Raw genomic sequence first — 57,671 nt, forward strand, 5'->3', positions numbered from 1 at the left:
GAGCTTGAGACGATTCCGTTCAAGACTGCTCGTGAGGATGATGGGCTGTTGTGGGGAGATTATGCAATGGGCCGCATCGAGCCTGCCAACCGGGTAGACCGCTTCCTTTCTGGCGTTGCCTACTTGGATGGGCAGAATCCATATGCTGTATTCGCACGCGGGTACTATACGAGATCGACCCTCGTATCTTACGGGTGGGATGGTAAACATCTTAAAGAGAATTGGTATGTAGACAGCGGTTTTACGCCAATGACTAATCCGTTCAACGATGGTCCTCATGGCAGAGACGGCACAGATCCGGAGTTTGGCACGTTGACGACACAAGGGGCGCATTCCCTTAGTGCAGCAGATGTAGACGGAGACGGTAAGCAGGAGATTGTCTATGGCTCCGCAACGATCGACCATGATGGAAGTCTGCTGTACAGCTCGATGGATGTTATGCCGCCGCAAAGCGCAGCGCCTGGAACCATCGCGAGACTTGGGCATGGTGATGCGCTCCATGTAACAGATATTGATCCAAATCGTCCTGGCCTCGAAATTTTCATGGTACATGAGGGTGGCGCCTACGCACCTTATGGCTACTCGCTTCGCGATGCGAAGACCGGCAAAGTGATTTATGGCGACTACACAGGCAAAGATACAGGACGCGGCATGATTGGCGATGTAGATCCATCTAAGCCAGGTCTGGAAACATGGGCAGTAGGGCTCTGGTCGGCAGACGGTCAAAAACTGGGGAACACAGCGCCAGGTACGAATATGAGCATCAAGTGGGCGGGAGATATGTCTACGCAACTGGTAAACGGTGCTATTGATGTTACGCCTACCATTGAAGATTGGACAAGAGGCACACTTTTGAAAGCAACCGGAACGCTTACGAACAACTATACAAAAGGTAATCCATCGCTTGTGGCCGATATTTTTGGAGACTGGCGCGAGGAGCTGCTTGTCCGTACGGCAGACAGCAGTGCGATCCGAATTTACCTGAGCACCGAGTTAACCGACAGAAAGATGTACACTTTGATGCATGATCCGCAATACAGAGCTGAAGTAGCACGCCAAAACACGGCCTACAACCAGCCATCGTACACGAGCTTCTATTTTGCTTCGGACACGAATTTCGCGAACGTACCAATTCCAAAAGCTTCACTCCCAGGTCTGTTCAAAAGCCTGCAGGACAAGCTGAATGGTTATATGGATGACGGTAGCGTAAAAGGAGCTATTGCAAGTCAGTTGTCTAATTCGCTTAAGCAAGCGGAGCAGCAGTACGATAAAGGCTCGATGGACAAGGCAGCTGATTTTATTGACAAGTTCCTGTCCCAGCTTGAGAAACGTTCAAGCAAAGACAAGGTATCAGACGATGCTGTCAAAAACCTAACTTCGACTGCAAAGCTTCTGCTTCAACAGTGGTCGTAACAACCATCCGAATCCAATAAAAGAGAAACAGCCCTGGATCGAAATATCCGGGGCTGTTGCTGTTAATCCGCGTTAACTTCACCACTTAATCATAACCCCCTTCAGCTGCAGGCAACGCTTTATAGGCGTCTTTGCCTTCAACAAGGTGCTGCAGGTATGTTCTTAATTCCAATAACTGTTTTGCTTCGTCGGATACCGTGCAATGTTCATCCGTCCACGAGAATGATTTCGTTTCACCATTAACAGTTACTTTCCATCTGTCCGTATTACTAGGTGTGTTGTAGCAGCCTTCTTGTCCTGTAAAATCTTTTGTCTCCATGATATTGAGCTCTTTCATCTTGGCGTAAATACTCTGCAACTCATCTTTACTAAAAGTAACGTCTGCAGCAGCCGTGCCTTTCGTAATGAGATCTTTTGTGACCTTATGGGTATAGGTGTTAATTTCATTCTTTTTTACTTCGCCATAACCGAAGCTGACGGAGAAATTGAAATCCTCGGGCATTTCTGCAGGCATGAGATGCTTTTGATTAGTAACTTCTTCCGTACAACCTGATAGAAACAAAATGGAAAAAACAATCGTTAACAGCATCTTTATCATCTTAATCCCCCCTTTATAAGGAAAACGAGTACCAGCTGGGATATGTTGCGTTCGTTTATCTCAATAGATCTTGGTAATTTGGCGGGAAATCAGCTTTGTTTGGTCCTTTTAAATGTTCAAATTGAATCAGCTTCACTCCAACAACTGGGGAGATCTGATAAGTAAACCGATCCTCTCCAACGGGAATATGAGGACCAACGGTAGGGACGGCTTGTAACGTAATCCGAAGATCAAATCCTCGAAATCCATTTACTCTCTCGGTCTTTATGACATCAACAAAATAGGGATATAATTCGGGTGAGCCTCCCTTCAAAATGTCAGCATACTCTTCTGCCAGCTTTTCGTTCAGATGAGGCAGCAAGAAAAGGATGAGCATATCTTGTATCTGCAATTCTCTTGAATCCTTTTCTGGCATGGCTTCCAGCTGCTTATATGCTTCTATTTCGGAATTTGCGGGATTGTACCCTGACGCACCATAAACGAATTTACAATCCATATTCAAGCACAACGTAAGAATGAGAAGTGACAGGACACACCGTTTGGACAATAACAAGGCTGAACCTCCTTTTTCGCCTATTATGCCCTTTCTTTCACATTCTCTTATGCCGTTACTCGAAGTTCTTATCAACGATTAAAAAACGGTTTAATAAGCGCTGCAACCTTTAACGGTTCATAGCGATTTTCTGGTGATAAATGCTCCAATTGAGGTATCTCTATAACTTCTGACTTTGCGATCGTGTTGTTTAGGGTATGGATCATATCCTTGACGGCTTGTGGGCTTTTTCCTCCGTATGCAAGCAGAACCTCAGCTTGTAAATGTTGATAATGGTGATAAGTTTCTGCTAGTCGTTTCACTTCCTTATGCTCCAACAAATTTTGCTGCAGCAGCGCTTCAAGCCCTCTCCAATGCTCTCCACGAATAAAAAGTCTGAGCATTAATTTTGCGTACCATAAAGGCAGCTTGGATAGGGGAGAATGGCCAGCCCCTTGGACAAAATGAGCGAATGCACTCCGATTATCTTTCTTCTGAATCGCCTTTTCATAATCTAATAACCAGTTCCATTCTTCAGGCTGAGATTGGAGAACAACACCAGGTTCATACAAGGCGATGCTCGAGAAAAGATTAAATAATCGAGCGGTCTCCAAGGCAACGAGTCCTCCGTAGCTGTGTCCAAATACCATTTGTGCTTGAGTGGCTTGCTGCACGGCAGCAACATCTTCGCATTCTTTTTTCATGGAATACTCCAGGCCTTGAGGGCCGCTCATCCCACGTCCACGCCGATCCATCATGTGAACCCGGTAAGTTCCAGCTAATTCAGTAGCCAACGTTGTGAAGTGGCTGGAATCACTGAGGGCACCGTGAATAATAAGCAGGTCAGGTCCTTTTCCTATGCTTTGATACCCGATCGTTGTTCCGTCCTGTGAGATAACAGATGATCTTTCAAAAGCAACATCTGTAGGAATATTCATATGAACCTCTCCGTTCTATTTTTGATTGAAATTTAATTCAATAATAAAAGGAAGACAAGTTAACCGTCAACTAAAAAATTGCAATCTCAAGAAGATCAGCTACAATTGAATATAAATTCAATTAAAGGAGTACGTTGATGCCAAAGCAAAAGGAACAGTTCAACGAGATGAGATTGCATACGATTCAAAAAATAAAATTGGCCGGATTGAAATTATTTGCTAAGAAAGGTCTGGCAGCCACGAATATAAAGGAAATTGCGAAAGAAGCAGGCATCAGCTTGGGATTGATCTACCATTACTATAATTCCAAAGAGGAGCTGTACTTGTCTTTAGCCAATGAGGCGATGGAAAAGTCACAAAATGCTTTTGATGAAATAACAAGACAATCAGGCAGCATTAAGGACAAGCTCTCTTTTTTTATTGACTCCTACTTAAACGGAGTGAAGAAGGAAGACGGGATTTATTATTTTATTATTATTTCTCAGCCTTACCTAACGGGGAATGAGGAGGAAGATCAGAAGCTGAACGAAAAGAAGATGCTGGCGATCAAAAATTTAGAAGTACTTATTCGAGAGGGACAGAAAACAGGTGAATGCGTCCATGGAGATCCGTTTCAGCTCTCTGTCACTTTTATATCCGCAACCCAAGGCATTGCTTCCTTCAAACTGATGTTTGGAGAATCCTTTGTACTCCCGGAAAAAGATCTTCTGCTGCGGATATTAATAAAATGATCATTCCGTTCTGCCTGTTACTCCCAATACCTGTATAACTGCCAACTGGCTGCTTACCTTTGTTTTTTTCATAATGAAATACATGATGACAAGAACAAGGAGGCGCTATTGATGCGTGCAATGATCATTCCTCAATTTGGTGATGCTGAAGTATTGACCCTTACGAATGTTGAGGTTCCTTTGCCGGGACCATTCGAAGTAACGATAGATGTGGCGTATGCTGGTGTTAATTATGCTGAAGTATTATTCCGTAAAGGGGTTGTAGAGGATCTGCCCCTTCCCTTCGTACCGGGAATTGAAGTGTCTGGCACTATTCGTGAAGTAGGAGAGCAAGTTAAAGGGTTACATGTTGGTCAGCAGGTTGCGGCACTTTCCATTGTAGGTGGAGGTGGTTATGCGGAGGTTGTAAAAGTGCCGTCTGATCTTGTGTTCCCGCTCGCTGAAGCGGGGAATCAGGCGATAAATATGATTAGTGCGGCTGCATTCCCGTCGAATGTAACGACAGCGTATATGATTATTTCGAATGTATCACGCATGATCCAAGGGGAAACCGTGTTGGTCCATGCTGCGGCAGGAGGCGTAGGCAGTGCGATTGGTCAAGTAGCCAAGTCGCTGGGCGCCGGGCTTGTCATTGGAACTGTTGGAAGTGAGGAAAAAATTGCTTATGCCAAGAGTCTTGGTTATGATGCGGTGTTTCTGCGGGGAGAGTTTGAAGATCAGGTGAAGAAGCTTACGGACGGGCAAGGGGTTGACATTGTTGTTGATCCGGTTGGCGGCAGTATGCGTGAATCCTCTCTGCAGCTGCTTAAGCCTCTTGGACGGCTGATTGCAATGGGGAACGCAAGTGACGCCGAAGATGTGAAGCAATCGCTCAATGAATTATGGTTTTCAAGTAAAGCCGTATTAGGCTTTAATCTTCAGCTATTGAGTATGGTTGCTCCCCAGCTCGTGGCGGATTCCGCGCGTAAAGCTCTAGCTTTGGTTGCTAGAGGGGAAGTAAAGGTAGATGTTACGGATCTTTTACCGCTGCACAATGCCTGGGAAGCCCATAAACAGATTGAAGAAAGAAGATCAACAGGGAAAATCGTTTTAAAAGTAGGCTCCTGATAGAGACAAGGTAAATACTTATCGCCAGAGGAGCAATTGTAATTTTTCATTCGTATCGGTACCTTCCGTTGGGATGTACACACAGCAATGCGCGGTGCCGCTCCCATTAATTTGCGAGAAGGAGTTTATGTTGAAGGAGAGTAAGCCAGCTTCCGGATGATAAAGCCGAATCGTCTTGATCGTCTTATCCATAATATCGTGCGTCGACCATAACTCGCGAAATTCCGGACTTGCACTACTTAATCGGTCGATCAGCTTACGAAACGCCAGATCGGTGAGATTCTTTTCGTAGCGTCCACGAAGAACGCCAGCTGTATACTGAGCGTATTCTTCCCAATCCGGCATTGATTTGCGCATTTCTTCGTTTGTGAACGTAAGCCAGGCCATACTTCTATCCTCTTCAGGTATGGAGGAGAAATCACAAATGATACGGCGAGCTGCTTCATTCCAGTTCAATACTTCCGTACGGTCTGTCGCAATAAAAGCAGGATAAGGAAGCTGATGAATGATTTTCTCGATGTCAGGCGAAAGCTGCTGCATCGATGGAGCGGGAGTTGGAAGCTCCAGACTAGCAAGGTGCAGCATATGAAGATGCTCATTCTTGCTGAGCCGAAGAGCATTGGCGACACTGTCTAGCACTTGCCTGGATGGTGTTGACGCCCGTCCTTGCTCCAGCCAGGTATACCAGGTTGTACTGACATGGGCAAGTTGAGCAACCTCTTCACGACGGAGGCCAGGTGTTCTTCTTTTGCCATAACCCGGAGGAAGACCTGCTTCGGAAGGATTCAATTTCTCTCTGCGTGATTTAAGAAATTGTCCGAGCAGCATAGCTTTTTGCTTATCCATTGCGTTGTACCCTCCTCAAATAGTCATAACAATCATTATACTCGAGGAGAAAAATGTAACAATATATAAACGACGCAGCCCAATTTGGTTATAGGGCTGCGTCTTTATTTTTAAATATGTGGTTTGCCCTATTTTACATATATTTGTGTGTTTCTGTGCAAAAATGGAGGAATTGCCACACATCTAGGTTGATTTTTGATTATTTAGGAGGATACCCCGTTAATCTTTTCTAATTCGCCATAATCGGCGGTTTCAGGTAAATATACGTGATTATCTACCGTTTGCCGGGTCATGGCAGTACCTGCTAATATTCATCACATACAAAGGTGTAACGGCTTTATCGTGTTCTATTTCGCGCCGGAGCTCGTTGCATTCTGTAGAAAACTTTTAATAATAAAGAACGGGGAGATGGATTTTACTTGGACGTCTTTAGGCAATTGAAACGGTTTTATTGGGTTGAGCGGAAGTTTCTGCTATCATCAATTTTTTGTCTGATGTGTGCGACAGCGCTTGGTCTGGTCTATCCGAACCTGCTTCGTTATTTGATCGATGATGTCATTACACCAAGGGACTTTGACAAAGTGCCGATGCTGGCCCTCTCCGTTGTTGGGGTAGTCACATTCAAAGGCTTAATGCAGTTTTTACACGGATTTTTTGGCGGAAGACTTGGCAACCGGGTGACATTCCGGCTTCGTAACGCCTGTTACGACAAACTTCAAACGCTTTCATTCCAATATTACGACAAAGCGAAGACAGGCGATTTGATGTCCAGACTGACGGCAGATCTTGAAGCAATCCGTCAATTTATCGGCTTTGGCTTTGCTCAAATCTTAAACGTAGTGCTCATGATCGTGTTTGGCGGAGCCATGATGATGTCGATCGATTGGAAGCTGACGCTAATTACGCTCGTCACCATCCCGTTTCTTGCATTCACAGCGATCCGATTTGAGAAAAGAATCCATCCAGCCTTCCGCGAAATGCGTAAAGCGATGAGTAATCTGACGACTGCTGTACAAGAGAATATTACAGGTGTACGGACCGTCAAATCATTCGCACGTGAGCCGCATGAGGTTGATAAGTTCTCGAAGCGCAATGAACAGTACCAAATGAATCAGATTGGCGCATCTTCGATCTGGGCGAAGTTTTTCCCTTCGATGGAGCTGCTCGCCAACCTAAGCGTTGTTATTTTGCTCATTGCAGGCGGTACATTAGTAATCCAGAATACCTTATCACTTGGTGAATTGGTCGCGTTCTTCAGCTTAATCTGGTACATTATCGGCCCAATGTGGGGCATCGGCTTCCATATTAATAACTACACCCAGTCCAAAGCTTCTGGCGAACGGGTGATGGAGCTGCTTAATACACATATTCATGTCAAAAGCATTGAAAACGCGGTTGAAGTGGATAGTGAAATCGTTAAAGGGCATGTCCGTTTCAACCATGTAACGTTTAATTATCCGGACAAAGCTCCTGCCTTGACCGATATTACAATTGATGCGCCGGCAGGAAAGGTTATTGGCCTCTTAGGGGCAACCGGTTCCGGCAAATCGACGATTATTCAGCTGCTGATGCGAGCGTATAACGTAAAAGAAGGTACGATTACGCTCGATGGTATTGATATTCGGAATTTGGATGTGGAAAGTCTGCGCAGCCAGATCGCACCGGTATTCCAGGAAACCTTCCTGTTCTCGGCATCGATCCGGACCAATATCTCTTATGGCGTAAGAAATGTAACTGACGAACAAATTATTAAGGCAGCGAAGATGGCCAAAGCACATGATTTTATCATGGAGCTCCCGCTTGGGTATGAGACGATTGTCGGCGAGAGAGGGATGGGCTTATCGGGAGGTCAGAAACAGCGGATTGCTATTGCTCGCGCGCTTATCCGTAATCCCCGCATTCTTATTTTGGACGATGCAACGAGCGCGGTGGATATGGAGACCGAACATGAGATTCAAGCCGGCTTTAAGGAGCTGATGGCAGGGCGCACGACCTTTATTATTGCGCACCGCATCTCATCGCTTCGCCATGCTGACGAGATTATTGTCCTGGACAAAGGACATATCGTTCAACGCGGCACACATGATGAATTAATTGCACAGCAAGGAGCTTATCGCGAAACATATAACATTCAGTATGCCGATCGGCCGCTTGCGAGTTTGAATCCTTCAGAGTCGGAGCGGAAAAGGAGCGTAGTTCAATGAGCAGTTCCAATAAAGAATTGAAAGATAGAATTAAAAATGCAAGCGATAATTCTGAACGGTTTATTTATCAAGATGATGAGGCTATCGAGAAACCGTTCAACTGGGCTCAAATGCGGCGCTTGTTCTATTATATGAAGCCTTATAAACGCCAGTTAATTCCTGTAATTATTGCGATGATTATTGGTACCATTACTCGACTGACAATCCCAGCATTAACCATTATGGCGATTGACAAAGCGATTGATCCACCAAGCGGCGATCCTAGCTACACCAAGCTTTATACGATTGCAGCAATAATGGTTGCTTTGTTTATTATTCAATGGGCATCTAACTCGTATCGGATTAAGTACACGAACATAATCGGGCAGAAAGTCATTTATGATCTCCGCCATCATCTATTCCAGCATATTCAGAAGCTCTCGTTCCGGTTCTATGACAAGCGGCCTGCCGGCTCGGTTCTTGTTCGGGTAACGAATGATGTTAATGCGTTGCAGGATTTGTTCACGAACGGTGTTGTCAACTCGCTTATGGACTGCGTGCAGCTTGTTGGTATCGTTGTAATCCTGCTGGCCTGGAACTTCAAGCTTGGTCTTGCGGTTATGATTACCGTTCCGATTATGTTCCTCGTATCGTCCACGCTGCGCAAACGTATTCGGTTTGCGTGGCAGGACGTTCGGAAGAAGCAGTCGCGGATTAACTCTCACCTTAATGAGAGCATTCAAGGGATGAAGATTACGCAGGCCTATGTACAGGAAAAAGAAAACATGCGCTTCTTCGATAACATGAACGCTGTAAACGTTAAAGCGTGGAACAAAGCTTCTGCGCTTAACCAAGCGTTTGGTCCAGTTATCGAGATTACTTCCGCCATCGGAACGTTTATTCTGTTCTGGTACGGCTCTTACTTAATTGAGCATAAAGAGATAACAGTAGGTCTCCTTGTAGGCTTTGCTAACTATGTGGGCAACTTCTGGGATCCGATTAACCGACTTGGTCAAGTGTATAACCAGCTGCTTGTGGCTATGGCTTCCTCGGAGCGTATATTCGAATTTATCGATGAAGAGCCAACCGTTGCAGAGCTTGGTAATGCCATGCCGCTTGCCAGCATCCGCGGCGATGTGAAGTTCGATAATATTATTTTCGAATATGAGAAAGGCCGTCCCGCGCTTCATGGTGTCACTATTGACGTCAAAGCTGGTCAATCGATTGCGCTTGTTGGTCATACCGGCTCGGGCAAAAGTACAATCATTAACCTTTTGTGCAGGTTCTATGATCCGGTTCAAGGAAGTATTCGCATAGACGGTCAGGATATTCGTAATGTGACGATCGACAGTCTTCGTTCGCAGGTTGGTCTAGTTATGCAAGACACGTTTATCTTCGCTGGAACGATCCGCGACAATATCCGTTATGGCAGATTGGATGCAACTGACAATGAAATTGTTGAGGCAGCAAAAGCGGTTCACGCACATGATTTCATCATGTCGCTGCCTGACGGCTATAACACAGAGGTGGAGGAACGCGGTAACGTGCTCTCCATGGGTCAGCGTCAATTGCTTTCGTTCGCCCGCGCCTTGCTGGCAGATCCACGAGTTCTTATTCTTGATGAGGCAACAGCAAGTATTGATACGGAGACAGAGCTTAGAATCCAAGAAGCTTTGAAAGCACTATTAAAAGGCCGTACGTCCTTCATGATTGCTCACCGTTTGTCTACGATCCGCAATGCTGACGAGATTATCGTTCTGGATCATGGCCGGATTGTCGAGCAGGGTAACCACGAAGCGTTAATCAGGAAGAATGGCATTTATAACGGTCTTATCGAGGCGCAATATCGATTCTTGTCGGCGTAGTATTGATTTTTAAGTAAAGAACCTCCACAATGGAAGAAAAATAACCCAGACCTCGAGGGATGCCGCTGGCAACTCCTCGAAGTCTGGATTCTTCCGGGAGGTTCTTTTTTATTATGTATGGATCACCACTGTCAACGAATGCACGCAAACTTCTTCTGCTCGGCTCGGGCGAGCTTGGCAAGGAGGTTGCACTTGAAGCACAGCGCCTAGGCGTAGAGACAATTGCAGTAGACCGCTATGCGAATGCGCCGGCTATGCAGGTTGCCCATCGTTGCCATGTTACCGATATGCTCGACGGAGCTGCAATCAGAAGAATCATCGAGGATGAGAAGCCTGATTTTATCGTTCCGGAGATTGAAGCAATTGCTACGGAGACACTGCTGGAGCTTGAGGAGGAAGGCTTTAACGTCATTCCGACTGCTCGTGCTGCACGTCTTACCATGGACCGTGAAGGTATTCGCCGACTAGCTGCTGAAACGCTTGGTCTGCCTACTGCTCCTTACCAATTCGCTGATTCGCTTGATGAATTGAAGTTAGCGGTAAAGGAGATTGGCCTTCCTTGTGTCATTAAGCCAATTATGAGTTCTTCTGGTAAAGGGCAAAGTGTATGCAAGACGGAAGCTGACATTGAGAACTGCTGGAACTATGCGATGGAGGGCGGACGTGCGAAGAAAGCACGGATTATCGTTGAAGGTTTTGTTACCTTTGAATCGGAGATTACGCTGCTAACTATCCGTTCCGTTTCGGGGACAAGCTTCTGTTCACCCATCGGTCATGTTCAGAAGGATGGCGACTATATCGAATCCTGGCAGCCGCATGCGATGACAGAGGAGCAAATTAAGCAAGCGGAAGAGATTGCTTTGCGTATTACAGATGAGCTTGGCGGTTTTGGCTTATACGGCGTAGAACTGTTTATTACGAAAGAAGGAGTCTTGTTCAGCGAGGTTTCTCCTCGTCCGCATGATACTGGAATGGTAACCATGGCGACACAAGATCTGTCTGAATTTGCGCTGCATGTCCGCGCGATTCTTGGCTTCCCGATCCCAACTATTCGTCTGTTGACACCAGGGGCGACACACACGCTGAAAGCGGATCGTGAGTCGTCTTCATTCCGCATCGGCGGAATCGAATCGGCACTTGCGCTGCCTAATACACAAGTTCGAGTATTTGGCAAACCGGAGACAAAGGTTGGACGCCGGATGGCTGTTGCATTAAGCACAGCGAACGATACGGATGAGGCTCGTGACCTGGCCCGTCAAGCAGCAGAATCCCTTCATATTCAATACGATAATTAAGACGATAGTGCGGCGGCTTTCCTTGATCTTAAGCAAGGAGAAGCTGCCGCTTTTTTACTCCAGCATGAATGGAACATGACAATTACGTGCATGAATAATTTAGCGTGGGACGCGAATTTATGTTATTCTGTTAATCCAACAAGCGCTTTAACCGATATTGATAGAGGCACGCACTTCATAACAGACGTTCTCTTTAGCGTCTTTACTAATCGGGACAAGTTGAATTAAAATAGCTTGAAGATAAGGTAACGTGAAGCTTCGCAAAATTTTAGGAGGCATACCCATGGCAGAGCATATAGATACTTTCGCAAAAACAGCGGCCCCGGAACGGAACTATGAGGCCGATGATATACAAGTGCTCGAAGGCTTAACCGCTGTAAGAAAGCGGCCAGGCATGTACATTGGCAGCACGAGCAGCTCAGGCCTTCACCATCTGGTTTGGGAAATCGTTGATAATGCCGTGGACGAGCATTTGGCGAAATTTTGTTCGGCAATTGATGTGACACTGCATAAGAACGGCGCAGTCACCATACAGGATAACGGGCGCGGTATTCCAACAGGAATGCATAAGACAGGAATTCCGACTCCGCAGGTTGTGTTCACAATCCTGCATGCGGGCGGCAAATTCGGCGGCGGCGGATATAAAAAATCCGGCGGCTTGCACGGGGTTGGTGCTTCGGTAACGAATGCATTATCCGAATGGCTTGAAGTAGAGATTTTCCGTGACGGGAAAATACATAAGATGCGTTTCGAGTATTGGGTCGATGACAAAGGCAAAGAGCATGTCGGCGAACCGGTAAGTGGACTTGTTATTGCTGGCAATACGCATCGTACGGGAACAAAAGTAACGTTTAAGCCTGACGCTCGTGTCTTCCAAGGTGGAATATCGCTGAACTATGATACACTTGCAGAACGGCTGCAGGAAATTGCTTTCCTGAACTCCGGCCTTAAAGTGTCGATCAAGGATGATCGCAGCGGCAAAGAGGATGTATTCCATTACGAAGGCGGCGCACGCCAATTCGTACAATTTTTGAATGAGGATAAGACAGTACTTCACGAGGTTGTCCATTTCGCAGGGGAAAAGGACGAGATTGAAGTGGAAGTAGCACTTCAGTATAACGATGGATATACGGAAACGATCGCATCCTTCGTGAACTCGATCCCGACACGCGGCGGTGGTACGCATGAGACCGGTTTCAAGACTGCTTATACCCGCGTAATGAACGATTATGCCCGTAAAACAGCGATGCTGAAAGAGAAGGATAAAAATCTCGAGGGCAATGATCTGCGTGAAGGTATGATGTCCGTCATTAATATCAAGATGTCTGAGGTGGAGTTCGTCGGTCAGACGAAGGATCAGCTCGGCAGTGCTTCGGCGCGCAGCGCAGTGGATGCAGTTGTGTCCGATAAAATGCAGGTATTCCTTGAGGAGAATCCGCAAGTTGCACAAATGCTCCTTAAGAAGGCTGTACAAGCATCAAGGGCTAGAGAAGCGGCACGTAAGGCACGTGAAGAGATCCGCAGTGGCAAGAAGAAGAGCGAAAGCTCCAATCTGAACGGCAAGCTGACACCAGCACAGTCGAAGGATGTCACGAAGAACGAGCTGTTTATCGTCGAAGGTGACTCTGCTGGCGGTTCTGCGAAGCAAGGCCGTGATTCGAAGCATCAGGCGATTCTGCCTTTGAAAGGCAAGCCGATGAATCCGGAGAAAGCAAAGCTGCTTGATATTCTGAAGAATGATGAGTATAAAGCGATTATCTCCGCGATTGGAGCGGGTGTTGGTCCGGAATTTGATGCGGATGAATGCAATTACAATAAAATTATTATTATGACCGATGCCGATACCGACGGCGCGCACATTCAAGTGCTGCTGCTGACCTTCTTCTATCGGTATATGAAGCCGCTGATCGACTCGGGACGAGTCTTTATCGCTCAGCCTCCGCTTTACAAAATTACACGCAAATCAGGTAAGCTGGAGACGGTTCGTTATGCTTGGACAGATGAGCAGCTGCAGAACTATCTGAAGGAATTCGGCAAGAACTTTGAGTTACAGCGCTATAAAGGACTAGGCGAGATGAATCCCGATCAGCTGTGGGAGACTACCATGGATCCTGAGACTCGGACACTGCTCCAGGTACAGATCGATGATGCAGCTAAGGCTGAGCGCCGCGTATCCGCGTTGATGGGCGATAAGGTCGACCCACGTAAACGCTGGATTATTGAAAATGTAGATTTCACAGAATATGTTGAATAGGAGGTAACGGCATGGGCATGCTGGAACAGTTTTTACCGGCGTATTTGGAAGAGGTCGTAGGTGACCGCTTCGGCCGTTATTCGAAATACATCATTCAGGACCGCGCCATTCCGGACGTAAGGGATGGACTTAAGCCGGTGCAGCGCCGTATCCTGTACGCAATGTATGATTCGAACAATACACCTGATAAGCCGTACCGCAAATCAGCGAAGACCGTCGGTGACGTAATGGGTAATTACCATCCTCATGGTGACTCTTCGATCTACGAAGGTATGGTGCGTATGGCACAGCCTTGGAAAATGGGCCATGTCCTCGTAGATGGACACGGCAACTGGGGCTCGATGGATGACGATCCTGCAGCGGCGATGCGTTATACAGAGGCGCGTTTGTCGCCTATCGCTATGGAGATTTTGCGGGATATTGATAAACGGACCGTTCAATTTAAAGATAACTTTGATAACACGACGAAAGAGCCGGTTGTACTGCCATCTCGTTATCCGAACCTGCTTGTGAATGGCACAAGCGGGATTTCAGCAGGCTTCGCAACGGAAATTCCACCGCATAATCTGCGGGAGACGATTGATGCCTGCATTGCAGTGATGGCTCGTCCGGATATGCCGGTAGAAGATCTGATGGGCATTGTGAAAGGCCCCGATTTCCCAACAGGCGGCGTTATTATGGGCGAGGAAGGAATCCGCGAGGCTTATACAACAGGTAAAGGCCGGATCCATATCCGCTCAAAGGTTGAGATTGAGGATGTACGAGGCGGACGTCAACAGATTACGATTACGGAAATTCCGTATCAAGTCGTCAAATCCCGGCTTGTCAGCGCAATGGAAAACATCCGTCTTGAGAAAAAGGTCGAGGGGATCTCTGAAGTTCGAGACGAGAGCGGCCGTAATGGCCTGCGTATTGTCGTGGAGCTGAAGAAGGAAGCCGATGCGAACGGAATTCTGGCTTATTTGCTGAAGAAAACGGATCTTCAAGTGACTTATAACTTCAATATGGTTGCGATTGTGAACAAAGCACCTCAACAGCTGGGCATTAAACAGATTCTAAGCGCTTATATTGCCCATCAGAAGGAAGTAGTCACTCATCGTACCCAATATGATCTAGAGAAAGCTGAAGAGCGTGCACACGTGGTAGAAGGGCTTGTGAAAGCTCTGAATATCCTCGACGAGGTCATTGCAACGATTAAAGCCTCGAAGAACCGTGCTGATGCGCAAAATAACTTGGTTGCTAAATACGGCTTCTCTGAGCGTCAAGCCGATGCGATCCTGACACTCCAGCTATATCGTTTGACGAATCTCGAGATTACATCGCTTGAAAAAGAACTGAAGGAAATGCAGAAGAAGATTGCTTACCTGCGTTCCATTCTGGAGAGCGAGAAGAAATTGCTTGGTGTTATTAAAGACGAACTTATTGAAATCCGCGACAAATTTGGCATTGACCGCCGTTCGTCGATCCGCGGCGAAGTGGAAGAGCTGAAAGTGAACCTAGAGGTTATGGTGCAGTCGGAAGACGTAATCGTTACCCTAAGTGAAGAAGGATATATGAAGCGGACAAGCATCTTGTCGTTCACTCGTTCTGGCGGAGACTTGCAAACAGCTGGAGTGAAGGATGGCGATGCGATCAGCAGCGTATATGAAGTGAACACGATTGACAACTTGCTGCTGTTCACACGCAAGGGACAATATTATATGCTTCCTGTTCATCAGATTCCAGAGTTCAAGTGGAAGGATACCGGTACGGCTGTTGTCAATATTGTACCGATTCCGAAGGATGATTCCATTGTAGCTATTATTCCGGTTAAAGATTTCAATGTGCCAGGTGCATCACTTGTCTTTGTAACCAAACGTGCACAAGTGAAACGGACTGAGCTGAAGGAATATATGACGACGCGTTCTACCGCGATCGCTGCCTCGAAGGTAGCCGACGGTGACGAAGTTATCCGTGTCATGCTTAGTGACGGTTCAAAACAGCTGCTTCTGGTAAGTAAACTTGGTATGAGCATCCGGTTCCATGAGCATGAAGTGAATCCGATGGGACGGGTTGCAACAGGCGTTCGCGGTATGCAGCTAAGAGAAGATGATGAGCTTATTGCAGCCGATTGGGTTGCTGATGATGAGGGTGAAGTACTGGTCGTGACAGATTTGGGTTATGCCAAACGTACGCTGCTGCTGGATTATCCGCTTCAAGGCAGAGGCGGCAAAGGCGTTCAGACGTTTGAGTTCAAAGAAGGCAAGCGTGTGAAGCCAAATGGTTCAGCACTTGTATCGGCTCTCTACTGTAAGGAAGAGATGAACATTATAGCGCTTACATCCTCTGGCGGCCAGCTTGAGGCATCATCGGAGAAAGCGCCAATCGAGGATCGGAAGTCTATCGGGCGAATTCTGCTTCCGGTCGAGAAGAATGATGTCATTACCACGATCTTCGTTAAACCTGATTTATCCACTCAATCGTAAGGCCGGTTAGGTGGATCAAAGCGTTCAATTAATCGAATAATCGCGTCAAACATGACCCACATTGGTACCAGCTCATCCGGGCGGTCGAGCCACTGTGGGTCTTTTATTATGCCGTAGGCTTTGATTTTACGAATGATTTCAGCTTTTTGGTCATCCATCGGGATCACTCCTTCGCACACCATTTCGACGTATAGGTAAAGCGCCTATGCCATTGTATGTCTACTCCTGTCATAATGTTCGACTTTATAGCGATTAATGACTCAAATTATTAATTGGGTTAACCTTTTATTCGACATTTACGAATGCTATAATTGGTATAAATGAGAGATTTGGACAGAAAGCGGGTGTAATTATGGTTTCTGAAGAATTTACTCGTCTGTGGACAAAGATGACAAGAGATTGGAAGGATAGTATAGAAGAGGGGCTTGCGCCTCTAACGGAAGGGCAGTTGAACGTGCTGGATATTTTACTGCAGCATGCACCGATGAAGCCTTCTGAACTTCTGCAGTACTTGGCTACAACGCCGGCTGCGATTACAACGCTGCTTGATCGAATGGAGCGCAATGAATTAATTGAACGTTCAAGAGATAATCAGGATCGAAGAATTGTATGGGTAACTGTAACGGAGAAAGGAAAGAGTGAGGCCCAGCGTGGAACGGAAATTCGTTCCAAATTAATTGGTGAATCGCTGGACCGTATATCTTCCCATAACCAGCAGCTGCTTGTATATCTGCTTGGCAAGGTTGCTAATGCGTAGTACATATTTAAATATTAACTTATAAATAATGCCTTATTGCACGTTCAGCATGGATCTCAGACGATTACGAAGCACCTTGATCTGCTGCTTCATGGAGTCATAATCCTGCTTCGTTAGTAAGCTGTCGCTGGCAGCTGCAATTGTCTGTTCAACCGGCAAGATGCGGAATCGATAGTAGCTATCCGGCTGGTAGCGATGCACATAGGTTGGAGTTGACTCAATATCCGATAGCTCAATAGAGCCGTCGGATTTATTTTTTCGAATGGTTACTTTAAAGATCACACCGTAATCTTTCGTATCGCCCCGCTGTGCAGATATGAAGTTCCCCATAGAATAAATGATTAGTCCTTGTCTGGCATGACCAGATGCATCTGTAGTGTCGAGCACTTCATAAGGCTGAATGACATGCGGGTGAGAGCCGGCAATAATATCTGCTCCCTCAGCTACAAGCTTGCGGGCAAGCTGTTTCTGCTCCTCATTAGGCGTTGTCTGGTATTCGATGCCGAAATGCAGGGCGACCGTGATAAAGTCGGCTCCAAGCTCTTTCAAGTGATGGATATCATTGATCATTTTTTGCTCGTCAATCATTGAGACGGCATAAGGCTTGCCTTTCGGCAGCGGAATGCCGTTTGTGCCATATGTATAAGCGAGCAGACCCATCTTAATTCCATTGTGTTCTACAATAACAGGGGTATCCGCTTCTTCTTGTGATTCAGCAGTCCCTTTTAAGACAAACGGATACTCTTTCAAATGCTGCAAGGTAAGCATAAGCCCTTTATCGCCTTTGTCTAGCGAGTGATTGTTAGCATTGGTCAAGATGTTAAAGCCGGCATACTGGAGTGCGTCCAGCAGCTCTACAGGTGCGTTAAAGCTCGGATATCCTGTATAGCCATAGTTTGAACCTGCAACAGGAGTCTCCAGATTAGCCATTACCCAATCACCTTGCTCAAGGATTGGCTTTACTTCTTCAAAGAAATAATTGAAGTTGTACTTCTTCGTCTTCTTATCATAAGCACCTGGAAGCTCTGGCTTATGCATCATGATATCGCCAACACCCATCCATACAGCTTCATCGTATTGCGGCGTTGGCATCGGAGTTGGTGTCGGCTCTGGCGTCGCAGTTGGTACGATGGTTGGTTCTGGCGTTTGGACTGGCTGGCTCGTAGGCGGCGGATTCGAGGCGGTATCTGTAACGTGAGTATCCTGCCTCAACGTAGTTGCTAGAATAAATAGAATTCCAGCAGCTGATAGTAATAAAAGAATAAAATGAATAGTCAAGCGCTTCTTGCTTCGCATTCTGCGCATGAAGGTCTAATCACTCCTTTATAGGAACATTTTGGATGCTTCCTCAAGCTGTTCACTTGTCCACCAGGACCAAGCCGGTGAACCATACGGGATGGAGCGGAAGCATTGGCGTTCCTTCGTGACCGGATGTGGAGCCTCAACGGAAGTTGACCACAGTGCAATATCGGATACATTAGCCGTGTTAGGTGCTCCATATTTACGGTCTGCAACGAGAGGACAGCCGATATACGCCATTTGGGCACGAATCTGATGTGATCTGCCCGTATGCAGCTTCACAGCGATGAGAGAGTAGCCTCCGGCTTCAGCACACACCTTATATTCCAGAATGGCTTCTTTTGCTTCTGGTGTTGGATCCTTATAGACGGTTACCTGATTACGCTTGGCATCTTTCCAGATATAGTGTCGGAGCCGATCCTCTTGCTTAGCAGGTTTGCCGTGAACAACACAAATATAAGTTTTCCCGAATGTACGACTACGTACCGCTTCGGATAAGCGGGATGCTGCCTTAGAGGTTTTGGCGAACAGCATAGCGCCTCCAACCGGGCGGTCAAGTCGATGAACAAGGCCGAGGAATACATTCCCCGGCTTGTTATGACGGATTTTCAAATCCTGTTTAATGAGAGTCAGCATGTCAGGATCCCCGGACTCATCCTCTTGCGAAGGGATACCAGGGAGCTTGACTACGGCAATGATATGATTATCTTCGTACAGCACCGGAATAACCGGGCTCATGCTACCGGTCATTATTCCGACTCCCAACGTCCCAGGATACCGCAAGGCAAGTTCAGGCCGGATTGCGTGATAGGAAGACCAATCTCGCCACAGTTAATGACGCCGCCAAATTTGTTCTTCATTGTTGTATGGAGCAAATTGTGCAGAACAGACGGTGATAGACCAGTTGTGTACGAGTTAATCAGCATGAACAATGGGTTATCCGATAAAATCGTCGTACAGAACTCGAGGAAGGGATACAAATTCTCTTCGAGTTTCCAAGTTTCGCCGTTTGGTCCACGTCCGTATGAAGGCGGATCCATAATGATCGCATCATATTGGCGGCCGCGGCGCTGCTCACGTTGTACGAATTTAAACACGTCGTCGGTAATATATCGGATTGGAGCACTTTCAAGGCCGGACAATTGTGCGTTTTCTTTTGCCCACTGAACCATACCTTTAGAGGCATCCACATGCACGACATCAGCTCCAGCAGCTGCAGCGGCAACCGTAGCACCACCGGAGTAGGCGAACAGGTTCAATACGCGAATTGGACGTCCAGCCGAACGGATCTTGTCCATCATCCAGCTCCAGTTCACCGCTTGCTCAGGGAACAGCCCAGTATGCTTGAAGCTTGTTGGTTTGATGTGGAACTTCAGCTCGCCGTATGTGATCGTCCAGCGTTCAGGCAAGCTGGATTTGAATTGCCATTGTCCACCGCCGGAGGAGCTGCGATGATAATGTCCGTCAGCTTCCTTCCAAGCACCGGATTCATTGGCGATAGGCCAAATAATCTGTGGATCTGGACGGCGGAGAATATATTGCCCCCAGCGTTCAAGCTTGTCTCCAGCCCCTGTGTCGATGACCTCATAGTCGGTCCATTTATCTGCTAAGTACATGTTATAGTGATCCTTCCTTGGTGTATAATTTTCGTTGTATTATAATGAAGTCTTCGACTATTATAACGAAGCGCACAGAATGAAGCAATTAGGTTAAAAGCTTACGCAGTAAGAATCGCCACAAAAAGCGCGTGTCAATTCTTTTTAGGAGGGTACCTATTATTCGAAAACAAGGGTGGTTAATCGGTTTAACTGTAAGTATGCTGCTATTTATAGGGGCAGCGATGATGGCTGCACGCTCGAAGGCCTCATCGTTTGATGTGTCAGTAGCAGATTGGTTTGCGAGTATACATAGTGGAGCGTTGACGGATGTATTTCAAGCCATTACGTCACTTGGCTCAACAATAGGCATCATTGTTATTACTCTTGTTTTAGCCATATGGCTTGCATGGAGACAAGGGTGGAAAGGAGCAGTGCTGCTAATTTCGGGGGTAGCTGCGGCCTATGTGGTGAACACACTTATCAAATCCGGATTTGATCGTGCAAGGCCGGTAGCGGCTTGGGGGATTGAGGCGGATGGGTCCAGCTTTCCGAGCGGAAATGCGATGCTGGCGATCGTTATGTACAGCTTGGCGGCCATATGGATTATTCAAGACAGAGGGCTTAATCGTATAGCTAAGCGCATGATTACGGTTGTCGCTGCGGCGCTTATTATTTTAATGGGAGCTTCACGTCTGTACTTCAGCGTTCACTATGCAAGCGATATTATAGGTGGTTACGCGGCAGGATTTGCCGTTGTGTGCCTGGTGATGGTTGTTACAGGACGAAAGAGGCTTAACAGCCGCTAGTCCTGCAGACAGCGGCTATTTAAGACTCTCGAATAGCATCTAACATTTTGTCGATTGATACTTTGCGTTTGTCCTCGTCCATGGTGTTGAGCAGCCGAATGATTTCAAACGTATCCGCTGCAAATGGAGACTCCGCACCTCGCGCATCGCCATCGATAATATAATCGGTGGTGACTTCAAAAAAAGCCGCGAGTTTAATCAAAGTCTCATAAACGGGCTGCCGGTTGTTGATCTCGTAGTGGCTGTAAGCGGATCGCGTGATGCCGATGGATTGTGCAACTATCTCTTGAGACAAGCTTCTTTGCTGGCGCAGCTCCTTTAGGCGATCTCCCATCGTCAAGGTCATTCGCTCCTCACATTGGATATAAAGATTGGCAATATGTTACACTCACTACTAGTAATTTATGATACAAATCGTATCATTGTCAAGCTTTAAATGGGAAAGTTACTAATAAAAATAGAATATTTTAGAAAGAGAGATGGGCTGGGAATGGTTTTGATCTTTGAATGTGAATGCGGCAATAAAACAGGTTTGTTTGCAACCGGAGACCGTGATGAAACGGGCAGAGAGTTTATTGAGCTAGAGGATGATGACCGCTTGACGTATGTCGTTGGTGAGGATGGCGTTTTATTCAAATGTAAGTTCTGTGGGTACACTTATCGCATGGATAAGCTGTAGGTGACAATCCTATTTGCCTGATCGCAAGTACCACGTGTCATGTTGGGCAAGCCTTCGTCAGCGCGTAATAAAACAGGCCACGGTTCAAAATGAACTGGGCCTGTTTTTTGTCTGTATCCAGCGATAAATCGCAAAAACCTTGCTGCAGTGGGTAAAAGCAGATGCGGTAAGGGGAAGTACCTAAATATGACGGAAAAACCGTACTACAGAGGGTAAGAGCTGGTATGGTGCGGAGAAAGCGCCAAGCCCACTAGCTGAAACGAATGTCATGTTCTTGCCCTGGGGCGGTGAATTGAATCAGCTTTTCGCCTTCTATAATTAGTTCAGCCTGCTCCTCATTTGTTAGCAAACGGAAGGGCTCGATGAGGAGAGAAGCTTTATTTCGTTCTCGCTCGATTTTCCATATACCAGCGATGAAACCGTTCAGCAGGATCGTTGCACGCAGGATGCCATTAGCGGTGAAAATTCGTTTGGCATACGTAATATCCATCACCCGTGATCGATCGACAATTCCAAGAAGCATTTGATCGAACTCGCTAAGGAAGCGGGCTGGAGGCATTACCTCGGCATTAGGGCGGGGTGCATCAGGAAGATCAAATAACTCATTGCCTTGTTCGTCCCGGAATGTAAGGAGCTGTGGACGCAGCTTTTCGAAATGTTCTTTGAGACGCGTGAGTCCACACCAAGCCTGCATATCCTTTACCGTCGCTGGCCCATAAGCAGCGAGGTAACGCAGTATTAGATCGTCCGTATCGACATGTTCACTAAGGGATTGTCCCAGCCAGACTTCTGAGGAGGTATGGGTTGCTTGTCCGCTTTCTCCCCACAAACCACGCGGCGGTATTTGAATGAGTGGAACGTAGTTGCGTACAACAGCAGCGAGGGCTTCACTATTAATACCAGGCCACAGGTCAGCTAGAAATTTACCTAGCTCACTGAATGTGCGTGCTTTATCCTCGACAAGTTTTCTGCCCTGAAGTGCAACGCTGTCCAAATCAATTCCAGCAAGAGCCTTGCCAAAGGATCCTTTTAATCCTCGTTCGAGTACAGGCTGTACCCAAGGTCTAATCAATAGACAGTCTTTAGCAGATACAAGATGTAAAGTGGAGCGCATAAGTGCGATCCGCACAGCTTCACGATTTTGAATTAAAGTAGACAATTCTGACTGCTCAAATCCATTCAGTCTTGTCCAAAGAGAGTAATATGGCGCGTTTGGAGCTTGAGCCTGCAGGCCGATAAACCATTCCAATGTATCAAGTACAGACATATCCGAACGCGATAACAGCATTTGCCTTGCGAGCAAAGCTCGATTAATAGCCAATGCACTTAATTTAGGCGTCTCCTGAGTCATCCTCTATCCACCTCAAAATAGGATCATATTTCCATTTAGATTATCTTTCTTTGTATTAAGTTACAAGACGGATAAGGTGAAAAAGTTCCAAAATAGAAACATTTTCCATAAATTCAGCGTTTAAACAATATGAAAAACGCATAGTTTAGGAGGGAATGAGATGAGTTCGGTACTGGAGCTGAAACGTACAAGTCAATACGCAAATAAGCTGAGGACCTACAAAGTTTACTTGAACGGTGTTATACATGAGAAAATTGCTGACGGCCAAACCATGCGCTATGAACTGGAACCAGGCAATTATGAGCTGTACTTGTCCATTGACTGGTGCGGGAGCAATCGATATTCTTTCTGTATTCAAGAGAATGAGACGATCCAATTGAAGTGCGGAGGCGTGAATAGCCTATTAACTTTATACTATATCATTTTTGACAGGAACAATTACTTATACATTAAGTGAAAAAAGCCGAATCTAGAAGCCTTGAGGCCCCCTGGATTCGGCTTTTTTTATCGGGAAGATACTGCGGTGGTTGATGTCTTCACGGTCTTGCTTCGTTTGCTTGCGATCATACTTACGCAGGAGACAATTAAGAAGAGGACCATGGCAGCGGCAGCGTATCTGTACATCTCTGCATAGCTAGTAGCGGAGGCAATAATGCCTAGCAGCATCGAGCCGGCAGCAACGCCGAGGTCAATCGTGTTGTAATACAAGCTGTTGGCAAAGCTTGTTTGATGTGGTGCAGCCTCACGCAGCATCCATGCTTGTGTCGTTGGCTGAATGGCGCCAAAGCCAAATCCGTACAGCAAGGCCGAGATAATAATGAGTGGCATCGAATGTGCATAAGACAGAATAATCAAGCTGGCAATGACGATAAATGCGGAAGGTATAAGGACGAGCATTGGTCCGCGGCGATCGAATAATTTGCCGGATATCGGACGAATAACAAGAACGGTAAACACAATAAATAAGAAGAACAAGCCGATCTGCTCAATATTTCGTTGTGCGCCATATAAGGCAATAAAGCCAAGAATACCGCCGTAAGTTATCGACATCAGCATGTTCAATACGGCAGGTACCATCATGCGTGCAGTCGAAGATGAGCGCTGCCCTTGATCGTCGGCAGTAGTCTGAACCGGAGCTGGTTGAATCCTGGCAGGCTGCTGCGGAATACTACGTGTAAGCAGAAGAAGCGGAATTATAATAACAAGTGCGATTGTACCGATCACAGACAAAGTAGTAAATCCGGATTGTTTGATGACGGAGAGGCCAATCATCGGACCAAGCGACATCGCTAAGCTGGTGGAAATACCGAAATAGCCGATCCCTTCTCCCGTTCTTTTCTTTGGAATGATCTGTGTAACTAAAGTAGGGATAATTGTACTAGTCATCCCGAAGCCAACCCCGAAGACAGCTCGCAGAATTAATAATACAGTCATGGATTCAGCGAACGGATAGAGGATAGTGGCTATTGTTGCGAGAACAAGTCCGGAAAACAAGATCACGTTTCGATGAACGACACGAAGCAGCGGCGTCATTGCAAAGCGTGTAACGATCGCTGCTAAGGCGAACAAGCTGGTGACAAGACTTAAGGTGAAGTTATCTGGATGGAATTGTTCTTTTGCATAAGTAGGGAACGGAGACAGCAGCATTTGCAGGCTTAGAAATAACAGCAAATAACTGGCGGTCAACGTAATAAAAGACTTGGTCCAAAGTTTCTCTGGATGTATGTTCATGGTGTATCATTGCTCCTTTTCATGCTCCAATAAGCTGGTTGTATGGTCGTTAAGTTTTCTTAGCAGTTGATTCATAAGCTCATATTCCTCGATGGACATCACTTGCGCGATCTCAGCAATGGTGCTGTATTCAATAGGTTCAATTGCATCCGCAGTTTCTTTGCCTTGCTCGGTAATAAATACCTGGAAAGAACGGCGGTCATGCTCACTAGCGCGCTTCGTTACAAAGCCTTTCGCTTCCAGCGTATCTAATATACGAGTAGTCGTAGGCTTATCCTTGCCTGCCCGATCTGCAATTTCCTTCTGAATTAATCCATCTTCTTCTCGTACGCGGAAGAGAACAGCCCATTGTTCAGGAGTCAATCCAAATTCCTTGATGCGGCCTGCAAAGAAATTCGTAAGCTTCCGATAGGTGGCACCAAGCAAGAAGCCAAGCGAATGATCCAATCCCTTTTGATGCATTTTACTCACGCTCCAAATTAGTTGTTACAACAACTATATCTCTGACAACTAATTTTGTCAAACCGCAAATACAGGATTGGAATTTCGGAAATGGGGGAAAATAAGCGGACTACACATAGAGGAGTTAAGCCAAAAATGAGAAAAAAATCAGCATGGATCCATACGTTATGGATCGCGGCCGTTTTGTCTTTGCTGGTCGCCCAGCATCCGGCTGACGCGCTGGCCGGGCCATTTCATTTTGGATTCAAGAAAAGCGTAGGCGGGCAGCTGCCTTCGATTAATGAAGAGGGCTTCAAAGATGTGGTAATGAAGCATGGAGCGATTTTTCTAGGTGACACGACCAAGAAGGAACTGTATCTCACCTTTGATAATGGGTATGAGAATGGCTATACGGCTAAAGTGCTTGATGTGCTTAAGGAGAAGCAGGTGCCTGCCATATTTTTTGTAACGGGGCATTATGTGAAGGATCAGCCTGAGCTGGTGAAAAGGATGACAGCCGAAGGGCATCTTGTAGGCAATCATTCCTGGACTCACCCAGATATGACACAAATCTCTGCCGAACAAATTCGTACCGAGCTGGAGAAGGTGAAGGAGCAGGTCAATACGCTGACCGGGCAGCAGGCCATGACTTATTTGCGACCGCCAAGAGGAATCTTCAGTGACAATGTGCTAGCGGTAAGTAAGGAATCCGGCTATACGAACGTATTCTGGTCCGTAGCTTATAAGGATTGGGATGTGAACATGCAAAAAGGAGCGGGCTTCGCCTATAATCAAGTCGTCGCCCAGCTTCATCCCGGAGCGGTCATTTTACTTCATACCGTGTCCAAAGATAATGCCGCTGCGCTCGGATCGATTATCGACGAAGCCCGCAAGCAAGGTTATGAGTTTAAGAGCTTAGATCAAATGTCTGTTAAGACTTATGGCAATTAACGTGCAGCAAGGTGCTCGGACGGTTCAAGAATAACGGACCAGCCAAATGGATCTTCTACAGTACCTCTTTGAATACCGGTCAGCGTGTCGTACAGCTTTTGCGACAGCTCGCCGGTATTTCCTTCGTTAATGACATAACGTGTACCTTCCCACGTCAATTCCCCAATTGGAGAAATAACCGCGGCCGTACCTGTTCCAAATGCTTCGACAAGGCGGCCTTCTTGATGAGCTGCTACAACCTCATCGATCGACAGCTGTCTTTCAACAACAGGCACATTCATATGCTTAAGCAGACGGATGATCGAATCACGTGTGATCCCATCGAGAATACTGCCATTCAGTTCAGGTGTAACCACTGTACCATCAATGTTGAAGAAGACGTTCATGCTGCCTACTTCTTCGATATATTTGCGGTGAACACCATCAAGCCAAAGCACTTGAGAAGCGCCATGAGCATAAGCTTCTTCCTGCGCTTTCAAGCTTGCCGCGTAGTTACCAGCAGTCTTCGCGTTGCCGACACCGCCGCGTACTGCGCGAACGTATTGGGATTCCACATGGATTTTAACAGGATGAATGCCTTCCGCGTAGTAAGAGCCAACCGGTGACATGATGATCATAAACATGTATTGTGTTGAAGCATTAACGCCTAGCTGTGCTTCCGTTGCAATAACGAAAGGACGTACATACAGAGAAGTTTCCGCATCAGATGGGATCCAATCGCTGTCAGTCAGAATAAGCTGCTTCAGCGCTTCAAGCGCCAGCTCTTCGTCTACTGCAGGAATGCTAAGACGTTCATTGGAACGATTAAGACGTGCCATATTTTGCTCCGGACGGAACAGACGGATTTTTCCATCACCGGTTAAGTAAGCTTTAAGGCCTTCAAAAATCGTTTGACCGTAATGGAACACTTTGGCTGCTGGATCAAGCGAAATCGGCTGATAAGGCACGACGCGCGGGTTATACCAGCCTGTAGCTGCATCATAATCCATAATGAACATGTGGTCGGTATAATACTTGCCAAATCCAAGCTCAGACGCTTTTGGTTTCGGTTTTTTGTTCGTAGAAAGTTCTATTGTGATGGTTGATTTCATCGTCTTTGATCTCTCCTTGTTGCTAGTTATAGTTGAATCGTACCATGCCAATCGATATATTTAAAGTATCTGTTTTATTGTGAACACATACCGAAAAGGTATATTGGGGGCTGGCTATGGATATAAGACAGTTAAGGTACTTTCTGGCGATCGCCAAAGAAGGACAAATCACTCGTGCGGCGAAAGCGCTCAACATGGAGCAGCCTCCGCTGAGCCGTCAGCTTAAGCTGATGGAGGATGAACTAGGTGTTACCTTGTTTGATCGAAGCGGGAAAGGGCTTGTTCTGACCCATGCCGGCGAGCTGCTGCAGAATAAAGCAGAGAGGCTGCTGCAGGAATTTAACGAGACCATTCATGAAGTAAAAGAGCTGGATGCTGGACTTCACGGTACACTTGCGATCGGCTCTGTCGTGTCCTGTATTTCCTTGCTTCCGAGGCCTATTGAGCAATTCCGCAGGCTGTATCCTAACGTCACATTCAAAATATGGGAAGGGGACCATTTTATCCTCGGCAGTCTGCTTGAGAAGCGGGATATTGAACTGATTGTTGCGAGGATCCCTTTCGAATCGACCTTACATACGCAGCCTTACTCGGTCTTGCCGCTGCCTTCCGATCCCTACGTGGCCGTACTTCCGTCCGGCTGGGTAAGTGACCCGGATAAGAACACATTATTAATGAGTGAGCTTGCGGATCTGCCGTTCCTGACTCTTAAAACCGACAAGACCATCGCCATGCATCATCGCGTCATGATTGAGGCAAGAGCGCATGGCTTTGAACCAAAGGTAATCTGCGAATGCTCTAGTGTAGCAATCATCGTAGCGTTGGTAGCAGCCGGCATTGGAGCAACCGTATTTCCGAAGTCGGTCATGGCTTCTTTTCCTCTTCCATCTATAAAGATGCTCACGATATCAGATGCAGATTTTCAATCAGATGTCGGTATTATTTGGCTCAAGGATCGGTATTTATCCAGAAGTGCACAGAACTTCATCCAGCTGTTCGAAGAATGAGTACGCATTATGGCTTTAAAGTACTAATACATTCCGATGTGGTAAAAAAAAGGATGCAGCATCGTATGCTGCATCCTATTCTTTAGTTGTTCACTTTGATCTCAAGCAGTTCATATTTAATGATACCAATCGGCGCATCAACTTTGATGATATCTCCAACTTTTTTGCCCATTAACGCTTGGCCCAGCGGGCTCTCATATGAAACTTTGTTATTAAATACGTCAGCTTCTGCAGGACCAACAAGGCGGTATTCGATTTTCTCAGATACCTCAATATCGTTCAGAACAACGCTCGAACCAACTCCAACCTTCGTCGTATCAACCGAGTTAGATACACGTGCGGTCTTCAGCATTTTCTCCAGCTGCGTAATTCTTGTCTCCATAAAAGCTTGGTCATCCTTGGCCGAGTGGTACTCGCTGTTCTCTTTCAGATCGCCATAGCTGATGGCTACTTTAAGACGATGTGCAAGCTCGGAACGTTTGACGGTCTTCAGCTCTTCGAGCTCTTCCTCAAGTTTCTTAAGACCCTCGGGTGTTAGAATGATTTCGTTTTTTGCCAAACTCCACAACTCCTGCCATTTATTTGTATCATCTGAATCGCTTTCTACATCTTACACTATCCATGGTGGAAAAGAAACTTGGGTATAGCTCCCAATTGCGCGGAAAATCTAACAATTTTCTAACTAAAAAGCAATTGAAAACTCAAATTTATAGTGTAGGATTTGTCGTGCTGGCATCACGGAATCTTTTATTTATTGTGACCTCGCTCGCCGCTCACGAAGAGCTGAGGTCTTTTTGTTATGCTGACATTACTGAGAGGGTGCATATAAACAGATGAAGAAGAGGTTCAAATTCCCCCAAATATTCCAGACACGCAAGATCGCGCATCGGATGTTGATTACCACGCTGATCATCGCTATTACGATTGTTGCTTCCATGTCTGTTGCGTTATTCCTTTCTAACTCCTCCTTATTTAAAAGTCAGATCAAGAAGGACCTTGCCTTGCAGGCGGATGTGATTACAGCAAGGATGGATGAGGAACTGCAGTCGAAAGTATCCAAAATAAATGCATTAGCAGGTATCGGACAATATTATGGCCAAGATGCGCAGAAGCATGACGAATTAATCCAACATTTTATAAAAGAAAATCCAGATCTTATGTCCCCAGGTTATTCCCTCGATATGACGGGCAAAAATTTCACCGTATCAGGAACTGGTGATCGAATCGATGTATCTGAACGTCCTTATTTCAAATCGGTATCGGAAGGCAAATTAACGGTTAGTAATCCACTCGTGAACAAAGTTGATCCTTCCAAAGTTTCTATCGTTATCGCCGCACCACTTATGCAAAACGGCAAAGCTTATGGATTTTACATATTCGGGTATGAGATCAATGCTGCAGCTGCAATCGTTCGTGATACGAAGGTTGGTGAAACCGGTTATGCCATCTTGATGGACAACAACGGCCTCGTTGTCAGTCATCCGAACGCAGATTTGGTCATGAACAAAACCGTATATGACATGAAAATGCCTGAAACCGTGAAAGCATTCGAATCGGCGAAACAAGGACATAATACGAACTATTCCTTTACCTTTGATGGCGTGAAAAAAATTGGATATGCCGAGGCAACCAAAAATGGTTACGTTATTCAGCTGTCGATACCGGAAAAAGAAGCGATGCAGCCGGTAACGGATATGCTGTGGAAAACAATCGGAGTTGCACTAGTGATGACGCTGCTGGCACTTATCGCCACTTATATCTCCGCAACCCAAATGGCGAAACCAATCGTGTACATAACGAATGTCATTAAAGTACTCGCAGGCGGCGATTTAAGGCCGAGGCTTGAAGTAAAAACGAAAAATGAACTGGGCACTCTAGCGGATCATATGAATCAAATGCTGGATTCCTTCTCGGACACCATTGGCAAAGTAAGCTTTGCTGCGGAACAGCTTGCTGCATCCTCGGAAGAGCTGACGGCAGCGTCTGTTGATTCTGTCGATATTTCCAGCCGGATCGGTGATGCCATTCATAATGTCGCAACAGCTGGAGAGAATCAGATGGTGGCCGCTGAACAGACCTCAACCGCGATGGAAGAGATGGCTACTGGTGTGCAGAGAATTGCAGAATCGTCCTCTGTTGTTGCAGAAGCATCCCAAACCTCGTTGGATGAAGTTCAGCTTGGGCAGGTTGCTGTTACGCATGCAGTAGAACAAATGAAGCTGATCCATGCTTCCGTTGGCAAGTCGGCCGAAGAAGTACGTGAGCTGGAATTGAAATCGAATCAAATCGGCAGCATCGTGTCCGTCATTCAAGAGATTACAAATCAGACACAGCTTTTGTCGCTAAACGCTTCAATTGAAGCGGCAAGAGCAGGGGAGCATGGCAGAGGATTTGCTGTTGTGGCGAATGAAGTGAAGAAGCTGGCAGAGCAATCGGCTCATTCAGCATCTGAGATTACGAAGCTGATTCAAGAAGTTCAAGGAACAACGGTAAGAGCGGCACATGCGATGAATCAAGGGGTTGAAGATGTCGGAATCGGCTCCGAGCTGATTAATGAAGCTGGTGAAGTATTTGGCAGAATCACAGCGACCTTCCAGGAAATCTCCAGCCAAATCCAAGAGGTATCAGCTGCATCGGAACAAATGTCCGCAGGCACAGAAGAGGTGACAGCGTCTATGACAGAGATTGCTGCCATGACCCAATCGACACATAGCCACTCCCAAAGTATATCGCTGGGCTCGCAAAAACAGCTGGCATCAATGAAAGATATTTCTGCATCTGCGGAAGATCTTAGCCATATGGCACAGCATTTGCAAGAAGTGCTGTCGAAGTTTAAGACAAGCTAGATAATTTTGATTCTTGCTGCTAGAAATGGTACATTATTGAAGGATTGCCATTCAGCAATCATAATATGATTCGTACAGGGAGAGATCTAGATGTCCGTTGATGCTTATTTGAACTTTAATGGGAATTGCCGAGAAGCGGCGGAGTTTTACGCAGTAGTATTCGGTTTAGACAAGCCTAAGCTCATGACATTTGGTGAAGTGCCACCACATCCGGATTATCCATTGCCTGAAGAAGCAAAAAACATGATTATGCACACTCGCCTGAACATTGGTGGAAGCAATGTGATGTTCTCCGACGTCTTCCCTGGTATGCCGTTTACTGTCGGTAACAATATTACTCTGGCATATGTTGAAGACGAAGAAGAAAAAATTCGTACGGCATTTAACCGATTGAGTGATGGCGGTACGATCGTTATGGAGCTTCAAGAGACGTTCTGGAGTAAACTGTATGGACAGGTTACCGATAAGTTTGGTATTCAGTGGCAGTTTAACTTGGGAATTAACGAATTCTAATACTTGTCTAACAAAATAGAGGGAACCAGTTGTCTATAGGACAAGCTGGTTTCTTTTTTTATAGTGAAAAAGTGGCTATTCCCTTATAGGAACAAATGTTCTATAATGGTGATATGGAGAACACTAACAATATGAGATTGTCGAAGAGGGGAACACCATTGGCTGAGCCGTTAAAAGAAATGTATCATGAAGCCTTTCTAAGGCAATTTATCTATAAATTAAAGGCCGCATACCCTTCATTTGATACAGAATCGTTTGTATCACAGGTGATGAATGAGACGTGGGAACAATTAGAGTTGAAAGGACGGATTCGTCAAATTGCCATCGTGCTTGGCAAGCATTTGCCTTCCGATTATGAGGATGCATTAGCTGTTTTGTATGCCATATATGAGGAATGCTCGGGCTTTCCTTATTTATTTTTCCCGGATTTTGTAGAGGTGTATGGAGGGGCAGAGGAGCATTGGGAGCTGTCTATGCAAGCATTAGAACGATTCACTACCAAATCCTCGGCAGAGTTCGCTGTACGTGTATTTTTGCTTCGAGATCCGGAACGTATGGTCCGACAAATGTTAATCTGGGCTCAACATCCTGATGAGCATGTACGCCGATTGGCAAGTGAAGGCTGCAGGCCGCGTCTGCCATGGGGACAAGCACTTCCTGTCTTCAAGAAAGATCCATCGCCGATTCTTCCAATTCTAGAGTTATTGAAGGAAGATCCATCTTTGTATGTGCGTAAAAGCGTCGCAAATAATTTGAATGATATTGTTAAGGATCATCCGGATGTAGTCATAGAGATGGCCCGCAGATGGAAAGGGCAAAATCCTTATACGGACTGGATTATTCGGCATGCCTGCCGGAATTTGATACGCAAAGCTCATCCGGAGGTACTCGCTTTGTTCGGCTATGCAATGGAGGAGGAGGAATCAGATCCGATCATAACTTCGGCATCCTTGCATGCTCGTCCAGCGTTGTTGGAAATTGGAGATAACTGCCGTCTGGATTATGTGCTGCAAGCCAAAGAAGGTGAGCCGATGCATCTACGGATTGAATACGGCATAGATTTCGTGAAATCTGGAGGGAAAACTTCTCGTAAGCTGTTCCTCTTATCGGACAAAACCGTTCCTGGCGGTTCAACGCTCTCGGGCAGCAGAGTTCACCGTTTTGCGGATTTATCAACCCGCAAACATTATGCTGGAGAGCATCGTATCACCTTGCTGGTAAACGGAGTTGAAGTGGCAAGCTCGACAGTTGAGCTGGGTGCCGCTGAAGTAGAGTGAAAAAGAGAAGAGCTATGTCGCAGCCTTAGGCTTCGGCATAGCTCTTTACTGTAAATTGGTAGAAAGCAGCAGAGTATTTCTCCATGACTTGCGCTTCGTGGACAAGCTGAAAGCCATGCTGCTCATATAATTGGCGAAGGGAAGGGCGGTCAGAGGCACAATCCAGCTTCAGATAGCTTTTATGTAAGTCATGTGCACGATTTTTAGCGAATTCAAGCATTCTGCTGGATAATCCAGCCTTCGCATATTTTCTTCTGATGCACAGCTTGTGGAGATAGAGGGAATCGTTGGACAGATCCTCCGGCCAGAAGAAGCTGTCTTCTTCTTGTAAGATCATGACGGCGGCGACTTCTCCGCCAATTATGGCTGCATACACGTTGTCCTTGGTTAGGCCATGTAATAGTTGATCTAGTGTAAGATCGGATTCATCCCACATCGGAACGTTATTGTTTGCGATCCATCTTGCCCCTTCAGTCAGGACATCTATAAAAGTGTTTAACTCTGAATCATGAATTCTTCGAATGGTTATTTCCACTTCGTGTATTCTCCTTTTAGAAGGAAATCATTCCGCCTCGTTCGTCAAACACGGCAGTGGGATTCCACGCCACTTCCCATAGATTATTTTCCGGATCTGCGAAATAAGCCGTCCGTCCTCCCCAGAATGCATCGCTAGGTTCTCGTAATATTATTCCGCCAATTTCCCGGATTTGTTCAATGGTGGAGTCTACTTGAGACGGCTCGTCCACATTAATAGCATACGAAACAGCACTGTAAGCTTGTTTATCCTGCGTGAAAGTTACGCCGGCATCTTGGGCTAATTCTTCAATCGGGAACAAAGACAGGATTACTCCTGCTGTAAGAAATGCGGCGTAATTATCTGAGCTGCTCGGAGTTTCTTTCCATCCCAAACGCTGGTAAAAGGCACGCAGTGCAGGCAAATCATAGGCACCTATGGTTATTAGGCTTACTCTTTGTGGAATCATTGGTGATTCTCCTTCTGAGGAAGATGGGATAATGCTCCAATTATATCTTGTTGTATTTTAGGGTGGCAATATCAAAAAAATGAGTCGAATATTCGTGCTGGAGAAGTTATGATGAAAAGCTTTACAACGTAACTATATAGGTGGAGTAAATGGAGTTATCGGTGGATCTTTTATTAGAGTGGGACAGTGTGTGCATTTTACTCCACTAGTTGGTGGATTTACATTGCGATGATCGGGAATCGAACAGGTACAGCGGATAAAAGGAGGTGCTGTTAGTGAAGCGCCGCAAGCTGAATCGAGCCCATTCTGGATCCTCACGGAAAATGAAGGGCTTTGGTCATGATACAGGGACAGTTTTGCTGCTTCTACAAGAATTGAGGGCCATTATTCCAGTCTTATTCCAAGATAATGCGACTGAGAATGTCGTTTTGCATTTACGGGATATTTTGGGACGGCTGTTGACGTTGACCCAAGCTTCTCGAATAAAAAATGCCAATAAAGCCCGGCTGCTGGCCAAATTGGAGCTTACTCTAATTGCAGCAAAGGTCACGCCTTTTGCACCATTAAGTGTAGGAATGGCTTTACAACAACTGATGGATGTTCTGTTGTCGATTGTGAAGCAGGGATGTTTGGATCCGAATTATACGAGCAAGTTTATTGCCATTATCTTATCTATTCAGGTCATGATTACGAATGGCCTTAGATGCCATTGTCCACCTGGTCCTTCTGGACCAACTGGACCGACAGGGCCAGCAGGATTTGCTGGTGCGACTGGAGCAGCAGGAGCAGCTGGTGTGCAAGGAGTCATGGGAGATCCTGGTGAAGCGGGGGCAATAGGAGCAACAGGAGCAACTGGAGCGACTGGTGTTGGGGAGATGGGAGCAACTGGTGCAGTTGGGCCAACAGGGCCTACAGGAAGCAACGGTGGTGATACAGGTGAGACAGGTGCAACGGGGGCGACGGGAGAGACAGGACCTACGGGAGCAACTGGGGCAACTGGTGTAACTGGTTTTGGGGAGACAGGGACGACGGGAATGACAGGTGTGACAGGGGTAACGGGAGTTACGGGAGCGACTGGTGCGACTGGTGATACCGGTGCAACAGGAGGAACGGGCTTTGGGGAGACAGGAGTTACGGGAGCAACCGGAGCAACTGGTGCAACGGGCGAAATAGGATTATTAGGGGCAACTGGTGCAACGGGTACGACAGGGGAGACAGGGGAGACAGGAGCAACAGGTACCACGGGTGCAACAGGCGTGACGGGTGCGACAGGGGTAACGGGAACAACGGGCGAAACTGGTGCAACGGGAGCAACAGGTGCGACAGGGGGCACAGGCGAAACAGGAGCAACAGGAGCAACTGGTGAAACGGGTGCAACAGGTGCAACGGGTGAAACAGGAGCAACGGGAGCCTCGGGTGCGACAGGGGTAACGGGAGCAACCGGTGTAACAGGTGCGACAGGAGCAACTGGTGAAACGGGTGCAACGGGTGAAACAGGAGCAACAGGAGCAACGGGAGCGACAGGGGTAACAGGAGCAACAGGTGCGACAGGTGCAACGGGGGAAACAGGAGTAACGGGAGCGACAGGGGCAACAGGTGCGACGGGGGCAACAGGCACGACGGGAGCCACTGGAGCAACAGGGGCGACGGGAGCGACAGGCGAAACTGGTGTAACAGGAACAACAGGGGCGAATGGTGCTACAGGAGCAACGGGAGCAACGGGCGAAACAGGAGCAACTGGTGCGATAGGGGCGACTGGAGCAACAGGGGCGACAGGAGCAACAGGAGCGACAGGTGTAACGGGAGCCACGGGTGTAACAGGTGCGACGGGAGTAACAGGAGCAACAGGAGCAACGGGTGAAACAGGGGCAACAGGAGTAACGGGTGCAACAGGAGAAACCGGTGTAACAGGAGCAACAGGGGTGACTGGGGCGACGGGAGCCACAGGAGCAACCGGTGTAACAGGAGTAACAGGAGCGACTGGGGCGACAGGCGAAACAGGAGCAACGGGAGCCACAGGAGCAACTGGAGCAACGGGGGTAACTGGTGCGACAGGGGCAACAGGTGCTACGGGCGAAACAGGAGCCACCGGAGCAACAGGAGCTACAGGAGCAACTGGTACAACAGGAGCCACCGGAGCAACGGGGGCGACGGGAGCAACAGGGGCAACGGGAGCAACGGGTGAAACTGGTATAACAGGAGCCACAGGAGCCACGGGTGAAACTGGTACAACAGGAGCCATCGGAGCAACAGGAGCTACAGGAGCAACTGGTACAACAGGAGCCACCGGAGCAACTGGTGCGACGGGAGCAACAGGGGCAACGGGAGCAACAGGGGCAACGGGAGCAACGGGTGTAACAGGAGAAACGGGCGAAACAGGAGCTACCGGAGCAACTGGTGCGACAGGGGTAACGGGAGCCACGGGTGAAACTGGTACAACAGGAGCCACCGGAGCAACAGGAGCTACAGGAGCAACTGGTACAACAGGAGCCACCGGAGCAACTGGTGCGACGGGAGCAACAGGGGCAACGGGAGCAACAGGGGCAACGGGAGCAACGGGTGTAACAGGAGAAACTGGAGCAACAGGGTCAACAGGAGTAACAGGAGTAACGGGTGCGACAGGAGTAACGGGCGAAACAGGAGCTACCGGAGCAACTGGTGCGACAGGAGCAACAGGAGCAACTGGGGCGACGGGAGCAACAGGGGCAACGGGAGCAACGGGTGTAACAGGAGCAACGGGTGTAACAGGAGAAACGGGAGCAACAGGGTCAACAGGAGTAACAGGAGTAACGGGTGCGACAGGAGTAACGGGCGAAACAGGAGCTACCGGAGCAACTGGTGCGACAGGAGCAACAGGAGCAACTGGTGCGACGGGAGCAACAGGGGCAACGGGAGCAACGGGTGTAACAGGAGAAACGGGTGCGACAGGAGTAACGGGCGAAACAGGAGCTACCGGAGCAACTGGTGCAACAGGAGCAACGGGAGTAACAGGAGCAACAGGAGCAACAGGAGCAACAGGAGTAACGGGTGAAACTGGTGCAACAGGAGCAACGGGTGAAACAGGAGCAACAGGAGCAACGGGTGCGACAGGGGAAACAGGAGCAACAGGAGCGACGGGAGCAACAGGGGCAACAGGATCGACAGGAGCGACGGGAGCAACAGGGGCAACAGGATCGACAGGAACAACGGGAGCAACAGGTGCAACGGGAGCTACAGGTGAAACGGGTGCCACAGGTGCGACAGGGGGGACGGGTGAAACAGGAGCGACAGGTGCAACTGGGGAAACAGGAGCAACAGGAGCAACAGGGGCCACAGGTGTAACGGGAGCGACAGGAGCCACTGGCGAAACTGGTGCTACAGGAGTTACAGGAGCAACGGGAGCAACAGGAGCAACGGGAGTAACAGGAGCAACCGGTGTAACAGGAGCCACGGGTGCAACTGGTGAAACAGGAACAACCGGGGTGACGGGAGCAACAGGAGCAACGGGGATAACAGGGACGACAGGATTAACAGGTGCCACCGGAGTAACCGGAGCAGCGGGCACAACAGGAGCCTCTGGAGCAACAGGAGCAACAGGAGCAACGGGAGCAACCGGAGCAACAGGTGCCACGGGCCCGAATATTTTATCTGAAGGGTTTTCTGGTTTTATTAGTACGTTAAGTCTTTCAGCTAGTCAGCAATTGACGAGCTGGTCGACGGCATCTCCTTATTTTCCTAGCGCAAACTTTAATGCGACGACCGGAAACTATACGGTTCCGGTAACGGGTCGGTATGAGATACTTGCGACGATTAACTATTCTACTTCGGCTGCTATTTCCCTTTCTCTAGGAGCAGGCGTCAATCCAGCCTATGCTGTTCAGCGAACATCGCCTGTGGCTACGACTCTAATTAGCGGATTGTTTCCATTACTCAACATAAATGTGACTCTCCTTAATCTTCGAGCGGTATTAGGCAATGGAACCGTTACATTGTCAGGGGATGTTACTTTAACAGCAGGAGATGTGATTGGTTTGTTTTATGTAGCAGATGGACTTACTATCAATTTAATTTTAGGAGGTGCCAACACTAACGGTATTGTTTGGAGCATGCATCGCTTAACGTAAAAAAGAGGAGATTAGCCAGAAAGAAATAGATCCAAGGCTATAACGATGATCTGAACGCACCTTACTGGTGCGTTTTCTTACTAGCTAATATCTTAACGTACATACAAGCTCTCTCTTTTTTTCATATAATCTAGTATTCATGAACAAAAAGGGTGAGCTAAATTATGAGTGATGGGATAACAGGTTATACGGGACTGACGGGACAGACCGGTCCAGCCGGGCCACAGGGAATTACCGGGCCTCCAGGGCCGCCGGGGATAACAGGAATGACAGGGATGACGGGAGCGACAGGTCCAACTGGGCCTACTGGGTTAACCGGACCTAGGGGGCCGCAGGGTATTCAAGGACCTCCAGGCCTAGCGGGGTTGCCGGTTAACAGCTTTGGAGATGCAGGAATACTCTCTGAGGTCAAAATAGTAAAAGGTGAGCCAATCGTAGTTACAGACTGCTTTGAATCGGAGAATGCAGAGCTTCAAAGCGGTTCGATTGTTGTACCGGATGCAGGACTGTATCTCGTTACTTATTCCGTCAACGTTACGCTGCAGCCCGTGTCGGAGATTACTTTTATTATTGCTGTAGATGGTGATTTGGAAGGGAAAACACGAGGCAGACTTGCAAACGGTAAGAATAACGATTCAATAACAGTAGGAGTCGGCAGAACACATCTGTTATCCCTACTGCCTGATTCAGCCTTAACATTGGTTTGCGAAAATATGAATGGCACGGTAACGGCTTTTGAACCGGTTTTAACGGTTATCAAACTTCGAGATTTGTAGGATTTCCAATATTTTATAATAGATGGCTATATGTTATCCTCTCTATATCACTATGATAAGGGGGAAGCTGGTGGCCGTTCCTAAGAAGGCACAGGAGGTTTTGGATCAACATTGTATCCGATTGGAGCAGGAACTCCCTAATGTGGTCGAAGCTTATCATCTATTTGGCTCTGTTTCAATAGGGGCATTTCAGGAAGGGTTAAGTGATCTTGATTTTGTAGCTGTTACGAGTAGACCGTTAAGGGAGCGGGAAGTGCAGGTTCTGGAGCAAATTCATCGTGATCTCGAACAGAAAATCCCCACAATAAGTCTGGATGGCAGATATGTCGTGAGGGAGGATATAGAGAGGCTGGCTTATAAAGATTGTCCTTATTACTATTTTAATAGCGGTAAGCTTGTGGGTATTGATAGATTTCACAAGAACTCGATAGATGCGTATCAGCTCAAGCAGTACGGCATCCCAATCTTGGGCAAAGATCCGCGTACGTACGATTACACCGTCGATTGGGACCTTTTAGCTCAGAATATGAAACGGAACATCGAACAGTATTGGATGAATTGGAAAAGAAAAGTCGAGAGGTTCCCTGCCAGCCTTGGCATGTTGTATAAAGGTTGGATGATCGAGTGGGGTGTCTTAGGGGTCTCACGTATCTATTATTCCATTCGGGAACAGGACATGATCTCTAAGACTGGAGCTGGTGAGTACGCCCTACAGCATGTCCCAACTAGATGGCATCGCATCATTCAGGAATCGATACAGTTACGAAGCGGCTCCAAGAAGTCGTTGTATCGCTCTAGACTCCAAAGAAGGAAAGATGCGCTAGCTTACATGGACTATCTGATGAAGGAGTGTTTACGTGAATAAGATAGAGACGGTTATCTTCGATCTTGACCAGACTTTACTCGATAAGCACGAATCCTTAATCTTGTTCGCAAACCATCAATATGAAGCTTTTTCATTAGTGTCCTGCAACAACGTCAGTAGGGAATTTTTCATTGAGAAGTTTGTGGAGCTGAATCATGCTGTTCGGCCAAAAGAAGAAGTGTATGAGGAATTAATTGCTTTTTTCCAAATCGAGAGCGCTTTATTTCCTGCTATGTTAGAAGACCTGAACCATAACTTCCATGAATTTGTTATTGGATACCCTGGTTTGGTGGATATGCTGCATGCGTTGAAAACAGCAGGTTACAAAATAGGCATGATTACGAATGGCAGAGCATTTTATCAGTTGAGCAAAATTAAGTCTCTTGGTATTGAAGGTTATTTTGACGATATTATTATTTCTGGTGCAGTGGGTATGAGAAAACCAGATCCTGCGATCTTCCAATTAGCTCTCGCTAATCTTGAAGCCTCTGCAGAACGTACCGTTTTTGTTGGAGATAACGTCAAGGCAGATATAGTTCCTTCGAAACAAATGGGAATGAGAACGGTATTAAAAAGTAAGATTGCTCATAATGAATATGCGGATGAGATCTGTAACGATTTGTTTGAGCTGCCTAGCATCATTGCAAAGCTTGCATAACAAAAACAACCGGGACACAAGATGAGTGTCCCGGTTTCGTTTGGTTAATTCGCTTCTAAGAATTTCTCCATTTCAGTACGGTTTGTACCATCCTCAGAAGGAACCGTATTTGTTACACCCCAATAATCGCGTTGAACCGTTTCTTTATTAGGGAAAGCGTATAAGTCCAGATCATGAAGGATACGATGCATGAAACGTAAAGCATCCGGGTCATGCTTTTCACGGGCAATATTGGCCAGCTCAATTAAAGTGTTCATATCCAATTGCAAGCCCTGTACACTCGTTAGCGCTTTACCGATTTCCTCATATTTATTCGTATTGAATGCATCAGAGGTTAAAAATTCATTCCAAGCATCATCATTATCAGATGCGAAATTATCCAGTCCTCCACCCGTAACCTTTAAGTCAAAGGCAGCATGGAATTCTTTTATCGTCGTAATCGCACGGCCTTCTGTTGAGTTTGCCTCAAAATCAACCTGCGGAACATGCAGTGGTTTGTTCGTTGCTGCCGTATTGGATTGATCAGCAGCTTCGACTTTATCTCCATCGTCCATTGCTTTCAGAACGAAATTAGCGCCAATTGCCCCAGCGCCGCATATCAGTACGAAAGCGATAGCCGCTCCAATTAAATTCTCTTTCACTCTCAAATGAATAATCCTCCTTAGATGACTGTTAGGAATCGTAAACTTTAGTTTACCAAAATATAATTTCGAAAAGGTTTCTCTTAAATTATTTTAATAATTATTTACTTCGAATATAGGTTTCGTAAAGAAAAGCTAGGATAAGACGGTGATGAATATTTTTCCTTATTTATACAATTGTACGCGAATTTGTTAGGTTGGTTGCGGTTCATCTAGAAGAGAAAAGAAAGGACCCCAGCTTCATGCTGAAGTCCTTTTTTAGGTTGTTACTTACTCAGGTAGAAATTGGAATGACTTGAAATGGAATTGACTTCCCGGAAGGAAGATAAAGGTGACGGTCTGTGGTCCAGTAATACGATCCAGTGTATACTCACGCTCGCAATATTCTTCGGAGTAAGCGAATTCCAGGAGCTGTTTCGAATCACCATCTGGACCACTGAACAGGACATGAATCGTATTGTTGTCAATCGGAGACTGACCATTGATCACGAGCTTACCTGCTCCCACATCCCCAAAATCCATATCCTCAAACACTAAGGAAACGTTATTGCCGATATTTTGAATAGAATCGCTAGCTAGCGTGTAGGTATCTCCATAGATCCGATTATTATCAAGTGCTTCAAGGCGTTCAAAAGCCTTAATGGCTTTATTGAATTGGAAGCCTTTCAGATGGATTTTCCGATTCAGAACAAAGCTGAGGGACGTAATCCCCTTCAATCTCCGCGGCAAACGGTAAGTCTCTTCTTGATAGACGTTCCATTTGGTCTGTTTGTGATAGGACACTTGGGTAATCAAGGAGGCGTTTGGCTCACCAGGAATGCCTTCCCATATGTCAATCAGGAACTGTGCACTGTCCAAAGAGAAGATCGGTAATGTCAATTCATCCGTGCCAAAGCTGCCGAAATCAATATTGTCAAAGCAGATCCAGCTCTCACCATCTCTGCTTGTTGCAACACCACGTTCATTGCCATTGGTCAGATTGCGGCTTGACACGCTGTGATAACCGGCCGATACAAACTCATACGGATTGATAAATGCTTGTCCGACGCCGTTAATCCGGAATTCCATTAAGGAATAAAGTCGGGTTTTGTCAGCACCATTCTTCGTCGCACAACGGATATAGAAATCCCCATCGCTAAGTGCTGTTACGATGGCTTCTTGGCCATTTGCCTGCAGGCTTGCGATATTTGCATCCACTCCGGCTACGTTCGTAATCCGCCATTCAATCTCCTTATATGTGGCATTTCTAGGGTGAATAACGACTTGAACCGGAAGGGAGCGGGTATCAGCAGTTAGTTCATTTCCTTGCGGGCAGATAATCTCCAGCTTACGAACGGGAATTTCATCAGTCTCTAAATCTTCAACACGAGCTTCAGTAGACACGCCCGGGTTATAAGTATACAACGAGTATTCTTCAGTTGAATCGGCAGTTACAGGGTCAACGGAGGTTAACGTAATCTCGCTGGTCGTCAAGCCGTTGGAGGCTGCTCGAACTGTAATGGTTCCGCTCTCCAGTGTTGAGGCAATAACAGCAAGAAGCTTGCCGCTGAACATCCGGCGGTTAGTTCCTTTGTACGAATCGTAATCCGTGCTGTCGCCATTATCCAACCCGACAAGACGGCCAGGTCCATCAACTGATACATGTATCCGATTATTTGCGTTATCTACCGGCAGACCTTCATGGTCGAGGGCAGAGATCTCGATGAAGATCAGATCAGAACCATCGGCGGTTACGGTATCTTTATCCGGTGTGAGCTGGATGGCAGCTGCATCTCCAAAGGAGGACTTCACATCGGTCGCAATCGGGTTGCCCAACTCATCGTAGGCAACAGCACGCAGAACGCCTTGTTTATAAGGGATCTGCCATTCACCAAGCAGCTTCTGTCCATGAACGTGGTCGATCTCATAAGTACCCATCGATACTTCATTGAAGAACAGCTCAATCTTTGGTGCATTCGAGCATACACGCACATCAATTAACTGACCTTCAGAGAAATCCCAATACGGGAAAATATGAACCATCGGCTTAACTTTATAATCGGTCCATTCCGCCTGATAAATATAGAACGAGTCTTTCTTGAACCCAGCGGTATCCAGCTGTCCGAAATACGAGTTCTTCGTGTGATATGGGGTTGGCTCACCAATATAATCAAAGCCGGTCCACAGAAATTGTCCCATCGAGAAGGTTGCATCACGGTCAGCAATGATACAGGCTTCCGTGCTTCTTGCTCCCCAACTAGTGGAGCTGTTGCCAAGGGAAGAGCATTGCTCATCATCATCCGCCAAGACGGATTGGGCAAGAGGGAAGTGGTAAATACCACGGCTTTGTACGGTCGAGCAGGTTTCACTGCCATATATGAACCAGTCCGGATGTTCTTCGTGATGCTGCTGATAATATTTATCTCCATAGTTATAGCCAGCGAACTTGACCAAATCCGCACATTTCTGGGCGTTCTCCCATGGCATATAGTTAGAGCCAATGGTGACAACAGCATTGCCTTTTGGATCATGGAAGTGAACCTTGTCCCGAAGCTCAATCGTAAGAGCTTGTCCGCGTTCATCAGCATGGGTATCATAGATTTCATTGCCGATACTCCACATCAGCATGCTGGGGTGGTTGCGGTCTCTGCGAACCCAGCTGGCAATATCCTTTTCCCACCAGTCGGCATAAAATCTCGCAAAGTCATAAGTCGTTTTCGCCCGTTCCCACATATCGTACGCTTCGGATACAATAAGGATTCCCATCTCATCTGCTAATTCCATAAGCTCTACAGCAGGCATGTTATGAGCAGTTCGAATGGCGTTTACACCCATTTCTTGAAGGAGGGCAATTTGTCTTCTTAGTGCCGTTTTATTCACTGCTGCACCAAGGCAGCCTAAATCATGATGCTGGCAGACACCTTGGAGCTTGACGTGACGGCCATTGAGGAAGAATCCTTTTTCCGTATCAAATTCAAATGTCCGGAAGCCGAAGGTTTGTTGTTCTACATCAATAACAACATCATCGGCAATAAGCTCCGTCTGGAGCTTATAACAGTTCGGCTGTTCGATATCCCATAGGAGCGGATCCTGAACCGTCAGGACGCTACTATAGGTTACCGTCTGATCAGCTTCTGATTGGAGGGAAACTTCAGCTTGGCCAATAATTGATGATGAGGCATCCAAAATGCTGTGGCGCAGCTTAAATTCAGCCGCACTAACCTGTTTCGTAAATACGACCTCGGTATCCACCTCAACGGCCCACGCCTCACCTTGATTGGAAGCAGAAATATAGATCCCATCCGAAGCGAGATGTGTATTAGGTGAGATGACCAGCCATACGGGACGGTAGATCCCTGCACCAGAATACCAGCGGGAGTTCGGAGACTCATGAATTACCTGGACGTAGATTTCATTGTCGCCATTTAATAAATAAGGAGTAATGTCGAATTCAAACGTCGAGTAACCATTTTTCCAGGTACCGACTTCGCGTCCGTTGACATAGAGCTTCGAGTTCATGTAAACGCCTTCAAATCGCAGTGAATAACAGGTGTGAGGATCGATCTCAGTAAGAGTTATGGTTTTGCGATACCAGCCAACACTGTTCTCATACAGATTGTTCGAATCATAGATCAGCCAATCATGTGGGATGGTGATGGGGGACCAAGGAATCTCACCAGCTTTAATTGTATCTATCTCGGTTCCTAGCGGATGCTTGGAGAAATACCAGTCATTATTCAGCTTCTGTTTTTGGCTCATGGGGCGAACTCCTTTCACTCTTGCAATTCTACTTCGATAGTGGCATTGAAGTACCCTAAAGTGCAATGAAAATACAAAAGAAGTAATATTATTCGAGTATATCATTTAATTATCTAAGTGAAGACCGTATGAAGTATGGAATTGAATAATGAGCTTAAATCCTATAAAATTAAGGCATAAGTCCCATTTTTGTAAACTATCGGATTAATGTGAGGAAAAGAAGGGGAGCTGAGGAAGATCTCTACAATTCGATCCATCCTATTGTGTGCGAAGTTATCACAGCAGTTCGTAGCCATCTTAACGGAAGAAGGCAAGAAGTGGAGCGGGAAGATCGAGAAGGTAGAAGAGCAGTTTGTACAGCTTCGATACGATGACAGCATGCTCATTCATGTACCTATCTGTATGATTGAAGAAGTTACAATGGCCTAATAAAGTCTCGGGCAAGCTGACTCAGCTTGTCTTTTTTTATATAGTAGTGAGCCGTTATCCTTGTGCATGAATTGTCGGATAGGCAGGAACAGCTTTTGCTATTCTATTGATAGGAAAGGAGGAAGGCAATGAATACGCTGGACAATATGAACAAAGCCTTGAAATTTATCGAAGACAATCTGACAGAGGAGATTGATTTCAAAGAAGTAGCGAAGCGGGCGTGCTGCTCGGAATACCATTTTACAAGAATGTTCTCATTCCTTGCCGGAGTAACGTTATCCGAGTATATCCGCCGCCGGCGCTTGACACTCGCAGCCTTTGATCTTATGGATTCGTCATCTACTCGAGTGATTGATATTGCAATCAAGTATGGTTATTCATCACCGGATTCCTTTACGAAGGCATTCCAAGGCGTACACGGCATTACACCGTCAGAGGCGAGACATAGCGGCCAGTCTCTCAAAGCTTTTCCACGTATGTCCTTTCAATTATCTGTAACAGGGGGAGACGAAATGAATTACCGGATTGAAGAGAAGGAAGCATTCAGTATCGTTGGCATTATGAGAAGGGTTCCCATTGTGTTTGAGGGAGTGAACCCAGAGATTGCAGCTATGTGGCAAAGCTTGAACGAGGAATGGATTAATAAGATGAAGTCTTTGTCCAATATTACTCCAAATGGTCTGTTAAGTGCCTCCGTTCATTTCTCAGAAGGTCGTATGCAGGAAAAAGGGGAGTTGGATCACTATATTGGGGTTGCAACTACTGAAGCTTGTCCGGATGAATTTAGTGAGTTGAAGGTTGCTTCAAGCACCTGGGCTGTATTCGAAGCCGTTGGTCCATTCCCAGCAACTCTTCAGAATATTTGGGGCCGAATCTATTCGGAGTGGTTCCCGTCCTCGAATTATGAAGTGGCTGAGGGTCCAGAAATCTTGTGGAACGAGCATAAGGATATTACATCGCCGACCTATCGGAGCGAGATTTGGATTCCGGTGGCGAGGAGAGCATAGCTCAAAAAGTATATATAGAAAGGGCACCTGCTGAAGGGTGCCTTTTCTGCATTATTCTAAGTTTAGCTCATGTCTTACATTCGTTACCCATTGGTTGTGGAATCCCTGTGCGGAATTGGAAAATACTTGAACAAAGTCGGTTGGCGTTCTAATAATCTTGTTAAGTGATTCCTGTCCATAACGCTTAAGGATAAACTCACATAACAAATAGGAGAACTGGAAGCCTTTCTTCGTATCAAAATCCCATGTATTGTCTTCCAACTCTTCAAAGGTAGGAACTTCTCCACATCGTACCAACTCTAAAATTGAATCATTAATATATTCTCTTGTCATTAATCCAGCTTCGAATCCGCCTATACCCTGGTATAACCATTTTGGTGCGGCCGGATTAATATCCTTCACTAGCCAAATGGTAAACAAATGTAAGGTTGATTTGAGAATAGAGGAATAAGTGTGCTCTGGACCCGGGTTCAAGGGAGAAGTGATTTTGATCGTATTTTCTTCAATCATACCCATGAACCAATTCGGAGCGTCAGGCTCCAGAACCGCTTGATGAAAAGTGTATAGATCCGGATAGATTTCAATCGTTAATGGATTGGTTGGCTGATGCTGCAATTCTGTACAAATTCGGTCGACATGTACTCGCAGGTGTTCGATGATATCTTGATAGATCTGTGTATCAGTTTTTAAATTAACTTTTGATTCGACATTTTTACTTACGATCGAGATGGAATCTATAATGGATAACATTTTTTGAGCCTCCCAATTATAAAGTTCCGTTCTAAGCCTTGCTATCGCTCTGTATAATCGATTCTTCACGGCACTCATCCGCATACCAACAAGCTCGGCTATCTCCTTAAATGTACAACCAACATCATAATGCAGAGAGATGATTTGTCTATCGAGCGGGCTTAGTTGAATGAGAGCACGAGTCACATCTATTCTTAATTCAACGTTCTTGGTGAACTCTAACGTAATGAACTGATTCTCCTGATCGAGTAGATCCATTGAAGATTCCAAGGTTCTGTGTTTTTTTCTAAATTCGTTCTTTAAGGTGTTATTCGCGATATGACAGAGCCAAGTGAATACACTTGCGTCTCCACGGAATGTATCCCAATTTTCCATTGCTTTCACAAAAGTTAACTGCGTTACGTCCTCTGCTGTCTGAATGTCGACCTTCAGTGCGAGGAATCGGTATATTTTTTTGTAATAGTTCTCATAAATTTCTTCTAGTTTGTCATTGGGCCCAGACACGTATGTGATCCTCCTTTGTCTTCACATATGATTAGACACTGAAAAGCTGGAATTGGCCACAGTAAGTAATTAAATTAATTGGTTAATTTTAACAAGGAGATATGCCATAATAGCCTTATTGAATCTAGGGAGGGAATCATGAACAGCGGTTTTTTAATGGATACAGATCACAATCGGCATAATACACTCAGGCAAACGAAACGAGCAGCGCTTTTCGCCCTGCAGGAATATGAGCTGGTATGGGATTCCATACATTTCATCCAAGTGTCTGAGCATGTCACTTTCCGAATTGATTGCGGGGAGGGTGACAAGTACTTACTTCGGATACATTCAGGGAACAAATCAGCTGAAGCAACGCTGTCCGAATTGGAATGGTTAAATCACTTGGGGCGTAAGGAGATTATAGTGCCAAATGGGGTCATGAATCGGGAGATCTCACTCATCACAACCCTTCCGGATGAAGATGGCCAAACTTATTATGCAACATTGCTCCGCTGGGTTGAAGGTGAGCGCTTGGATAAATGGTCACTTACGGATGAGCATATTCAACAGATGGGGATGCTGATGGCGGACCTTCACACGGGTAGTTCTGATTTTGCCGCTAGCAGAGATTTTACTCGTCCTCACTGGGGCAGCGACAGCTTTAAACGGGATTGGGAGCATTTGCAGCGGCATCATCATTCTTTTATTACGGATGAAGCTTTTCAACTGTACACGATTGCTGCGGTAAAAGTCGCGAATTTGCTTGATACCTTTGTAGCAGAGGAACAAGATTATGGCATGATCCATGCGGATTTGCACAGCGGGAATGTTGTTTTTCATCATGGCAAACCATACGCAATTGATTTCGGAAGATGCGGCTATGGCTTTCATATGTATGACATCGCTCAAGCTGTTATGGGTCTTCGACCGACGCAAAGAAGGCTTTTTATTGAAGGTTATGAAAAGGTTCGACTGCTAAGCAGCAAGGCTATTTCGATGCTGGAGTGCTTCTTCATTATGTCGATTATCGAAGCGTACAGTTTCCATGCAGAGAACGAGCTTGAGACGGAAGGCTTAATCGAGGAACAGCCATACGCTAGAGCAATATTAAATGCCTATCTGAACGGTGAACCGTTCTTGTTTCAGGTGCTGGATGAATAATTATGAATGACAGGAAGCCATCTACAAAAGGAGGGCTTCCTTTTTCATGTTCAGACACTGTCGGTTGATTACGAGTCAATAAGCTTCAAACTAATGATGCAGCATATAATTCCTGCAATGAACAAGATTCTCTTTGGGTTACGTGGTTCCTTGTAGAAAAGCATGCCAACAATAGCTCCTCCAACCGTACCAATCCCTGTCCATACCGCATAACCAGTGGAGAGGGGGATGGTTTCTAAAGCTTGAAGCAGCAGTTGGAAGCTGATAATGAATGCAGCGATCATCAAGAGGTTGTTTGGCCAGTTATTTTTCTTCGCAACCTGTTTGATTCCGATAACCCCAACGACCTCCAGTAATCCCGCTATGATCAAAAAAGTCCAACTCATTGCTTCCGCCCCCCATCTGATGTCAGCTTTAATCCAATAATGAACACCAGCAGAAGCAAAATAATACCGATTTTGAGAAGCGAGATGTCGCCATTCTCAAAGATAGCTTCAACGATCACAGTTCCGATGGTCCCGATGCCTGCGAACACCGCATAGGCCGTGCCGATCGGGATGACTTTTGCTGCGCGAATAATGAGATCAAAGCTGACGAGCAAGGAGATAAGGACGATTAAGGAGGGGATCGCTTCATACTTGAAGCCGGATGCCCAGACGATCTCCAAAGCACCGCCAATGGCGATATATAACCAAGCTCGATTTTGAGAGAGTACTTTTTCTTTTTTTAAAGGCTCCTCAGTCATTCCGGGTCACGTCCTTCCAAATAATAATCAACTATACGGTCAATGTAAGCCATGGTTGCTTGATCAAGGCCAAGAACCTTCTCCGTCTCGCCATCTTCGGGACGGATGTAATTCCAATACTTATCAACGAGAGAGTCGTTATCCCCGAACCAGCTTTGCATGATATGGATCAATCTTTCAGCCAAATGCTGCGAAATCTCGGAGTGAGGCGGCTCATCAAGATGGTTATGGATATCCAGCAGCAGCTTAACCCACTCTGCATTACGAGGATCATCCGAATCGAGGCGTGGTAGCGAGGAAAGGGTCTGCAGCTCATCATCTTTAAAAACGGACTGACGCTTAGTGTATTGGGGCTGCTGATCTGCGGACGGTTTATCTGCTTGCAGAGAATGAATAAATTGCAGCAGCTCAGAAGCGTCGATCTTCCTTCTCAGCTCTATAGTATGAAGGGAAACATGCAGCATCCGATCCAGCAGAGCTAGACGTTCATGCTCTTGCTTCACGAAATCAATCTGTTGCCGAATGGCTTGTGACCATTGTTCAGCGTACGGGAGTCCATGATTATCCTGCAGAATTGCTTGGATCTGTGCCAGCGTAAAGTCAAGCTGCTTCAAGACAGTAATATGATGAAGAGTCATGACTTCCAGATCCGAATAGTAGCGATAACCATTCTCCGCGAGATGGGAGGGAGATAACAGACCCAGCTTATCGTAATATTGCAAGGTTCTTACCGAAATTCCTGCCTGTTTCGCAAGCTCGCCAATTCTGTACATAAGAGGGATGCTCCTTCCCTTGAATTAAGTTATTTGTATTATAAAGCATGACGTATACGTAATAGTCAAGGGTGCGGCTGTTATTTCCATCCCTATTTCTCAAAGAAAATAATTGTTGCATTTTGTCAAATCGACTTATATAATAAAAACATCTTAAAGTTAAGATAATTAAATTAAAGATAAATAATTGGGATGAAGAGGAGGCGGGCCATATGAAAGATTTCGTGTCCGTAGTTACGGAGAGAAGATCTGCAAACAAATTTAATAAAGGTATCGCTATTGAGGATAAAGAACTGAATGAAATCTTTGAACTAGTCAAATACGCACCGTCATCTTTTAATTTGCAGCATACTCATTATATTGTTGTAAGGGATGAAGAGCTTAAGCAGCAGGTTTATGAAGCCGCAAATAAGCAATATAAAATTCAGACCGCTTCTGCAGTCATTCTTGTTCTTGGTCATATGGATGCGCACTTAAATGCTGCGGAAATCAACGAGGGATTACTGAACTTAGGAGTCATAAATAAACAGGAATTTGATTTTACTGTTTCTTCGGTTCAGCAATTTTATGAAGAACGCGGGGAGGCCTTCAAACAAGATGAGGCGATTCGAAATGCTAATCTTTCCGCTATGTTGTTCATGCTCGCAGCCAAAGAAAAAGGATGGGACAGCAGCCCAATGATAGGCTTTGACCCGGAAGCAATTAAAACACTATTAAACGTCCCGGATCGCTATGTTCCTGCGCTGCTTATTGCAATTGGAAAAGAAGATACATCAAGCCGCAGAATACGTGGTTATCGCAAACCGGTTGGTGAGTTTGTTAGCTTTGAACGTTTTTGATTACATAAGTGTGAGTAGAAAGGGTGAGTAAACAGAAAAGGATGCAGTCCTAATGGGCTCCATCCTTTTTTGTTTGATTTATAAGAGATCGGCACGAAACCGGCTTGCTAGTAAACGGGTAGCCTGACTTGGATCAATATCGTAGACTAACAGCGCTTCTTCTCCAAGTGGAGCTGCGCATAAGCGTTCACCTAAAGGTGAGATAAGAGCCGACGAGCTTTTTTGATTGTCCAAGGCATAGTTCACACTGGCGAAATAAATGTTATTTTCCGTGCTTCTACCTATCATAGCTTGGTTGTAAAACTCAGGATTATCAACGTCCCCAGTAAATTGTGGATGGAAAACAATGCTTGCTCCTCTAACGGCCGCCCATCTTACAGTCTCCGGGTATCTCCAGCCTTCATGGCAAATGACAATTCCGAATTTAATCTGTTTGAATTCGAACAGATGGCGACCTTCGCCCGCGACATATCCGAAGAAGTCCTCGCCAGGATCTATTTGGTTCTTTGTCTGGTAGCCTAACAGCTCACCTTGCTCATCGATGACGAAGGCGACAAGGTGCAGGCCAAGTTCATCCTGCCACTCCATTGGTAAAATGACTGCTACCCCAGCTTGCCGTGCATGTTCACGGACTTCAGCGATAGCGGATTGTTGGAACTTATGATCGTAATCTTCAACCTCGTACCCAACGCCTCTTAAGCCAGGAATAATGGATTCCGGAAAACAGATCAGATCACAGTTTTGCTGGGAAGCTTGTTCGATTTGCTCTATAACTTGAGTTAATCCATCTGCAGCAGAGTGGGGGAATTGCGTTTGTGCTAATCCAATTCTCATGATTGTCTACCTCTCCTCAACGAGCTTGTCATGTGTAAGTATAACATGTAAATTTATTGTTTTTATAATCAATTAGATATATAAATAATGTTTAACGTATATTATAATCCAAATATAAAGCGCTTTCATTACTGTGTGAAGTCTGCAGCTTCCATAAGGCGTTTGCCACAAACATCCTCTATGCAGCGCCTGTCTGTATCCCACATCAAGCTAGGCTCCAATTACTTCAGATCATCCAACCAGATCCCTCAAATTATTCGCAAATCACACCTTGGAAGGAGGTGGATTCGCACACGTTCCATATGCAGTGGAGTATGACAAAGCTAGAATGAATGCCTGACGGAGGCTGGATTTCGACTGCTTATTTCCCGCTTCCGATCTTATACCGAGAAGAGGTACAGATAATGGGAATGAACGTAAAAAGGGTGTGGATTAAAACAATAGGCTTAGCCTTATTAGCCTGTATGATGCTAATGGGGGAAGCTAGTGCATTTGGTCCTTCAACGATGTATACATCACCTTCAACAGATCCTGGGCCAGGAACCTTGTATCCTAGAGCGATCCGGCTGCAATACAATGGAACTTCCAACGGTACTATGCTGTCTACCTTTGAGCATTATGTTAATGGAACACCAACATTTCCGATTTACCGCAGTACGGACGGAGGTGTAAGCTGGACTCAGATTTCCCAGGTTTCGGATACGGTAAATGGTTGGGGTATGCGTTATCAACCGTTCTTGTATGAGCTTCCGCAAGCCATTGGCAGTATGCCAGCAGGTACTTTACTATGTGCGGGCAACTCCATCCCATCCGATTTGTCGCAAACGAAGCTTGATCTATACAAAAGTACGGATAAAGGATTGACCTGGACATTCGTAAGTTCGATTGCAACTGGCGGGAAAGCAGATCCAAATGGCTCTTACGATCCCGTATGGGAGCCGTTCCTGCTCGTGGCTAACAACAAGCTCATTATGTACTACTCGGATGAGCGCGATGCTTCACATAACCAAAAGCTTGTTCACGTTACCTCGACGAACGGTACAACATGGAGCTCCGCAGTAGAAGACATTGCATTGGCAGATTCGACGAAACGTCCAGGTATGTCTACCGTTGCGAAGCTTGGCAATGGCAATTACATCTTGACTTATGAATACGGAGGATCGCCAAACGGCAACTTTGCGGTTTATTACAAAATATCTTCCAATCCGGAAAACTTCGGAGCTGCTACAGATCCAGGTACTGTACTTAAAACAAGAGATGGTGTTATTCCTTCAAGCTCTCCATATGTTGTCTGGCTCTCTGGTACTGGACCAAACGGAACAATTGCTGTATCATCCAACTCCAGCACAGATCTCTATTTGAACTCGGAAAACGGTGCTTCAGATACGTGGACAAGAGTAAGTACAGTTGTGCCACAAGGATACAGCCGTGCCTTATTGCCGATGGCTGATAACCACAACGTACTTATTTTGACAGGCGGACCACTTGGCAGTGGACATAACTCGGTTAGATACGGCAGCAAAGAGTTAGGTGACGCAGCGCAAATTCACCAGCTGGAATCCAGCCGATATGCAGGATACTATATGCGCCATTATAATTTCTTGGCTCGAATTGATACGAACCCGTCTCCGATCAATGATTCCAAATTCCGAATGGTGCCTGGCCTGGCAGACTCCGGCGGTGTATCCTTCGAATCCATTAACTTCCCTGGTTATTACTTAAGACATTATAACTATGTGCTTCAAGTAAGCCGTAATGACGGAACAACAACATTTAATCAAGATGCTACGTTCTATCAGACAGCGGGTCTTGCGAACTCGGCACAAGTCTCGTTCAGGTCGTACAACTTCCCGACTTATTACATCAGACAATTGAGCTATACCAGCATGCGGATTGATCCGCTTAGTGCATCAAGCTCGACAACAGATAAACAGGATGCTACGTTTATTATTCATTAATGTAGTGAGGCTGCCAGGCGACTGGCAGCTTTTTTAGTGTGAAGGGAATTGAGTAGTGAATCTCAAAGTCGTTTTATGAACAGGTATTCAGCATTCCAGTCGTATATGAAGATGACAACTCTGCCGTATTTGATTTCGCCAACCCGACGCCACGAGCTTATTGCTCCTGAGGTAGTCGCAAGCAGAGAGAACGGCTCGCGGTTCCAGTTCACAATTCGGGTTGATGATGTGGATGCTGTCTGTGCTGAGCTCAAAGTACATGGTGTTGCCATTCTTAACGGTCCTATGGACAGGCCGTGGGGTGTACGCACAGCAAGCTTCACGGATCCAGGCGGACATATTTGGGAGATAGCGCAACAGTTGACTTAATAGAGTTCAGTATTTAAATGCTCGTAAAAATCCCCGGCCTTCGCCATAAGCGAGAGCCGGGGATTTATCCATTTAACCCTGCTTCAAACGAAGCATCATCGTCCAGAGATCAGAAGATTCATAGCCGAGGCGCCAGGCGGCAACGCCGGCAAGGTCGTATTTTTTAGCAATATTAATTCGTGCTTGTACGCTGCTTGCGGTCTCCGCCCAGAATACATAGGTGAAGCCGTCTTTCACGTATTTGTATTTCGTTTGACCTGGAGTAGCAGGGTCGGAGACACCAACTGCGTTCGTATCTGCGATCAGCTTCGGAATGTCGCTCATCAGGACTGCACGGTTGCTGACTAGGTTGCCAGAGCCGTCGACTTTCCACTCTCGTACATAGAAGGGAATACCAAGCATCAGCTTACTGCGAGGTACACCGTAGGTAAGGAATTGCTGAACACCAGCTTCCACCCAAGGCAGGCTCGCAACAGATCCTGCTGTTGATGCTCCGCTCCAATGCTCGTCATACGCCATGATGATAATCGTATCCACGACTGCTGCAAGAGCTGCATGATCATAAGCGGTCAGATGGTCCCAGGACACGTCCCCACGCGGAAGATCGATGGATACTTTCAAGCTTTTTGCATGAGCAGCCTTCGATAGAGCAGTGACAAATGAGGTATATGCCGCTCGATCTGTACCCGCTACTTCTTCGAAATCGATATTAACCCCGTAAACACCTAGTGCAGCAAGCTTTGTCACAAGACTCGAAATAAACTGCTGTTGAGCCTTGGAATCCGCAAGGAAAGCCGTTGTCATCTGCTTATCGAAATCATTTGAGACAAGCGGCATCACTTGTATGCCATGCGATTCTAGGCTGGTTACCACTGCAGGATCGGACAGATCAGTTAGTGAACCGTCGGCATCTTTAAGCTCGAACCAGGAAGGGGAGTCGATCGACAATCCTTGAGTCTTTGCCGTCTGGTTCAAGATGGTCTCACTGTTGGAGGAACCGTTCCAAGCCAGATAAACCAGGCTCTTCGTGTTGCTCCAAAGCTTGCGTCCATCCGCATTCTGGACATAGCTATTTGAATATCCTTTCGCATAAGCAACTGCTGAAGCTCTCGAGAAGAAGGATTTCAGTTTGGTATCACCTTGATAGACGGCTAAGTAAGGCACGCTTGTCCACCAAGTTGTTCCGTTATGTTTGACTTCTGAGTTTCCGAAATATTTGGCGTATTGCAAGGCGGGATCAAGAGCAACAAATGATTTAATGGTTTTGCCGCTTTGCAGTACATCGTAGGTTGGCACTTTCGAGTGTACAATAAGGCCGGAAACATTATTAACGACGGTGCTGCTAGGAATAGCTGAGGCTGCTTTTATCGCATCGTATAGAAAAGCATACGTTTTTGTCCCCTCAACCTGGACCTTATCTACTTTAATAGAGTAGACGGCATTGCCGCTTCGTATTTTCTTCTCCGTTGCTTCCGTCATATTGTCCCAAATCCAGCTGTTAGAAGACAGCTCCATGATATGAGCATTTGTCCAACTCTTTGCTTCCTTTTTTGCCGCATCTAACGTCGTGAAGCCCCAATTCGTATTGGTTTTATCACCTTGATAGAGCTGATATTTCGGATAAGACTGATAAATCCAGCCCGGGCTTTCGAGATCCCGGATATGTACGCTTTTCAAATTCTTGGCTGCGGCCAGTGCCTCATTGTACGTGCGATATTCCCATTTCGTGCTGGAAGTGCCGCCTTGATAAATCTTGTACTTGGGCAGATTGTCCCACACCCATACACGGCCCGTAATCGCTTCCACATGACTGTACTCAAAGCCTGAAGCGTAAGCGATCGCCTGCTTATCGGTAGCAAATTCACGCAATGCTCGATCGTTCTGATAGACGCGATACTTGGTCATTGTGCCGGAAACCGGGCTAGCTGCCATGCTGGCTGCACATAACCCAATGGTTTGGGCAACAAACAGAAGCAGAACCGCCGCCGATAGTTTTTTGAACATGCTTTTCTATCACACTCCTCTCAAAGTCTACTAAATTAGACGCAATGGAGCCGATTAGGTTGCGATAAAATTTGGCATGTTCTCCAGTGTAAATATTACCAAGAGTTCGAGCTTGACAGCACTGATGGATAAAAAAAGTGGAAAAGAATAACAATAAGGCCATGAAGGAAAAAGCTGGATGAGGTGATGTGATGGCACAGCTGTATGAGCGGCTGAACCTGAAGGAGCTGCTTGATGGTGATGGCGTGGAGCCATTAGAGCTTGAAAAAAGCCTGTGCGAGGTGTGGGGCGTCAATCGATATCTCGGTGGTAATCCCGCTTTGTTTGTTCATTTGGAAAAGCTTATGCGGGGGCTTAATCAAGCTGAGCCTATTCGAGTGCTGGATGTGGCGACGGGGCTTGCAGATCTGCCAATTGCTTTTGTGAAATGGTGTGAGAAACGAGGTCGGAGGGCAACTGTTGTTGCCGTCGATAATCATCCACAAATTGTAGAGCTCGCAGCACGCAGGACAGATGCCTATCCGTCAATTGAAGTGCTAAATGCAGATGGTACAGCACTTCCCTTCGAGGACAACAGTTTTGATATCGCCTTTTGCAACCTTGCGCTTCATCACTTGGACGAAGGTTCTGCGGCGAAGCTGTTAGGGGAAATGTCCCGCGTTACCCGCTCAGGCTGGGTAGTGACAGATTTAGAAAGGCATCGGCTTGCTTATTGGGCTGCTAAGCTGCTCGCAAAGTTTGTCTGGAGGAGTCCAGTGACGCGGCATGACGGTCCACTTTCGGTACAGCGCTCCTTCACTGAGCAAGAAGCGAAGCAGCTGGTCCAGCAAGCGGGTGTCAAAGCTACGGTACATAAGCATTTTCCATTCCGTTTGGCAGTTGTTGGCCATGAATAATTATGATGTGATCGTGGTGGGGGCAGGCCCATCAGGAAGCACATTGGCGAAGTTACTTGCCGGCAGTGGTGTCCGAGTTTTAATGCTTGATGCAGAATCCTTCCCGCGTCGCAAACCGTGTGGAGAATCGCTTAATCCTGGTGCAGTTGCTGCATTGGGAAGAGTGGCGGGATACACGAATGTGGAACAAGCTTTTGATTTTCCATACAGCCATTTAAACGGATGGCGGGTTGTAAGCGGAAAAACAACGCTAGAAGCAGCTTACCCGAAAGGGGATTTTGGCATAGGCTGCCGTAGAGAAGTAATTGATCAATGGATGGTCCAGCAAGCCACACGGGCAGGGGCGATTTTCGAGCAGCGTACGAGAGTCGAACGCTTGATCTGGGAAGGGGACAGGGTAACGGGTGTTGTTGCACGTTCTCCTGAAGGAAGACCTCTAACCATACGTGCAGCTATTGTTGCAGGAAGTGATGGACTACGATCGGTCGTTGCAAGAAGTGCCAAAGTGAACCGATATGGACCTCTTCGAAAGGCAGCATTCACCATGCGGCTTAATGGGATGCAAGGGTTAAGCGGTAAAGTTGAACTATTTACAGGGCCGCATGGAAAAGTAATTGGACTTGCTCCCATTGGTGGTGGACAAGCGAATATGACCGTTGCATTAGATAGTAACCAATCTTCAGCACTTGCAGGGCGAGAACGTTCTGCATATGTACTCCAAGAAGCAAGAGCAATACCGGAGTTATTCGATCGCTTAATCGAGGCGGAGATTGAAGGAGAAGTTTTGGCATGCGGCCCATTCGACCGTCCTGTTCTACCTCATTTCATTGAAGGTATGGTGCTGCTCGGTGATGCAGCGGGTTATTATGATCCATTAACCGGGCAGGGGATATATCGAGCACTAAGAAGCTCCGAAATTGCGGCGCCGGCATTACTGCAGTCGCTTCAAAGTGGAAGATCGGAGCCGATCCGCCAATTTGTGGTTGATCGTAACCAGGAATTTGCATTTGGTACCAAGTTGCAGCACTTCATAGAACGACTAAACAGGCAGCCGCTCATATGGCGATCAGCCTTACGGTTAG

Annotated in this window: 53 protein-coding genes (2 of these 53 cut by a window edge); 29 read left to right on the top strand and 24 right to left on the bottom strand. The window is 46.4% G+C overall.

All coding sequences use genetic code 11. From position 1 onward, the window contains the following. Positions 1 to 1,413, top strand: partial view of a rhamnogalacturonan lyase gene (locus tag FHS17_RS01795; protein ID WP_167273347.1) — the 3' portion only. The gene continues 1,155 nt to the left of window position 1, outside the view; only the last 1,413 of its 2,568 coding nucleotides appear in the window; its start codon lies off the left edge, out of view; the stop codon is at positions 1,411 to 1,413. Positions 1,414 to 1,498: 85 nt separating this feature from the next. Here the strand turns inward: FHS17_RS01795 and FHS17_RS01800 are convergent, their stop codons facing one another. From FHS17_RS01800 to FHS17_RS01810, 3 genes are all read right to left on the bottom strand, one after another. Beyond that, a complete protein-coding gene (locus FHS17_RS01800) occupies positions 1,499 to 2,011 on the bottom strand; it encodes a hypothetical protein (RefSeq protein WP_167273349.1) in 513 nt (170 codons plus the stop codon). 55 nt (positions 2,012 to 2,066) lie between these two features. Continuing rightward, positions 2,067 to 2,402 carry a DUF3888 domain-containing protein gene (locus tag FHS17_RS01805; protein WP_243865146.1) on the bottom strand — a complete coding sequence of 112 codons (336 nt, stop codon included), beginning with the start codon at positions 2,400 to 2,402 and terminating at the stop codon, positions 2,067 to 2,069. A gap of 233 nt (positions 2,403 to 2,635) precedes the next feature. Continuing rightward, positions 2,636 to 3,481, bottom strand: a complete 846-nt coding sequence (locus FHS17_RS01810) for an alpha/beta fold hydrolase (protein WP_167273352.1) — start codon at positions 3,479 to 3,481, stop codon at positions 2,636 to 2,638. Positions 3,482 to 3,618: 137 nt separating this feature from the next. Here FHS17_RS01810 and FHS17_RS01815 point away from each other — a divergent pair, with 137 nt between their 5' ends. Then, complete coding sequence (locus FHS17_RS01815) at positions 3,619 to 4,212, top strand: TetR/AcrR family transcriptional regulator (protein WP_167273355.1); 594 nt, start codon at positions 3,619 to 3,621, stop codon at positions 4,210 to 4,212. 111 nt (positions 4,213 to 4,323) lie between these two features. Continuing rightward, the gene (locus tag FHS17_RS01820) at positions 4,324 to 5,319 is read left to right on the top strand and encodes a quinone oxidoreductase family protein (RefSeq protein ID WP_167273359.1); all 996 of its coding nucleotides are present in this window, start codon (positions 4,324 to 4,326) and stop codon (positions 5,317 to 5,319) included. An 18-nt stretch (positions 5,320 to 5,337) separates the two neighbouring features. Here the strand turns inward: FHS17_RS01820 and FHS17_RS01825 are convergent, their stop codons facing one another. Next, complete coding sequence (locus tag FHS17_RS01825) at positions 5,338 to 6,165, bottom strand: helix-turn-helix transcriptional regulator (RefSeq protein ID WP_167273362.1); 828 nt, start codon at positions 6,163 to 6,165, stop codon at positions 5,338 to 5,340. 419 nt (positions 6,166 to 6,584) lie between these two features. Here FHS17_RS01825 and FHS17_RS01830 point away from each other — a divergent pair, with 419 nt between their 5' ends. The 5 genes from FHS17_RS01830 (at position 6,585) to parC (ending at position 16,227) form a co-directional block, all read left to right on the top strand. Further along, a complete protein-coding gene (locus FHS17_RS01830; protein ID WP_167273366.1) occupies positions 6,585 to 8,369 on the top strand; it encodes an ABC transporter ATP-binding protein in 1,785 nt (594 codons plus the stop codon). Beyond that, a complete protein-coding gene (locus FHS17_RS01835; RefSeq protein ID WP_167273371.1) occupies positions 8,366 to 10,213 on the top strand; it encodes an ABC transporter ATP-binding protein in 1,848 nt (615 codons plus the stop codon). The genes FHS17_RS01830 and FHS17_RS01835 overlap by 4 nt, the downstream gene beginning before the upstream one ends. 113 nt (positions 10,214 to 10,326) lie before the next feature. Then, positions 10,327 to 11,508 carry a formate-dependent phosphoribosylglycinamide formyltransferase gene (purT, locus tag FHS17_RS01840; protein WP_167273374.1) on the top strand — a complete coding sequence of 394 codons (1,182 nt, stop codon included), beginning with the start codon at positions 10,327 to 10,329 and terminating at the stop codon, positions 11,506 to 11,508. A 283-nt stretch (positions 11,509 to 11,791) separates the two neighbouring features. Beyond that, the gene (gene parE, locus FHS17_RS01845; RefSeq protein ID WP_167273377.1) at positions 11,792 to 13,762 is read left to right on the top strand and encodes a DNA topoisomerase IV subunit B; all 1,971 of its coding nucleotides are present in this window, start codon (positions 11,792 to 11,794) and stop codon (positions 13,760 to 13,762) included. Between the two features lie 11 nt (positions 13,763 to 13,773). Further along, the gene (gene parC, locus FHS17_RS01850; RefSeq protein WP_167273381.1) at positions 13,774 to 16,227 is read left to right on the top strand and encodes a DNA topoisomerase IV subunit A; all 2,454 of its coding nucleotides are present in this window, start codon (positions 13,774 to 13,776) and stop codon (positions 16,225 to 16,227) included. Here the strand turns inward: parC and FHS17_RS01855 are convergent. Then, the gene (locus tag FHS17_RS01855; protein WP_164775626.1) at positions 16,218 to 16,385 is read right to left on the bottom strand and encodes a hypothetical protein; all 168 of its coding nucleotides are present in this window, start codon (positions 16,383 to 16,385) and stop codon (positions 16,218 to 16,220) included. The two genes, parC and FHS17_RS01855, sit on opposite strands and share 10 nt — an antisense overlap. A 194-nt stretch (positions 16,386 to 16,579) precedes the next feature. Here FHS17_RS01855 and FHS17_RS01860 point away from each other — a divergent pair, with 194 nt between their 5' ends. Then, complete coding sequence (locus tag FHS17_RS01860) at positions 16,580 to 16,984, top strand: MarR family transcriptional regulator (protein ID WP_167273386.1); 405 nt, start codon at positions 16,580 to 16,582, stop codon at positions 16,982 to 16,984. 33 nt (positions 16,985 to 17,017) lie between these two features. Here FHS17_RS01860 and FHS17_RS01865 read toward each other — a convergent pair whose 3' ends face one another. The 3 genes from FHS17_RS01865 to FHS17_RS01875 are packed head-to-tail and all read right to left on the bottom strand — an operon-like array spanning position 17,018 to position 19,899. Then, a complete protein-coding gene (locus FHS17_RS01865; protein WP_167273391.1) occupies positions 17,018 to 18,289 on the bottom strand; it encodes a CapA family protein in 1,272 nt (423 codons plus the stop codon). 18 nt (positions 18,290 to 18,307) lie between these two features. Beyond that, entirely contained in the window at positions 18,308 to 19,033 is a 726-nt protein-coding gene (locus FHS17_RS01870; RefSeq protein ID WP_167273395.1) for an RluA family pseudouridine synthase, read from the bottom strand. Then, positions 19,033 to 19,899 (bottom strand): class I SAM-dependent methyltransferase, encoded by an 867-nt coding sequence (locus FHS17_RS01875; RefSeq protein WP_167273400.1) that lies wholly within the window; start codon positions 19,897 to 19,899, stop codon positions 19,033 to 19,035. The genes FHS17_RS01870 and FHS17_RS01875 overlap by 1 nt, the downstream gene beginning before the upstream one ends. Positions 19,900 to 20,123: 224 nt before the next feature. Here FHS17_RS01875 and FHS17_RS01880 point away from each other — a divergent pair, with 224 nt between their 5' ends. Beyond that, positions 20,124 to 20,687 (top strand): phosphatase PAP2 family protein, encoded by a 564-nt coding sequence (locus FHS17_RS01880; RefSeq protein WP_167273403.1) that lies wholly within the window; start codon positions 20,124 to 20,126, stop codon positions 20,685 to 20,687. A gap of 19 nt (positions 20,688 to 20,706) precedes the next feature. Here FHS17_RS01880 and FHS17_RS01885 read toward each other — a convergent pair whose 3' ends face one another. After that, the gene (locus FHS17_RS01885) at positions 20,707 to 21,021 is read right to left on the bottom strand and encodes a helix-turn-helix domain-containing protein (RefSeq protein ID WP_415639830.1); all 315 of its coding nucleotides are present in this window, start codon (positions 21,019 to 21,021) and stop codon (positions 20,707 to 20,709) included. A 156-nt stretch (positions 21,022 to 21,177) separates the two neighbouring features. Between FHS17_RS01885 and FHS17_RS01890 the strand changes: the two genes are divergently transcribed. Beyond that, positions 21,178 to 21,366 carry a hypothetical protein gene (locus FHS17_RS01890; protein ID WP_167273412.1) on the top strand — a complete coding sequence of 63 codons (189 nt, stop codon included), beginning with the start codon at positions 21,178 to 21,180 and terminating at the stop codon, positions 21,364 to 21,366. A gap of 250 nt (positions 21,367 to 21,616) precedes the next feature. On the opposite strand, the gene FHS17_RS01895 is transcribed toward FHS17_RS01890, so the two are convergent. Further along, positions 21,617 to 22,717 carry a winged helix DNA-binding domain-containing protein gene (locus tag FHS17_RS01895; RefSeq protein ID WP_167273415.1) on the bottom strand — a complete coding sequence of 367 codons (1,101 nt, stop codon included), beginning with the start codon at positions 22,715 to 22,717 and terminating at the stop codon, positions 21,617 to 21,619. Between the two features lie 160 nt (positions 22,718 to 22,877). Here FHS17_RS01895 and FHS17_RS01900 point away from each other — a divergent pair, with 160 nt between their 5' ends. Further along, positions 22,878 to 23,174 (top strand): hypothetical protein, encoded by a 297-nt coding sequence (locus tag FHS17_RS01900; protein ID WP_167273418.1) that lies wholly within the window; start codon positions 22,878 to 22,880, stop codon positions 23,172 to 23,174. Positions 23,175 to 23,221: 47 nt separating this feature from the next. Here FHS17_RS01900 and FHS17_RS01905 read toward each other — a convergent pair whose 3' ends face one another. Beyond that, positions 23,222 to 24,448, bottom strand: coding sequence for an MFS transporter (locus FHS17_RS01905; RefSeq protein ID WP_167273421.1), 1,227 nt, complete (start codon positions 24,446 to 24,448; stop codon positions 23,222 to 23,224). Positions 24,449 to 24,454: 6 nt separating this feature from the next. Beyond that, a complete protein-coding gene (locus FHS17_RS01910; RefSeq protein ID WP_167273424.1) occupies positions 24,455 to 24,910 on the bottom strand; it encodes a MarR family winged helix-turn-helix transcriptional regulator in 456 nt (151 codons plus the stop codon). A gap of 135 nt (positions 24,911 to 25,045) precedes the next feature. Between FHS17_RS01910 and pdaA the strand changes: the two genes are divergently transcribed. Next, the gene (gene pdaA, locus FHS17_RS01915; protein ID WP_167273428.1) at positions 25,046 to 25,840 is read left to right on the top strand and encodes a delta-lactam-biosynthetic de-N-acetylase; all 795 of its coding nucleotides are present in this window, start codon (positions 25,046 to 25,048) and stop codon (positions 25,838 to 25,840) included. On the opposite strand, the gene FHS17_RS01920 is transcribed toward pdaA, so the two are convergent. Beyond that, the gene (locus FHS17_RS01920; RefSeq protein WP_167273430.1) at positions 25,837 to 26,931 is read right to left on the bottom strand and encodes a branched-chain amino acid aminotransferase; all 1,095 of its coding nucleotides are present in this window, start codon (positions 26,929 to 26,931) and stop codon (positions 25,837 to 25,839) included. The two genes, pdaA and FHS17_RS01920, sit on opposite strands and share 4 nt — an antisense overlap. 116 nt (positions 26,932 to 27,047) lie before the next feature. Here FHS17_RS01920 and FHS17_RS01925 point away from each other — a divergent pair, with 116 nt between their 5' ends. Then, positions 27,048 to 27,938 carry a LysR family transcriptional regulator gene (locus FHS17_RS01925; RefSeq protein WP_167273432.1) on the top strand — a complete coding sequence of 297 codons (891 nt, stop codon included), beginning with the start codon at positions 27,048 to 27,050 and terminating at the stop codon, positions 27,936 to 27,938. Positions 27,939 to 28,020: 82 nt separating this feature from the next. On the opposite strand, the gene greA is transcribed toward FHS17_RS01925, so the two are convergent. Next, a complete protein-coding gene (gene greA / locus FHS17_RS01930; protein WP_167273435.1) occupies positions 28,021 to 28,497 on the bottom strand; it encodes a transcription elongation factor GreA in 477 nt (158 codons plus the stop codon). 274 nt (positions 28,498 to 28,771) lie between these two features. Here greA and FHS17_RS01935 point away from each other — a divergent pair, with 274 nt between their 5' ends. The 3 genes from FHS17_RS01935 (at position 28,772) to FHS17_RS01945 (ending at position 32,574) form a co-directional block, all read left to right on the top strand. Next, positions 28,772 to 30,784: a methyl-accepting chemotaxis protein gene (locus FHS17_RS01935; protein WP_167273442.1), complete on the top strand. Its 2,013-nt coding sequence runs from the start codon at positions 28,772 to 28,774 to the stop codon at positions 30,782 to 30,784. Positions 30,785 to 30,874: 90 nt separating this feature from the next. Next, positions 30,875 to 31,297: a VOC family protein gene (locus FHS17_RS01940; protein WP_167273447.1), complete on the top strand. Its 423-nt coding sequence runs from the start codon at positions 30,875 to 30,877 to the stop codon at positions 31,295 to 31,297. A gap of 158 nt (positions 31,298 to 31,455) precedes the next feature. Then, complete coding sequence (locus FHS17_RS01945) at positions 31,456 to 32,574, top strand: DNA alkylation repair protein (protein WP_167273451.1); 1,119 nt, start codon at positions 31,456 to 31,458, stop codon at positions 32,572 to 32,574. 25 nt (positions 32,575 to 32,599) lie between these two features. Here FHS17_RS01945 and FHS17_RS30335 read toward each other — a convergent pair whose 3' ends face one another. Next, positions 32,600 to 33,109, bottom strand: a complete 510-nt coding sequence (locus tag FHS17_RS30335; RefSeq protein WP_167273455.1) for a GNAT family N-acetyltransferase — start codon at positions 33,107 to 33,109, stop codon at positions 32,600 to 32,602. A 16-nt stretch (positions 33,110 to 33,125) separates the two neighbouring features. After that, the gene (locus FHS17_RS01955; RefSeq protein WP_167273459.1) at positions 33,126 to 33,557 is read right to left on the bottom strand and encodes a VOC family protein; all 432 of its coding nucleotides are present in this window, start codon (positions 33,555 to 33,557) and stop codon (positions 33,126 to 33,128) included. A 323-nt stretch (positions 33,558 to 33,880) separates the two neighbouring features. Between FHS17_RS01955 and FHS17_RS01960 the strand changes: the two genes are divergently transcribed. The 4 genes from FHS17_RS01960 (at position 33,881) to FHS17_RS01975 (ending at position 39,959) form a co-directional block, all read left to right on the top strand. Further along, the gene (locus tag FHS17_RS01960; RefSeq protein ID WP_167276301.1) at positions 33,881 to 37,660 is read left to right on the top strand and encodes a collagen-like protein; all 3,780 of its coding nucleotides are present in this window, start codon (positions 33,881 to 33,883) and stop codon (positions 37,658 to 37,660) included. Positions 37,661 to 37,824: 164 nt separating this feature from the next. After that, positions 37,825 to 38,436, top strand: a complete 612-nt coding sequence (locus FHS17_RS31170; protein ID WP_167273464.1) for a collagen-like protein — start codon at positions 37,825 to 37,827, stop codon at positions 38,434 to 38,436. A gap of 100 nt (positions 38,437 to 38,536) precedes the next feature. Then, positions 38,537 to 39,301 (top strand): aminoglycoside adenylyltransferase domain-containing protein, encoded by a 765-nt coding sequence (locus tag FHS17_RS01970; protein ID WP_167273468.1) that lies wholly within the window; start codon positions 38,537 to 38,539, stop codon positions 39,299 to 39,301. Then, positions 39,294 to 39,959 (top strand): HAD-IA family hydrolase, encoded by a 666-nt coding sequence (locus FHS17_RS01975; protein WP_167273471.1) that lies wholly within the window; start codon positions 39,294 to 39,296, stop codon positions 39,957 to 39,959. Before FHS17_RS01970 ends, FHS17_RS01975 begins: the two co-directional genes overlap by 8 nt. A gap of 44 nt (positions 39,960 to 40,003) precedes the next feature. Here FHS17_RS01975 and FHS17_RS01980 read toward each other — a convergent pair whose 3' ends face one another. Together FHS17_RS01980 and FHS17_RS01985 are read right to left on the bottom strand one after the other, a co-directional pair. Next, positions 40,004 to 40,606 carry a hypothetical protein gene (locus FHS17_RS01980; RefSeq protein ID WP_167273475.1) on the bottom strand — a complete coding sequence of 201 codons (603 nt, stop codon included), beginning with the start codon at positions 40,604 to 40,606 and terminating at the stop codon, positions 40,004 to 40,006. 264 nt (positions 40,607 to 40,870) lie between these two features. After that, a complete protein-coding gene (locus FHS17_RS01985; protein WP_167273478.1) occupies positions 40,871 to 44,338 on the bottom strand; it encodes a glycoside hydrolase family 2 TIM barrel-domain containing protein in 3,468 nt (1,155 codons plus the stop codon). 261 nt (positions 44,339 to 44,599) lie between these two features. On the opposite strand from FHS17_RS01985, the gene FHS17_RS01990 reads away from it, so the two are divergent. After that, positions 44,600 to 44,767, top strand: coding sequence for a hypothetical protein (locus FHS17_RS01990; protein ID WP_167273481.1), 168 nt, complete (start codon positions 44,600 to 44,602; stop codon positions 44,765 to 44,767). Between the two features lie 128 nt (positions 44,768 to 44,895). After that, the gene (locus FHS17_RS01995) at positions 44,896 to 45,774 is read left to right on the top strand and encodes an AraC family transcriptional regulator (protein ID WP_167273484.1); all 879 of its coding nucleotides are present in this window, start codon (positions 44,896 to 44,898) and stop codon (positions 45,772 to 45,774) included. Positions 45,775 to 45,825: 51 nt separating this feature from the next. On the opposite strand, the gene FHS17_RS02000 is transcribed toward FHS17_RS01995, so the two are convergent. Then, positions 45,826 to 47,028, bottom strand: a complete 1,203-nt coding sequence (locus FHS17_RS02000; RefSeq protein ID WP_167273488.1) for a sigma-70 family RNA polymerase sigma factor — start codon at positions 47,026 to 47,028, stop codon at positions 45,826 to 45,828. A 138-nt stretch (positions 47,029 to 47,166) separates the two neighbouring features. Between FHS17_RS02000 and FHS17_RS02005 the strand changes: the two genes are divergently transcribed. Then, a complete protein-coding gene (locus tag FHS17_RS02005; RefSeq protein ID WP_167273492.1) occupies positions 47,167 to 48,171 on the top strand; it encodes a phosphotransferase enzyme family protein in 1,005 nt (334 codons plus the stop codon). A gap of 68 nt (positions 48,172 to 48,239) precedes the next feature. On the opposite strand, the gene FHS17_RS02010 is transcribed toward FHS17_RS02005, so the two are convergent. The 3 genes from FHS17_RS02010 to FHS17_RS02020 are packed head-to-tail and all read right to left on the bottom strand — an operon-like array spanning position 48,240 to position 49,689. Continuing rightward, positions 48,240 to 48,557 carry a DMT family transporter gene (locus FHS17_RS02010; protein WP_167273496.1) on the bottom strand — a complete coding sequence of 106 codons (318 nt, stop codon included), beginning with the start codon at positions 48,555 to 48,557 and terminating at the stop codon, positions 48,240 to 48,242. Next, positions 48,554 to 48,916 carry a DMT family transporter gene (locus FHS17_RS02015; protein ID WP_167273501.1) on the bottom strand — a complete coding sequence of 121 codons (363 nt, stop codon included), beginning with the start codon at positions 48,914 to 48,916 and terminating at the stop codon, positions 48,554 to 48,556. The genes FHS17_RS02010 and FHS17_RS02015 overlap by 4 nt, the downstream gene beginning before the upstream one ends. Then, entirely contained in the window at positions 48,913 to 49,689 is a 777-nt protein-coding gene (locus tag FHS17_RS02020; RefSeq protein ID WP_167273505.1) for a MerR family transcriptional regulator, read from the bottom strand. Before FHS17_RS02020 ends, FHS17_RS02015 begins: the two co-directional genes overlap by 4 nt. A gap of 212 nt (positions 49,690 to 49,901) precedes the next feature. Here FHS17_RS02020 and FHS17_RS02025 point away from each other — a divergent pair, with 212 nt between their 5' ends. Beyond that, entirely contained in the window at positions 49,902 to 50,528 is a 627-nt protein-coding gene (locus FHS17_RS02025; protein WP_167273510.1) for a nitroreductase family protein, read from the top strand. 78 nt (positions 50,529 to 50,606) lie between these two features. Here FHS17_RS02025 and FHS17_RS02030 read toward each other — a convergent pair whose 3' ends face one another. After that, positions 50,607 to 51,362 (bottom strand): carbon-nitrogen hydrolase family protein, encoded by a 756-nt coding sequence (locus FHS17_RS02030; RefSeq protein ID WP_167273515.1) that lies wholly within the window; start codon positions 51,360 to 51,362, stop codon positions 50,607 to 50,609. A gap of 404 nt (positions 51,363 to 51,766) precedes the next feature. On the opposite strand from FHS17_RS02030, the gene FHS17_RS02035 reads away from it, so the two are divergent. Together FHS17_RS02035 and FHS17_RS02040 are read left to right on the top strand one after the other, a co-directional pair. Further along, positions 51,767 to 53,320 carry an AbfB domain-containing protein gene (locus tag FHS17_RS02035; RefSeq protein WP_167273519.1) on the top strand — a complete coding sequence of 518 codons (1,554 nt, stop codon included), beginning with the start codon at positions 51,767 to 51,769 and terminating at the stop codon, positions 53,318 to 53,320. A gap of 105 nt (positions 53,321 to 53,425) precedes the next feature. Beyond that, positions 53,426 to 53,689: a VOC family protein gene (locus FHS17_RS02040; protein WP_341805745.1), complete on the top strand. Its 264-nt coding sequence runs from the start codon at positions 53,426 to 53,428 to the stop codon at positions 53,687 to 53,689. A 72-nt stretch (positions 53,690 to 53,761) separates the two neighbouring features. Here the strand turns inward: FHS17_RS02040 and FHS17_RS02045 are convergent, their stop codons facing one another. Next, positions 53,762 to 55,693 (bottom strand): glycosyl hydrolase family 18 protein, encoded by a 1,932-nt coding sequence (locus FHS17_RS02045; protein ID WP_167273522.1) that lies wholly within the window; start codon positions 55,691 to 55,693, stop codon positions 53,762 to 53,764. 191 nt (positions 55,694 to 55,884) lie between these two features. Between FHS17_RS02045 and FHS17_RS02050 the strand changes: the two genes are divergently transcribed. Together FHS17_RS02050 and FHS17_RS02055 are read left to right on the top strand one after the other, a co-directional pair. After that, positions 55,885 to 56,589, top strand: coding sequence for a methyltransferase domain-containing protein (locus FHS17_RS02050; protein ID WP_167273526.1), 705 nt, complete (start codon positions 55,885 to 55,887; stop codon positions 56,587 to 56,589). Beyond that, a protein-coding gene (locus FHS17_RS02055) for an NAD(P)/FAD-dependent oxidoreductase (RefSeq protein ID WP_167273531.1) crosses the window boundary here: on the top strand, positions 56,582 to 57,671 show its 5' portion. Its footprint extends 98 nt past the window's final position; the window shows 1,090 of its 1,188 coding nt (coding positions 1-1,090); the start codon lies at positions 56,582 to 56,584; the stop codon falls past the right edge of the window. The genes FHS17_RS02050 and FHS17_RS02055 overlap by 8 nt, the downstream gene beginning before the upstream one ends.

Source organism: Paenibacillus lupini (genome assembly GCF_011761355.1).
Taxonomy (GTDB): Bacteria; Bacillota; Bacilli; order Paenibacillales; family Paenibacillaceae; genus Pristimantibacillus; species Pristimantibacillus lupini.

Coding starts and splice junctions, on each gene's coding strand:
- FHS17_RS01800 (WP_167273349.1), bottom strand. CDS start 2,011: ATGATAAAGATGCTGTTAACGATTGTTTTTTCCATTTTGTTTCTATCA.
- FHS17_RS01810 (WP_167273352.1), bottom strand. CDS start 3,481: ATGAATATTCCTACAGATGTTGCTTTTGAAAGATCATCTGTTATCTCA.
- FHS17_RS01815 (WP_167273355.1), top strand. CDS start 3,619: ATGCCAAAGCAAAAGGAACAGTTCAACGAGATGAGATTGCATACGATT.
- FHS17_RS01820 (WP_167273359.1), top strand. CDS start 4,324: ATGCGTGCAATGATCATTCCTCAATTTGGTGATGCTGAAGTATTGACC.
- FHS17_RS01825 (WP_167273362.1), bottom strand. CDS start 6,165: ATGGATAAGCAAAAAGCTATGCTGCTCGGACAATTTCTTAAATCACGC.
- FHS17_RS01835 (WP_167273371.1), top strand. CDS start 8,366: ATGAGCAGTTCCAATAAAGAATTGAAAGATAGAATTAAAAATGCAAGC.
- purT (WP_167273374.1), top strand. CDS start 10,327: ATGTATGGATCACCACTGTCAACGAATGCACGCAAACTTCTTCTGCTC.
- parE (WP_167273377.1), top strand. CDS start 11,792: ATGGCAGAGCATATAGATACTTTCGCAAAAACAGCGGCCCCGGAACGG.
- parC (WP_167273381.1), top strand. CDS start 13,774: ATGGGCATGCTGGAACAGTTTTTACCGGCGTATTTGGAAGAGGTCGTA.
- FHS17_RS01855 (WP_164775626.1), bottom strand. CDS start 16,385: ATGGATGACCAAAAAGCTGAAATCATTCGTAAAATCAAAGCCTACGGC.
- FHS17_RS01860 (WP_167273386.1), top strand. CDS start 16,580: ATGGTTTCTGAAGAATTTACTCGTCTGTGGACAAAGATGACAAGAGAT.
- FHS17_RS01865 (WP_167273391.1), bottom strand. CDS start 18,289: ATGCGCAGAATGCGAAGCAAGAAGCGCTTGACTATTCATTTTATTCTT.
- FHS17_RS01870 (WP_167273395.1), bottom strand. CDS start 19,033: ATGACCGGTAGCATGAGCCCGGTTATTCCGGTGCTGTACGAAGATAAT.
- FHS17_RS01875 (WP_167273400.1), bottom strand. CDS start 19,899: ATGTACTTAGCAGATAAATGGACCGACTATGAGGTCATCGACACAGGG.
- FHS17_RS01880 (WP_167273403.1), top strand. CDS start 20,124: ATGATGGCTGCACGCTCGAAGGCCTCATCGTTTGATGTGTCAGTAGCA.
- FHS17_RS01885 (WP_415639830.1), bottom strand. CDS start 21,021: ATGGGAGATCGCCTAAAGGAGCTGCGCCAGCAAAGAAGCTTGTCTCAA.
- FHS17_RS01890 (WP_167273412.1), top strand. CDS start 21,178: ATGGTTTTGATCTTTGAATGTGAATGCGGCAATAAAACAGGTTTGTTT.
- FHS17_RS01895 (WP_167273415.1), bottom strand. CDS start 22,717: ATGACTCAGGAGACGCCTAAATTAAGTGCATTGGCTATTAATCGAGCT.
- FHS17_RS01900 (WP_167273418.1), top strand. CDS start 22,878: ATGAGTTCGGTACTGGAGCTGAAACGTACAAGTCAATACGCAAATAAG.
- FHS17_RS01905 (WP_167273421.1), bottom strand. CDS start 24,448: ATGAACATACATCCAGAGAAACTTTGGACCAAGTCTTTTATTACGTTG.
- FHS17_RS01910 (WP_167273424.1), bottom strand. CDS start 24,910: ATGCATCAAAAGGGATTGGATCATTCGCTTGGCTTCTTGCTTGGTGCC.
- pdaA (WP_167273428.1), top strand. CDS start 25,046: ATGAGAAAAAAATCAGCATGGATCCATACGTTATGGATCGCGGCCGTT.
- FHS17_RS01920 (WP_167273430.1), bottom strand. CDS start 26,931: ATGAAATCAACCATCACAATAGAACTTTCTACGAACAAAAAACCGAAA.
- FHS17_RS01925 (WP_167273432.1), top strand. CDS start 27,048: ATGGATATAAGACAGTTAAGGTACTTTCTGGCGATCGCCAAAGAAGGA.
- FHS17_RS01935 (WP_167273442.1), top strand. CDS start 28,772: ATGAAGAAGAGGTTCAAATTCCCCCAAATATTCCAGACACGCAAGATC.
- FHS17_RS01940 (WP_167273447.1), top strand. CDS start 30,875: ATGTCCGTTGATGCTTATTTGAACTTTAATGGGAATTGCCGAGAAGCG.
- FHS17_RS01955 (WP_167273459.1), bottom strand. CDS start 33,557: ATGATTCCACAAAGAGTAAGCCTAATAACCATAGGTGCCTATGATTTG.
- FHS17_RS01960 (WP_167276301.1), top strand. CDS start 33,881: ATGAAGGGCTTTGGTCATGATACAGGGACAGTTTTGCTGCTTCTACAA.
- FHS17_RS31170 (WP_167273464.1), top strand. CDS start 37,825: ATGAGTGATGGGATAACAGGTTATACGGGACTGACGGGACAGACCGGT.
- FHS17_RS01985 (WP_167273478.1), bottom strand. CDS start 44,338: ATGAGCCAAAAACAGAAGCTGAATAATGACTGGTATTTCTCCAAGCAT.
- FHS17_RS01995 (WP_167273484.1), top strand. CDS start 44,896: ATGAATACGCTGGACAATATGAACAAAGCCTTGAAATTTATCGAAGAC.
- FHS17_RS02005 (WP_167273492.1), top strand. CDS start 47,167: ATGAACAGCGGTTTTTTAATGGATACAGATCACAATCGGCATAATACA.
- FHS17_RS02010 (WP_167273496.1), bottom strand. CDS start 48,557: ATGAGTTGGACTTTTTTGATCATAGCGGGATTACTGGAGGTCGTTGGG.
- FHS17_RS02015 (WP_167273501.1), bottom strand. CDS start 48,916: ATGACTGAGGAGCCTTTAAAAAAAGAAAAAGTACTCTCTCAAAATCGA.
- FHS17_RS02020 (WP_167273505.1), bottom strand. CDS start 49,689: ATGTACAGAATTGGCGAGCTTGCGAAACAGGCAGGAATTTCGGTAAGA.
- FHS17_RS02025 (WP_167273510.1), top strand. CDS start 49,902: ATGAAAGATTTCGTGTCCGTAGTTACGGAGAGAAGATCTGCAAACAAA.
- FHS17_RS02030 (WP_167273515.1), bottom strand. CDS start 51,362: ATGAGAATTGGATTAGCACAAACGCAATTCCCCCACTCTGCTGCAGAT.
- FHS17_RS02035 (WP_167273519.1), top strand. CDS start 51,767: ATGGGAATGAACGTAAAAAGGGTGTGGATTAAAACAATAGGCTTAGCC.
- FHS17_RS02040 (WP_341805745.1), top strand. CDS start 53,426: ATGAAGATGACAACTCTGCCGTATTTGATTTCGCCAACCCGACGCCAC.
- FHS17_RS02045 (WP_167273522.1), bottom strand. CDS start 55,693: ATGTTCAAAAAACTATCGGCGGCGGTTCTGCTTCTGTTTGTTGCCCAA.
- FHS17_RS02050 (WP_167273526.1), top strand. CDS start 55,885: ATGGCACAGCTGTATGAGCGGCTGAACCTGAAGGAGCTGCTTGATGGT.